The 57,671-nt window shown below is 75.2% G+C and carries 45 protein-coding genes and 1 pseudogene (2 of these 46 running past the window's edge); 14 read left to right on the top strand and 32 right to left on the bottom strand.

What is annotated here, in order from left to right; all coding sequences use genetic code 11:
* Positions 1–113, top strand: partial view of an ATP-binding cassette domain-containing protein gene (locus ABD954_RS31525; protein ID WP_345491206.1) — the 3' portion only. Its footprint begins 1,768 nt before the window's first position; 113 of the gene's 1,881 nt are visible here — the last part of the coding sequence; the start codon falls outside the window, past its left edge; its stop codon occupies positions 111–113.
* 27 nt (positions 114–140) lie between these two features.
* On the opposite strand, the gene ABD954_RS31520 is transcribed toward ABD954_RS31525, so the two are convergent.
* The 4 genes from ABD954_RS31520 to ABD954_RS31505 form a co-directional block, all read right to left on the bottom strand.
* A complete protein-coding gene (locus ABD954_RS31520) occupies positions 141–752 on the bottom strand; it encodes a helix-turn-helix transcriptional regulator (RefSeq protein WP_345491205.1) in 612 nt (203 codons plus the stop codon).
* 355 nt (positions 753–1,107) lie between these two features.
* The gene (locus ABD954_RS31515; protein WP_345491203.1) at positions 1,108–1,779 is read right to left on the bottom strand and encodes a DUF3618 domain-containing protein; all 672 of its coding nucleotides are present in this window, start codon (positions 1,777–1,779) and stop codon (positions 1,108–1,110) included.
* Positions 1,755–2,192, bottom strand: a complete 438-nt coding sequence (locus ABD954_RS31510) for a phage holin family protein (protein ID WP_345491202.1) — start codon at positions 2,190–2,192, stop codon at positions 1,755–1,757. The genes ABD954_RS31515 and ABD954_RS31510 overlap by 25 nt, the downstream gene beginning before the upstream one ends.
* A 3-nt stretch (positions 2,193–2,195) precedes the next feature.
* Positions 2,196–2,939, bottom strand: a complete 744-nt coding sequence (locus tag ABD954_RS31505; protein ID WP_345491201.1) for a hypothetical protein — start codon at positions 2,937–2,939, stop codon at positions 2,196–2,198.
* A gap of 239 nt (positions 2,940–3,178) precedes the next feature.
* Between ABD954_RS31505 and paaI the strand changes: the two genes are divergently transcribed.
* Entirely contained in the window at positions 3,179–3,622 is a 444-nt protein-coding gene (gene paaI, locus ABD954_RS31500) for a hydroxyphenylacetyl-CoA thioesterase PaaI (protein WP_382745946.1), read from the top strand.
* A gap of 193 nt (positions 3,623–3,815) precedes the next feature.
* Here the strand turns inward: paaI and ABD954_RS31495 are convergent, their stop codons facing one another.
* The 11 genes from ABD954_RS31495 to ABD954_RS31445 all read right to left on the bottom strand — a co-directional run bounded on the left by ABD954_RS31495 (position 3,816) and on the right by ABD954_RS31445 (position 17,917).
* Positions 3,816–5,072 (bottom strand): phenylacetate--CoA ligase family protein, encoded by a 1,257-nt coding sequence (locus ABD954_RS31495; RefSeq protein WP_345491200.1) that lies wholly within the window; start codon positions 5,070–5,072, stop codon positions 3,816–3,818.
* Positions 5,072–5,935 carry an SDR family NAD(P)-dependent oxidoreductase gene (locus ABD954_RS31490; RefSeq protein ID WP_345491199.1) on the bottom strand — a complete coding sequence of 288 codons (864 nt, stop codon included), beginning with the start codon at positions 5,933–5,935 and terminating at the stop codon, positions 5,072–5,074. Before ABD954_RS31490 ends, ABD954_RS31495 begins: the two co-directional genes overlap by 1 nt.
* Before the next feature lie 62 nt (positions 5,936–5,997).
* Entirely contained in the window at positions 5,998–7,299 is a 1,302-nt protein-coding gene (locus tag ABD954_RS31485) for an MFS transporter (RefSeq protein WP_345491197.1), read from the bottom strand.
* Positions 7,296–8,513 (bottom strand): phenylacetate--CoA ligase family protein, encoded by a 1,218-nt coding sequence (locus ABD954_RS31480; protein ID WP_345491195.1) that lies wholly within the window; start codon positions 8,511–8,513, stop codon positions 7,296–7,298. The genes ABD954_RS31485 and ABD954_RS31480 overlap by 4 nt, the downstream gene beginning before the upstream one ends.
* 5 nt (positions 8,514–8,518) lie before the next feature.
* Entirely contained in the window at positions 8,519–9,583 is a 1,065-nt protein-coding gene (locus ABD954_RS31475) for an ATP-grasp domain-containing protein (RefSeq protein WP_345491193.1), read from the bottom strand.
* Positions 9,580–11,013 (bottom strand): KamA family radical SAM protein, encoded by a 1,434-nt coding sequence (locus ABD954_RS31470; protein ID WP_345491191.1) that lies wholly within the window; start codon positions 11,011–11,013, stop codon positions 9,580–9,582. The genes ABD954_RS31475 and ABD954_RS31470 overlap by 4 nt, the downstream gene beginning before the upstream one ends.
* Before the next feature lie 12 nt (positions 11,014–11,025).
* Complete coding sequence (locus ABD954_RS31465) at positions 11,026–12,732, bottom strand: class I adenylate-forming enzyme family protein (protein WP_345491189.1); 1,707 nt, start codon at positions 12,730–12,732, stop codon at positions 11,026–11,028.
* 368 nt (positions 12,733–13,100) lie between these two features.
* Positions 13,101–14,477, bottom strand: coding sequence for a flavin monoamine oxidase family protein (locus tag ABD954_RS31460; RefSeq protein ID WP_345491187.1), 1,377 nt, complete (start codon positions 14,475–14,477; stop codon positions 13,101–13,103).
* Positions 14,474–14,770, bottom strand: a complete 297-nt coding sequence (locus ABD954_RS31455; protein WP_345491185.1) for an acyl carrier protein — start codon at positions 14,768–14,770, stop codon at positions 14,474–14,476. Before ABD954_RS31455 ends, ABD954_RS31460 begins: the two co-directional genes overlap by 4 nt.
* Positions 14,760–16,322 carry an amino acid adenylation domain-containing protein gene (locus tag ABD954_RS31450; protein ID WP_345491184.1) on the bottom strand — a complete coding sequence of 521 codons (1,563 nt, stop codon included), beginning with the start codon at positions 16,320–16,322 and terminating at the stop codon, positions 14,760–14,762. Before ABD954_RS31450 ends, ABD954_RS31455 begins: the two co-directional genes overlap by 11 nt.
* Before the next feature lie 806 nt (positions 16,323–17,128).
* Entirely contained in the window at positions 17,129–17,917 is a 789-nt protein-coding gene (locus tag ABD954_RS31445; protein WP_345491183.1) for a phosphodiesterase, read from the bottom strand.
* A gap of 183 nt (positions 17,918–18,100) precedes the next feature.
* Here ABD954_RS31445 and ABD954_RS31440 point away from each other — a divergent pair, with 183 nt between their 5' ends.
* The 4 genes from ABD954_RS31440 (at position 18,101) to ABD954_RS31425 (ending at position 20,775) form a co-directional block, all read left to right on the top strand.
* Positions 18,101–18,553: a DUF6098 family protein gene (locus ABD954_RS31440; protein WP_345491182.1), complete on the top strand. Its 453-nt coding sequence runs from the start codon at positions 18,101–18,103 to the stop codon at positions 18,551–18,553.
* A 266-nt stretch (positions 18,554–18,819) separates the two neighbouring features.
* Complete coding sequence (locus tag ABD954_RS31435) at positions 18,820–19,326, top strand: metallophosphoesterase family protein (protein WP_345491181.1); 507 nt, start codon at positions 18,820–18,822, stop codon at positions 19,324–19,326.
* Between the two features lie 86 nt (positions 19,327–19,412).
* A complete protein-coding gene (locus ABD954_RS31430; RefSeq protein ID WP_345491180.1) occupies positions 19,413–20,075 on the top strand; it encodes a class I SAM-dependent methyltransferase in 663 nt (220 codons plus the stop codon).
* 367 nt (positions 20,076–20,442) lie between these two features.
* Positions 20,443–20,775, top strand: a complete 333-nt coding sequence (locus ABD954_RS31425) for a plasmid stabilization protein (protein ID WP_345492591.1) — start codon at positions 20,443–20,445, stop codon at positions 20,773–20,775.
* Between the two features lie 115 nt (positions 20,776–20,890).
* Here the strand turns inward: ABD954_RS31425 and ABD954_RS31420 are convergent, their stop codons facing one another.
* The 7 genes and pseudogenes from ABD954_RS31420 to ABD954_RS31385 form a co-directional block, all read right to left on the bottom strand.
* A complete protein-coding gene (locus tag ABD954_RS31420; RefSeq protein ID WP_345491179.1) occupies positions 20,891–22,819 on the bottom strand; it encodes a hypothetical protein in 1,929 nt (642 codons plus the stop codon).
* A complete protein-coding gene (locus ABD954_RS31415; RefSeq protein ID WP_382745944.1) occupies positions 22,816–26,475 on the bottom strand; it encodes a vWA domain-containing protein in 3,660 nt (1,219 codons plus the stop codon). Before ABD954_RS31415 ends, ABD954_RS31420 begins: the two co-directional genes overlap by 4 nt.
* The gene (locus tag ABD954_RS31410; protein WP_345491178.1) at positions 26,472–27,626 is read right to left on the bottom strand and encodes an ATP-binding protein; all 1,155 of its coding nucleotides are present in this window, start codon (positions 27,624–27,626) and stop codon (positions 26,472–26,474) included. The genes ABD954_RS31415 and ABD954_RS31410 overlap by 4 nt, the downstream gene beginning before the upstream one ends.
* A 305-nt stretch (positions 27,627–27,931) precedes the next feature.
* Positions 27,932–32,837: pseudogene (locus ABD954_RS31405) on the bottom strand (DNA-binding protein).
* Complete coding sequence (locus tag ABD954_RS31395) at positions 32,834–33,694, bottom strand: DUF4132 domain-containing protein (RefSeq protein WP_345491175.1); 861 nt, start codon at positions 33,692–33,694, stop codon at positions 32,834–32,836. Before ABD954_RS31395 ends, ABD954_RS31405 begins: the two are co-directional and overlap by 4 nt.
* A 233-nt stretch (positions 33,695–33,927) precedes the next feature.
* The gene (locus ABD954_RS31390) at positions 33,928–34,149 is read right to left on the bottom strand and encodes a DUF6479 family protein (protein ID WP_345492586.1); all 222 of its coding nucleotides are present in this window, start codon (positions 34,147–34,149) and stop codon (positions 33,928–33,930) included.
* 161 nt (positions 34,150–34,310) lie between these two features.
* On the bottom strand, positions 34,311–35,051 hold the full coding sequence (locus ABD954_RS31385; RefSeq protein WP_345491174.1) for an SOS response-associated peptidase: 741 nt from the start codon (positions 35,049–35,051) through the stop codon (positions 34,311–34,313).
* A gap of 222 nt (positions 35,052–35,273) precedes the next feature.
* Between ABD954_RS31385 and ABD954_RS31380 the strand changes: the two genes are divergently transcribed.
* From ABD954_RS31380 to ABD954_RS31370, 3 genes are all read left to right on the top strand, one after another.
* Positions 35,274–36,026 (top strand): ABC transporter ATP-binding protein, encoded by a 753-nt coding sequence (locus ABD954_RS31380; RefSeq protein WP_345491172.1) that lies wholly within the window; start codon positions 35,274–35,276, stop codon positions 36,024–36,026.
* Positions 36,027–36,031: 5 nt separating this feature from the next.
* Positions 36,032–37,417, top strand: a complete 1,386-nt coding sequence (locus ABD954_RS31375) for an FtsX-like permease family protein (protein WP_345491170.1) — start codon at positions 36,032–36,034, stop codon at positions 37,415–37,417.
* A gap of 172 nt (positions 37,418–37,589) precedes the next feature.
* Positions 37,590–38,807, top strand: a complete 1,218-nt coding sequence (locus tag ABD954_RS31370) for a sensor histidine kinase (protein ID WP_425584114.1) — start codon at positions 37,590–37,592, stop codon at positions 38,805–38,807.
* Positions 38,808–38,814: 7 nt separating this feature from the next.
* On the opposite strand, the gene ABD954_RS31365 is transcribed toward ABD954_RS31370, so the two are convergent.
* From ABD954_RS31365 to ABD954_RS31350, 4 genes are all read right to left on the bottom strand, one after another.
* Complete coding sequence (locus ABD954_RS31365; protein ID WP_345491166.1) at positions 38,815–39,480, bottom strand: response regulator; 666 nt, start codon at positions 39,478–39,480, stop codon at positions 38,815–38,817.
* Between the two features lie 7 nt (positions 39,481–39,487).
* Positions 39,488–41,461 (bottom strand): ATP-binding protein, encoded by a 1,974-nt coding sequence (locus tag ABD954_RS31360; protein ID WP_345491164.1) that lies wholly within the window; start codon positions 41,459–41,461, stop codon positions 39,488–39,490.
* 455 nt (positions 41,462–41,916) lie between these two features.
* Positions 41,917–43,104 (bottom strand): cation:proton antiporter, encoded by a 1,188-nt coding sequence (locus ABD954_RS31355; protein WP_345491162.1) that lies wholly within the window; start codon positions 43,102–43,104, stop codon positions 41,917–41,919.
* A gap of 5 nt (positions 43,105–43,109) precedes the next feature.
* Positions 43,110–43,589, bottom strand: coding sequence for a cation:proton antiporter regulatory subunit (locus ABD954_RS31350; RefSeq protein ID WP_345491160.1), 480 nt, complete (start codon positions 43,587–43,589; stop codon positions 43,110–43,112).
* 124 nt (positions 43,590–43,713) lie between these two features.
* On the opposite strand from ABD954_RS31350, the gene ABD954_RS31345 reads away from it, so the two are divergent.
* The 4 genes from ABD954_RS31345 (at position 43,714) to xdhC (ending at position 49,181) form a co-directional block, all read left to right on the top strand.
* On the top strand, positions 43,714–44,094 hold the full coding sequence (locus ABD954_RS31345) for a VOC family protein (RefSeq protein WP_345491158.1): 381 nt from the start codon (positions 43,714–43,716) through the stop codon (positions 44,092–44,094).
* A gap of 356 nt (positions 44,095–44,450) precedes the next feature.
* Positions 44,451–45,926 (top strand): xanthine dehydrogenase small subunit, encoded by a 1,476-nt coding sequence (locus ABD954_RS31340; RefSeq protein ID WP_345491156.1) that lies wholly within the window; start codon positions 44,451–44,453, stop codon positions 45,924–45,926.
* Positions 45,923–48,367: a xanthine dehydrogenase molybdopterin binding subunit gene (gene xdhB / locus ABD954_RS31335; RefSeq protein ID WP_345491154.1), complete on the top strand. Its 2,445-nt coding sequence runs from the start codon at positions 45,923–45,925 to the stop codon at positions 48,365–48,367. The genes ABD954_RS31340 and xdhB overlap by 4 nt, the downstream gene beginning before the upstream one ends.
* A 1-nt stretch (position 48,368) precedes the next feature.
* Entirely contained in the window at positions 48,369–49,181 is an 813-nt protein-coding gene (xdhC, locus tag ABD954_RS31330; RefSeq protein WP_345491152.1) for a xanthine dehydrogenase accessory protein XdhC, read from the top strand.
* A 29-nt stretch (positions 49,182–49,210) separates the two neighbouring features.
* Here xdhC and ABD954_RS31325 read toward each other — a convergent pair whose 3' ends face one another.
* Positions 49,211–50,137: an LLM class F420-dependent oxidoreductase gene (locus tag ABD954_RS31325; RefSeq protein ID WP_345491150.1), complete on the bottom strand. Its 927-nt coding sequence runs from the start codon at positions 50,135–50,137 to the stop codon at positions 49,211–49,213.
* A 252-nt stretch (positions 50,138–50,389) separates the two neighbouring features.
* Here ABD954_RS31325 and ABD954_RS31320 point away from each other — a divergent pair, with 252 nt between their 5' ends.
* Positions 50,390–51,097 carry a DUF4232 domain-containing protein gene (locus tag ABD954_RS31320; protein WP_345491148.1) on the top strand — a complete coding sequence of 236 codons (708 nt, stop codon included), beginning with the start codon at positions 50,390–50,392 and terminating at the stop codon, positions 51,095–51,097.
* 95 nt (positions 51,098–51,192) lie between these two features.
* Here the strand turns inward: ABD954_RS31320 and ABD954_RS31315 are convergent, their stop codons facing one another.
* The 5 genes from ABD954_RS31315 to ABD954_RS31295 form a co-directional block, all read right to left on the bottom strand.
* Positions 51,193–52,155 carry an ABC transporter substrate-binding protein gene (locus tag ABD954_RS31315; RefSeq protein ID WP_345491146.1) on the bottom strand — a complete coding sequence of 321 codons (963 nt, stop codon included), beginning with the start codon at positions 52,153–52,155 and terminating at the stop codon, positions 51,193–51,195.
* 1 nt (position 52,156) lies between these two features.
* Positions 52,157–54,223 (bottom strand): ABC transporter permease subunit, encoded by a 2,067-nt coding sequence (locus tag ABD954_RS31310; protein WP_345491144.1) that lies wholly within the window; start codon positions 54,221–54,223, stop codon positions 52,157–52,159.
* Positions 54,224–54,290: 67 nt separating this feature from the next.
* A complete protein-coding gene (locus ABD954_RS31305) occupies positions 54,291–55,376 on the bottom strand; it encodes a quaternary amine ABC transporter ATP-binding protein (protein WP_345491142.1) in 1,086 nt (361 codons plus the stop codon).
* Positions 55,373–56,899, bottom strand: coding sequence for a GMC family oxidoreductase (locus ABD954_RS31300; RefSeq protein ID WP_345491141.1), 1,527 nt, complete (start codon positions 56,897–56,899; stop codon positions 55,373–55,375). Before ABD954_RS31300 ends, ABD954_RS31305 begins: the two co-directional genes overlap by 4 nt.
* Positions 56,896–57,671: the 3' portion of an aldehyde dehydrogenase family protein gene (locus tag ABD954_RS31295; RefSeq protein WP_345491139.1), read on the bottom strand. Its footprint extends 733 nt past the window's final position; only the last 776 of its 1,509 coding nucleotides appear in the window; its start codon lies beyond the right edge, outside the window; the stop codon is at positions 56,896–56,898. Before ABD954_RS31295 ends, ABD954_RS31300 begins: the two co-directional genes overlap by 4 nt.

Below are 57,671 nucleotides of genomic sequence, written 5' to 3'. Positions count from 1 at the left end.
GCGTCCTCGTCCTCGACGGCGCCCGTGCCGAGTGCGGCACGCACGCGGAGCTGCTGGAGCGTTCGGCTCTCTACCGCGACCTCATGGGGCACTGGGGCGGGACCGAGCGGTGAGCCGCGGTGAACTCACGCGGCGGCGGGTCAGGTCCACCCGGCGCCCTGGGCGATCCGGATGGCGTCCACGCGGTTGCGGGCGCCGACCTTGCGGATGACGCTCGCCATGTAGTTGCGGACCGTTCCCTTGGACAGGAACAGCGTCGCGGCGATCTCGGAGACCGGCGCCCCGTTGGCGGCCAGCGACAGGACGCTCAGCTCGCGCCGGGTCAGGGGCATCTCCGCGGCCTGGAGGAATCCGAGCGCCAGCGTCTCGTCGATGAAGCGTTCTCCTCTGGCCACCCGGTGCACGGCCTCCACCAGCCGGCCCTTGGGGCTGTCCTTGTCGACAAAGCCGGCCGCTCCTGCCGCGTGGGCCCGTCTCAGCACCCCCGGGCGCTGCCCCGGGACGAGGGCCAGGAGCGCCGAGCGGCCCGCCGTGCCGGCACCGGACGAGGGTAAGCAGGCGGTCGCGGGTACGAGGGAGGGCGGCAGACACTCGGCGTCGGCGACGTACACGTCCGCCTCCGGCTGTTCGGCGGCCGGTGCCTGCGACCACCGGGGCAGCGAGGCGACCACATGGATGCCGCTGGACCGCAGCAGTTCCTCGAGCGCGGTGCGCAGGAGCTGTGCCTCGTAGACCACCGTCACTCGTATCATTCCCAGCCCTTCGGTCCTGCGCCGTGCCCGGGGTGCGCGACGCGATCAGTCACCCCCACCCCTCTGCCCTTGACGCTCCGGGAGGAACGGGTTACCGGGCGCACGGGGGGCGCACTGCGAAGCGTCCCGGCCGGATCCGGTCCGTGCCCGCCACGGGAACGCAGGCCGCCGACGTGCGGTGCCGGGCGGGCCGCACGGGGATTGTCCAGATACCGCCCCAGCCCGGCTCACTTCGTGTCACCGGCGTACGCGGCGGGACACCGGCCCGTCGGACCGGAGGTCCCGCGGACGCGGAAACGGGCGGGCCCTCGAAGGGCCCGCCCGTGTGACGGCGAAGGTGCCTGGACCGAGGGGGTCAGGGTGCCGCAGGCCCGGGGGTGCCGGGGGTGCGGCGCACTTCGTCGGCGGCGTCCTGGCCGACCTGGCGCAGGCCCTGGGCGGTCTCCTGGCCGGCGCTCCGCGCGTGGTCCCTGGTCGTCTCCGCCGCTTCCTGGGCGGTGCCCTTGACCGATTCCACGGCCTGGGCGGCCGGCTCCCGCAGCTCTTCCCTGACCTCCTGGGCCGCTTCGGTGACTGTCTGCTTGACGGGTTCCAGCAGCTCACCGGAGTGCTCGCGCAGCTTCTGTCCCGCGCGTTCCTCCGCCTCCGTGGTCGGGAGGAGAGCGGCGGCCAGCATGCCGGCGCCGAAGGCGATCAGTCCGGCGCCCAGCGGGCTGCCCTGGGTCTGTCGCTTCACCTGCGACGGCGCCTGCTGGACGGTCTCGCTCACGGTGGTGCCGACCTCCTTGGCGGTCGCCGTCATGCTGTCCGTGGCCTGACTCAGGCTTTCGGACGCTCCGTGGGCCGTGCCCTGCGCCGTACCCATGACACGCTCCTTCACTCCACTGACCCGGTGGCGCACCGAATCGACCTTGCGCCGTGCCACCCTGCGCGGGGCCATCCTCTCGGCCAGAGCGTCGACGTTGTGCGCCAGGTGCGCGCGCCGGTACTCCGCGTCGGTCCTCAGCTCGTCGGGTGTCGGGCCCATCGTGCATCCTCCTTCAGCGATTCCACGGCCTTTTCGGGCTTGAGATGGACGTTGCGCCAGCCGGCACGTCCGCTGACGTAGAGCGCCGCGCCGACGGCGGCCCACAGGGCGGTGACGATCAGTGCGGCCCACGCGATGTCGAGGACGTGGGCCAGGGCGAACACGGCCGTGAGGCTGCCGAACAGCATCACCATGTGACCGGCGTAGCCCGCACCGCCCAGCATTCCGGCCGCCTTGCCGGCCTTCGCCGACTCCTGTTTCAGCTCGGCCTTCGCCAGTTCGATCTCGGTGCGGACCAGTCCGGACAGGTCCTGGCCGATCTCAGCGACCAGATCACCGATCGACGGCTCCGCAGCCGCCGCCGGCGGCGGCGGTGCGTGACGGGTCGGCCGCTCCTGGTATGCGGTGGCCACGGGTCACATCCCCTCTGCCGGGCGCGGCGAGCCGCCGTACGGCTGCCCACCGCCCGACGGCGGGTAGGACGGCGGATTCGGCACCACGTGCGGGGGCTGCGACTGGCCGTAGGTGTCGGCCGGGTCCTTGTAGCCGACGGGCATGCCGGAGCGGGCGGGTGGGGCGACGCCTACGGCGGTGCGCTCCCCCGCGGCGGAGCCGCTGCCCGCGCCGCTGCTGCCGCCGCTGCCGCTGTCGGCGGAGGAGGCGGCACTCACTCCCTTGCCGGCCCGGCCCACCAGGAACCCGGCCACGGCGGCGCCCGCCAGGAAGGCTCCCGGGCGGCGGCGGGCGAAGTCCTGCAGGTCGCCCACCAGCCCGTCCGGGCCGCGCTGCTCGATGCGCGCGGCGGCCTGTTCGCCTCCGTCGGCCAGCTGACGGGCCACGCCCGCCACGGTGGAGTCGGGCTTGCCGCCCTCGCTCATCTCCCGCAGCTCCTGCGCGAGCCGGCGCACGTTCTCCGCCAGACGCCCGGTCTGGGTCTGCGCCTGCCCCTGGAGCTGGCCCCGCAGGTCGTCGACGAGGCTCCGGGCTTGGGCGGTGGCCTCGCCGACGACGTTGGCCGCCTGTTCCTTGGCCGTGCCACCCACCTCGGCGGCCTTCCCGCCGACCAGGGCGGCACCCTCGCCCGCCTTGTCCTGGGCCGTCTGCGCTACCGCCGCCGTGCTGCTGTCCTGGCCACGGCTCGATTCTCGGAAGTCACTCAAGGCTCCTCCTGGTCGATCGAAGCATCCATTTCTCCCTCCCGCCCGCACTTGCCCACGTTTCGCCCATCCACCCCTCATGGGACGAGAAGACCGCGAATCGGATCTCCGCCCCAGATCACGGGGGGCTGGTCACGGGGGGCCAGTCACGCCCGTCGTTGACAGTCCTCGGCGTTCGTCGGTCTAATGCGGACGCGGAGCGCCCGGGCCCGGCCGGTCCGGTCATCAGGGAGGGGCGAGGCGTGGGTGTGGGGACGGGGGTGCCGGAGGGCGCCCCGGACGGGATCGCGGAGCTGTACGAGCGGGACCGCACCTGCCGGTCGCTGGGCATCGCCCTGGAGGAGGTCGCGCCGGGGCGGGCGGTGATGCGCATGCGGGTGGGCGAGGACATGGTGAACGGCCATGGCATGGCCCACGGAGGGTTCCTGTTCCTCTTCGCCGATGCCGCGTTCGCGTACGCCTGCAACGGCTACGGGCCGGTCACCGTGGCGCAGTCGGCGCAGGTCACCTTTCTGCTGCCGGCCGCGGTGGACGACGAGCTGCTCGCCGAGGCCGTGGAGCGGACGCGGTCGGGACGCAGCGGGATCTACGACGTGACGGTCCGCCGGACGGACGGAACGGTGGTCGCGGAGTTCCGCGGGCAGAGCGTGATGCTCGCCGGCGGAGCGCGGCCGCGCAGCGACTGACGGCGGGGCCGGGAGACGACCGGGGAACGGCTGACGGCGGGCCGCGGGGCGGAAGGACCCGCGAGCCGGGAGACCAGGGGCCGGGAGACCGGGGGGCCGGGAGACCGGGGGCCGCGGGGCGGGAGACCGCGGGGCCGGTCGCCCGGCGCCTGCCCGGTCCCCTCGGGCGGGCACGCGCCGGGCGGCGCCCCGGTCAGGTGGCCGGTCGCTCGTCCACGACCTGCTGGAGCTTGCCGGTGCGGGGGTTGACGACCAGTTCGGAGCGCGGCACCCACTCGATGCCGAGCTCGTGGATGGCGCCGTCCGCGACCTCCGCCGGGAAGAGGGGCCGGGCCGCGTAGACCGCCTCGACGAGCCGGGCGCTCAGGCCGGGCGGGGGCTCCTCGACGTATCCGAGGCGCAGGATCAGTCCGTCGCGTCCGTCCCAGCGGCGCTGGACCATCTGCATGCCGGCGATGTACCGGTCCGGGTCCGCCTCCACGAGGACGGCGCGGACGTCCTCGATCGGCATCGAGACCGTGCCGACGCGTCCGCCCTCCATGGAGCGGCCGAGCAGACGGAACCGCCGGCACTCCGGGTCGGCCCACTCGCCGCGGTCGCCCGTCGGGAACCGGATGACCGGCATGAGGGTGCGGAACAGATTGGTGACGAGGACCCGTCCCGGCACTCCCGGTGTGGTGATCTGCTCGCCGGTGGCCTCGTCGACGAGTTCCACGACGGTGCGGTGCGGGAACGCCTCGTGCACCCGTACGTCCTCGCCGGGTACGGGCTGCCCGACGAGCCCCGCGTCGATGGAGGCGTAACCGACCGAGGCGATGGCCGCCTTGGGGAAGGCCCGCAGCAGGATCGGCCGCAGATCGGTGAAGAGCAGGTCGCCGCCGAAGAGCAGCAGTTCCACCGAGTCGGCGGTCCGGCCGCGGCGGACGAGGCACTCGGCGACGGCGGCCAGCTTCATCGGGACACCGGCCAGGACGTTCACACCGAAGTCGCCGATCAGGTCGGCGACGAACTCGTTGGGGGCACCGGCCCCGACCGGCAGGCGGACGTTCTCCACCGGCGCCGCGTGCAGGGCGTGCTCGATGTACAGCATCCCGCCGTACAGTTCGCCGGCCCAGAAGAGGTTGGCGACCCGGTGTCCGGGCTTCAGTCCGGCCTGCACGATGCCGGCGCCGAACGCGGTGACCGAGTCGGCGTGCTCCGACCGCGACCAGACCGACAGCTTGGGGACGCCGGTGGTGCCCCCGGTCTTGTAGACGCCGGCGTCGGTCAGGGGGCCGGTCAGCACCCGGTTGTCGGGCCAGGTGTTCGCCGCCCAGAACTCCGCGTGGTCGATGACGGGGAGCTGGGAGAGGTGCGCGACCGTGCGCGGCACGTCGCGGTACGCCTCCGCGTAGAAGGGCGAGTGGGTGCGGACGAAGTCGACCAGTTCCTGAAGGGATTTGGCGGGCACTACCTCTCCTGCTCTGTGTCGTCGGGTTCCGGCCCGCGTCCGATCCAGGTGCGGGCGAGTTCCCGCACGACGGACCCGTCGCGGTCGGTCAGCTTGTTCTCCAGGTAGGCGGCGGCCCAGGCGTCGGTGGGGACGCGGAAGGCCGGCCGCTCGGCGAGCAGGGTCCGTATCACGACGTCCGCCACGTCGGCCGCGTCCTGCCCGGCGCCCTCCCACCCCTGGTGGGTGACCCAGTGGATGTAGTCGGCGAAGGTGCCGGCATAGGGGCCGGAGGCGGCCTCGATGGTCTTGCGGTTGATGTCGGGGAAGATCCCGAACCGGGTGCCCCGGACGAAGCCGGGGACCACCACGGACACCTTCACGCCGTGCGCCTCCGCGACCGGGGCCAGGCTCTCCATGAACCCCTCGACGGCGAACTTCGCGGCGCAGTATGCCTCGTTGAAGGGCTGGCCGACGATCCCGTGGACGCTGCCGATGGTGAGGAGGCGGCCGCGGGAGGCGCGGAGCAGGGGCATCGCGGCCCGGCTCACCTCGACCACGCCGAAGAAGTTCACCTCCAGGTTGGCCCGCAGGGCCTCGGTGGTGGACATCTCCAGGGTGGGGTCGAAGTTGGAGACGCCGGCGTTGTTGACCACGGCGTCGAGCCGCCCGTACGTCTGCTGTACGGCGTCGACGCAGTGGGCGACGGAGTCCGGGTCGGTGACGTCGAGCCCGCGGACGTCCAGCGCGACGTCGGCCCGGTCCGCCGCCTCCCGCAGGGCTCCGGCCCGGGCGGGATCGCGCAGGGTGGCGACCGTGGCGAAGCCGGCCCTGGCGGCGGCGACAGCCGTGGCGAGACCGATGCCGGAGGAGGTCCCGGTCACCAGGACCACCCTCGGTGTCTCGCGTCCTGCCCCTTCCGCGGCGGGCGTCCCGCCGGCCGCGGTCACGAGGTGCCCTCGGCGAGGGCCGGTGCGGCGGTTCCGCCGTCCGCCTCCGGTGGCTTCGGCCGCTCGGCCGCGTCCATCAGGCGCTGGATCCGCAGCGCCGGCAGGAAGGAGCAGGCGGCGAGGAGCGTGCCGCCGGCCATGGTGACGCGGGCCGCGTCCAGGATGCCGAGCGGACCGGTCAGGAGGCTGACCGCGAGGCCGCCGGCCAGGGCGGCCAGCGGGATCACGCCCCAGGTGGCGGTCCGGAAGGCCGCGTGCATCACGCCCTGGTGGTGCGCGGACATCCGGGACTGCCGGATGGGGGCGCTGCACACGTTGATGCAGGACATGAAGAAGCCGTAGCAGCCCATGGTCACGGCGATCACCGCGCCGGCCGGGAGGGCGGGTGCCGCCAGCACGCCGAGGCCCACCAGGCAGTGCAGCAGCAGCGACCAGGCCAGCATCCGGCCGGTCCCGAGCCGTTCGCCGGCCTTCGGCGCGACGGCCGCGCCGACCAGGGCGCCCACCGCCGCCACGGACATGGCGGCGCCGAAGACTCCGACCGAGACGCCGAGTCCCTGGTAGGCGAGGATGGGGAGCACGGTGACGAAGACGGGTCCGCCGCAGTTGAGCGTCACGGCCGCCACCACCACGCGGCGCAGCACCGGGTCGGCCCAGTTCAGCCGGAAGCCGGACGTCAGCCGCTGCCAGACCGATCCCTCGACGACGGTCCGCTCGCCCCAGGGCCGCATGGACCGCAGGCACAGGGCGGAGACGAGGTAGCTGGCGGCGTCGACGATCAGCGCGGCCACGCCGAGCGCGCCGTAGAGGCCGGCCGCCAGGGAGGGGCCGGAGACCTCGGAGACCGAGCGGCTGCCTTCCAGCCGGGAGTAGGCGCGTACCAGGTGCTCCTTGGGTACGACGGCGGGCACGGCGACCAGGTAGCCGACGGTGAAGAAGATGGTGGCGCCGCTGATCACGGCCACGCAGGCGAACAGCAGCGGGGTCGACAGCCAGCCCTGCCAGTACGCCAGGGGGATGACCGCGACCGCCGCCAGCCGGGCGCCGTCGCAGACGAGCAGGGTGCGGCGGTTGTCCCACCGGTCGACCAGCATGCCGGCGAGCGGGCCGAGCAGCGGGATGCCCAGGTACTGGGCCATGGCCACGATGCCGACCTGGAAGGCGGAGGCGTCCAGGACGAAGATCATCAGGGTCGGCACGACGAAGACGGTGATGCGGTCGCCGACGGTGCTGACCGACTGGCCGATCCAGAAGCGGTTGAACTCGGGGCCGAGGGACACCGGCCGCCAGGACCTCACCGTCCCTCCCGCACCACGAGGTGGGCGGTCTTCCCGGTCCGGTCGTTGCTGATCAGCTCCGTGACGGGGCGCACGCGGAAGTTCTCCGGATCGTGTTGGAAGGCCGTGCTGAGGGTGAAGGTCCCGGACAGGATCTCCTTGCGCAGCCGCTCGGCGTCGACGTCCGCGCCGGGGGCGGTGAGCAGCAGCACGTCCACGCCGGCGGCGCGTCCGCCGGCTTCGGTGATCACCACCTGGGCGCGCGAGACGCCCGGCTCCCGTTCGACGCGGGTGATGACCTCGTCGACGTGCAGGCCGAGGCCCCGGACCTGGACCACGCTGTCGCGGCGGCCGAGCACCCGCATGGCGCGTCCGGGCCGGCCGCAGGGGCAGGGCTCCAGCCGTCCCGCGTCGCCGGTGCGGTAGCGCAGCACCGGGTTGAGCATCTCGGGGTTGAGGGTGGTGAAGTCCAGGAGCTGGTCCTCGCCCACGTGGACCAGCTGGTCGGGCAGGGTGTGGAAGAGGTCCGCGGGGCAGTCGGGCGTGTTGGTGCCGACCACCCAGGTCTCGGTGCTGCCGAACATGCCCCAGCGCCGTGCCGCCGGCGCGACGGCGGCCATGTCCTCCTCCAGCTGCGGCTGCCATGCCTCGCCGAGCCAGAGCACCTTGCGCAGGTGCGGCAGTTCCAGGCCGGCGGCGCGGGCGTGGGCGAACCAGAGGCGCAGCACGCTCGGTGTGCCGCCGATCGCCGTCACCTCGCGCGTCTTGAAGAAGGCCAGCCACTCGGCGTACTCGTCCTGGGCGACGGAGCCGACCGCGATGACCTGGCAGCCGGACAGGTCGGCCAGGGCGGCCGCCAGGAAGTGGGCGCCCCACATGCGGCCGGCGCCCCAGGCGTTGACGAAGACGTCGTCGCGGTCGAGCGGCTGCCAGTGGGCGTGGACGCCGGACATGTAGAAGCCGGTGGGGGCGTGGCCGAGTTTGGGGGCGCCGGTGCTGCCGCCGCTCTGGAAGAGCCAGGTGGCGCCGTGCTCGGCGCGCGGCCGCAGGTGTGCGAGGGCCAGGTTGAGGTCGTCCTTGAGCAGCGGCGGGAGCGCGGCGATGCCGTCGAGGGTGCCGGGGTCCGGGCAGTCGCGGTAGCGGAGGGCCAGCTCCGGCACCTGCCGCAGGCGTTCCAGTGTTCCGCGGGCGACCGCGAGCCGCGGCTCGGCCGCCTCGGGGGTGAGCGAGAACATGGTGGTCAGCTCGTTTCCGTCGGTGAGGTGGACAGGGGCGCCAGGTCGTCGGCGTCGGCTCCGCCGGAGGTCCCGGCGGCGGCGAGGTGCCGCGCGTGGGCGTCCCGGTAGGCGGTGAACCGGGCCCGCACGACGTCCCGTTGGATCGTGCGGTCCGGGTCCGTGGGGACGCGGGGGATGACGCCGTCGGGCTCCAGCTCGGAGAACCAGAACCGCCGGCCGTCGTGGAGGAAGTCGACGCAGAAGAAGGGGAGGCGCAGCCGCTGGGCGAAGTAGGCGGTGGCCTTCTCGAGTTCCTCCGGGACGGGGGTGAACTCGAGCGTGCCGCCGTGGCTGGCGTTGGAGACCGCGGAGCCGGGTTCCGGGGTCCGCCTCAGGACCGTGTGGGCGGCGCCGTCGATGACGTACACCCGGTGGTCGACGGTGTCGTCGCCGAGGTAGGGCTGGATCACGAGGGTGGTGTCGCCGCCCTGGGCGAGGCTGGCCAGGCCCCGGATGTCGCCCGCGCTCCGGGCGAGGTTGATGCCGCCTCCGCCGCACCAGCCGGCCGGTTTGACGATCGCCGGATACGTCATGTTCGCGAGGGCCACCTCGTACAGGTGCCTGCTCACGTCGCGTCCCGTGCCGATGCGGACGGTCGGGATCGGGGGGATCGGGGAGCCGCCGAGGTGGAGCAGGGTGGCCAGCTTGTCGTTGCCGATGAGGGAGGTCTCGGGCGGGAACGGCAGGTAGAACCCGGCTTGTTGCAGCACCGTGCAGAGGGCGTACTGGTTGAAGACGTCCATCTGCTGGTAGGGCAGCGAGTAGAGCGCGGTGATGAAGAGGGTGTCGCGGGGCGTGACCGGTTCGTCGTCGACGTAGACGCGGGGGCGTTGGGGGTCCGTGCAGTCCACCGTCACGGCGTCGGGGGAATGCCGGGTCCAGCTCAGGCCCAGGTCCTCGGCGACCTCGGCGTACAGGTCCCAGAACATGGCGTGCCATGTCCCGGCCATCCGGGTCGACTCCCGGTCGGGGAAGATCCAGCACATCCGGCGCAGCGGGCCGGTGGCGGGCGCTTGGGAGGGGTTCACGCGGTGTCCTCGGGGGGTGCGGCGGGGCGGGGGTGCGGGACGCCGGCCGGTCCGTCCTGGGCGGGGGCTCGCTCCGCCCACCAGCGGCGGCCGGACTCCGGAAGGGTGTCCAGCGGGTCGTAGTACGGGTGGCGGCGGGCCAGCGCAGCGGTGAGGTCCGCGTCGGGCGACTGCCGGACCTCGAGCTCGGTGCGGTAGTTCTTCGTCCAGTACGAGATGCCGCGTTCGCGGTCGTACGCGACGGCCTGGTGCACCCAGCGCTTGCCGACGTGCGGTACGTCGCACACGATCCGCGGGGTGGCGTAGCCGGGGAGGTAGCCCATGATCGCCTCCTGGAGCCGCTGGGCCTGGTGGAGGGGGGTCCGCCAGTGCTCGGCGTGCGGGACGACGTCGCAGAGGTAGAAGTAGTACGGGAGGATGCCCGCCTCGCCCTGGAGGGCGAAGCACAGGTCCAGCAGGTCCTCGGGGGTGGCGTTGACGCCGCGCATCAGCACCCCCTGGTTGCGGACGTCCCGGACGCCCGCGTCGAGGAGGGCGCGGGTGGCCTCGGCGACCAGCGGGGTGACGGACTGCGCGTGGTTGGCGTGGGTGTGCACCGCCAGGTTGACCGCGCGCCGCGCGGCGACGGCGGCGACCCGCCCCACCCCCTCGGTCACCTCGGGCCGCAGCCAGTGCTGGGGCAGGCCGACGACGGCCTTGCTGGCCAGGCGGATGTCCCGTACCGACCCCAGGTCGAGGAGCCGCATGAGGAAGGCCTCCAGCTGCGGCCAGGGCACGTTGGCGACGTCTCCGCCGGACACCACCACGTCGCGCACGGCCGGGGTGCGCTTGAGGTAGTCCAGCATCTGCTCCTGCCGGTCGCGGGGGCGGAGCGCGAGCCGGGCCTTGGTGATCTGGGGGGTGGAGGTGCCGACCAGGTCCATCCTGGTGCAGTGCCCGCAGTACTGCGGGCAGGTGGCGACCAGTTCGGCCAGGACCTTGTTCGGATAGCGGTGGGTGAGGCCCTCCACCACCCACATGTCGGCTTCGTGCAGCGAGTCCCGTCCCGCCTTGGGGTGGCTCGGCCACGTCGGGTGCCGGTCCGAGCGCACCGGCAGCATGTACCGACGGACCGGGTCGGCGAGGAACGCCTCGGTGAACGCCTCGGGTTCGAGGGCGGCCCGGGGCGCCATGGTGTTGAGCATCTGCGGGGTGAGCAGCATCGCCATGGTGGCGAACTGCGCCTGGTCGGCGGCGAGGTCGGTGAAGAAGCGGTCGGTGAGCAGGCCGCCGGTGACGGCCTTGAGCTGGCGGGGGTTCTTCACGCAGTGGGCGCGCTGCCACTGGGCGTCGCGCCATTCGCGCTCCGTGACACGGCGCCAGCCCGGCAGCCGGCGCCAGTCCGGCTCGGTCAGCGGGCTCCGCGCGTACTGGTACGGCTGCCGGATCATCCGAGGTCCCGCCTACCGGCCGGTCAGGGCCGTGGCGAAGCGGGTCCGGAGCTCTCGCTTGAGGACCTTGCCGGTGGGGCCGAGCGGGAAGTCCTCCGGCGTGCGCGCGATGCTCACCGCGGCCAGCGGGGTCAGACCGGCGGCGGCGAGGGCCTTGTTGGCGGCCTCGCGCACCTCCTCCGCCGTGCTCCCGGCGGCCTCGGCCTGCAGGCGGACGACGGCGAGCGGCAGCTGTCCGCGCCCCGGGCCGGCGGGGACGCCGACCACCGAGCAGTCCTGCACCAGCGCGGCGCAGTCGGCGAGGAGGACCTCTTCGATGGGGAGGCTGTACGCCGGCCCGTCCGCGGTGTCGATGACGTCCACCGTCCGGTCGAGGTGGTAGAACCTGCCCTCGGCGTCGCGGCGGGCCACGTCGCCGGTGAGCCAGTAGCCGTTCAGTTCGAACGTGCGGGTGAGCCGGTCGTCGTTCCAGTAACCGGGGGTCCGCGAGGGCGTGATCACCCCGAGCATCCCGACCGTGCCGTCGGGGACCTCCTCGCCGTTCTCGTCGAGCACGGCGGCCTTCTCGACCACGTCGAGGGGCTTGCCGACGCAGCGGTCGTCGCGCTCGGTCTCCGGTGTGGTCATCTGCCCGAACAGGGCCATGCCCATCTCGGAGGAGCCGAGGCCGTCGACGAACTGCGAGCCGGGCAGGGCCGGCTGCTCCTCCTTCTCCCGGGGCAGCAGCCAGGGCCTGATCAGCCCTGCCGGCCGCTCGCCGAGCTGCACGAGCCGGCGGATGTGTCCGTAGTGGGCGCTGTCGCCGGTGTTGAACCATGAGTGCACCTTCGCGGCGCCCTCGACCGGGAGTTCTCCGGTGGCCAGTTCCACGAAGGTGCGGGGGAAGGAGGCGACCATGGTGGGCTGGAACGCCTCCATCACCGGCTCGACGACGGTGCGCCGCCAGTCGGACATGACCACGGTCGGCAGGCCGAGCAGGGTGGCGGTGAGGAAGTAGCTGAGGCCGCCCGCGTGGGTGTGCGGCATCAGCGACATCAGCCGGTCGTAGTCCTCGGCGGGGAAGCGCACCATGCGCGGCTGCTTGCCCTCCCAGAACTGGCGGTGCGCCAGCTTGGTGGACTTCGGTGTGCCGGTGGTCCCGGAGGAGTGGATGAGCGCGACCACGTCGTCGGCGGCGTGCCGGTACGGATAGACCTCGGGGAGCTCGGCCGACCCGGCGTCGAAGACGTGGAGTTCGGCGGCCATGGCGATGAAGCCGGGCCGGCGGTGCGGGGTCTCGCGGTAGGCGGCGGCGAGGCGGGTGGGGTCGTCCGCGACCACGCCGACGGCGCCGACGTGGTTCAGGTAGCGCACCATCACCTCGTGCCGCATGGCGTCGTTGACGAGGGCGGGGACGGCTCCCAGCGCGGAGAGCGCGAGGAAGTGCAGCAGGGGCTCCATGCCCTCGCCGACCACCACGCCGACCGGGTCGCCGGGCCGGACGCCGTTGGCCCAGTACCACTTCGCGTAGCGGTCGCGAAGGGCGGCGAGGTCGAGCAGGCTGTGGCCGCGCAGTTCGACGGCGCCCCGGTGGTCGACGCGGTGGGTGTACGCGTACGGGACGGCGCGGTGCGGGTTGACGGCGATGGCGTGGTCGAGGAAGTTGCCGGCTCCGAGCGTGGGCTCGGCCATCAGACGCTGTCTGGCTTCGAGAGGGGCGATGGACGTGTGGTCGCTCATGAGGGTCTCCCGTTACGGGTCGCCGGGACGGGCCCTGTGGGGCCGGGGCCCGGCGACTGGTCGAAGGCTTGCTGTGCTCGGCGGAACGTGTGGTTCGGCTGCCTTGCCGGGGTGGTCGTGAGGCACGCGGTACGGGCCGGGGCGGGCACGCGGGTTGCCGGGCGGGCGTGGGGCGGAGCGTGCTGGGGCGTCGTGGAGCGTGGTGGCGCGTCGTGCTCGGTAGGGGGCGGCTCAGGGGGGTGGACGGGCGGTGTTCCGGACGACGGCGTCGACGGGGCGGGGCGGTGACCGGCGGGGTGCGCCCGGCGGCCGCACCGGCCGGCGAGGGGCGCCGGTGGCGCGGGCCGGCCGGCGGCCCGCGCCGCGCGTCAGGGGCGGGCGAGGATCTCGGCCGCCGCCCGGCGGCCGGAGCGGACGGCTCCCTCCAGGAGTCCGAAGAACTCGGTGCTGGTCTCCGTGCCGGCCCAGTGCACGCGCCCGTGCGGTGCGGTCAGGGTGGGGCCGTGCCGCATCCAGTCGCCGGGGCCGAAGAGGGATGCGTAACAGCCCTTGCTGTAGGGCTCGTTGACCCAGTCCGTCACGTGGAAGCCGACGGGTTCGGGGAGCATCGGGAAGAGCCGGGCGGCCTGCCGGAGCGCCGCCGAGCGCTGTGCGCGCGGATCGAGCTCCGCGAAGCGATGGGCCTCGGCGCCCGTGACGAAGCCGGTGAGGACGCCGACGTCCGCTCCGGCCGGCGAGTCGTCGACGGTGGACAGCAGCGGCCCTTCGGCGTTCACCGACCAGCCCGAGAGGCCGTGCTCCCGCCAGACGGGTGCCGGGTACACCAGGTGGACCTTGACCGCGCAGCCCCGCGCGGTGCGGTCGCTCGCCCGGCGGGCGGGCGGCTCGGGCCGGTGGTCGACGGCGTCGGCGAGGAGGGGCGGCAGGGCCATGACGGCGACGTCGGCCCGGTGTGCCCCGCCCGTGCTGTGGACCGTGACGCCGTCGTCGTCCTGGTGCACGGCGTGGACCGGCTCCCGAAGCCGCACCCGGGGCCCCAGGCGCGCGGCCAGCCGCTCGCACACCTGGTGGGCCCCTCGGTCGACGCGGTCCTGCTGGGCGCCGCCCTCGAAGGCGTTGAGGTAGCGCAGCCCGCCGCCCGACCGCAGGTAGAAGGCGACGTGGAGCATGGACACCCGGGCCGGGTCGGCTGCCATCATCTCGCCCAGGAACAGCGGGAAGAAGAGCCGGGCGTCGGGATGGGCGAGGTGGCGTTCGGCCCATGCCCCGGCGGTGAGGGCGTCCAGCTCCTCGGCACCGGGGGTGAGCCAGGGGGCGTCGGGCCGCACGGCCGCGGTGAGTTCGTCGAGCCGCTCGAAGAGGTCGCCGAGCGCCACGGCGTTGAGCGGGGGGAACCGGCCGTCGCGGGTGGTCTCCTCGGCCCCGAGGGCGAAGCGGCTGGCTCCGCGCATGGTGGTGGGCGTGGTCTTGAGGTCGAGGGCGGCCAGCAGCGCGTGGAGCTCCGTGTGGCGGTCCCCCAGGTAGGCGGCGCCCGCGTCCACCCAGCCGTCGGCACAGACCTGGATCCCGCGGGCCCTGCCGCCCACCTGGTCGCGGGCCTCCAGCACGGTCACGTCGACCCCGCCGACGGCCAGTTCGGTCGCGGCCGTCAGTCCGGCGAACCCGGCACCGACGACCACGGCGCTCCTGACGCCGCCGGTGCGCGGGGAGGCGCCGGTGGCCGGGGAGGCGTCGCGGGCCGTCACCGGGCGGCCGCGATCTTCTCGGCGAGCCGTCTGGGAGTCGGGGCGCCGACGAAGTCCTCGAAGGTCAGTTCCACGCCGTGGGTGCGGGCGACGGCGCTGAGCACCCGGGTGGCGACCAGCGAGTCGCCGCCGAGGAGGAAGAAGTCGGAGTCCGCCGCGACGTCCTCGGTCTCCAGGACGCGCCGGAACATCGCCACCACGCCCTCGGTGTCGGCACCGGCGCGGGAGCCGGTGGGGGCGCCTGGGCCGGTCGGCGGTTCGCCGGCGGCGGAGGCAGTGGTGTCAACGCTCATCAACGGTCTCCTTTGACCTGTTCACGGTTGCGTATCGCTGGTGCGAGGCTTTCCTGTCGACCTTGCCGCTCGTGGTCAGCAGGAGCTGGGGGACGAGAGTGATCCGGCTCGGCACGAGGTGGGCGGGCACCCGCTCGTGCAGATAGGAGCGCAGTTCGGTGCCGAGGTCCCGCGTCCGGGTGTCCGGCCGGGGCACCACATAGGCGACCAGGGCGGCGCGGCCGGCGGTGGTGGCGCCGGTGACGGCCACCGCGTTCACCGCGGGGTGGCCGGCGAGGTGCGCCTCCACCTCTCCCGGGTCGACGCGGATGCCCCGGATCTTGAGCTCGTCGTCGAGCCGGCCCTCGTGGGTGAGGAGGCCGTCGGGCGTCCGGCCGACCCGGTCCCCGGTGCGGAACCGGCGTTCGCCGCCCACGACCGCGTACGCCTCCTCGGTGGCACGGGGCATCCCGAGGTAGCCGAGGGCCGTCGCGGGGCCGCCGATCAGCAGCTCGTCCCGGTCGCCGATGTCCTCCACGACGTGGGGCAGGGCCCGTCCGATCGGCGCCCTGGCGCCGCCGTCCCAGTCCCAGCCGGGGGCCGGGGCGCCAGGTCCGTGCAGGTCGACGGCGTGGGTGATCAGGGTGGTCTCGGTGCAACCGTAGGTGTTGACCAGGCGGATCCGGCTCGTGTCGAGGCGGCTCCAGTCGGCCAGCCGGGCGGGGCTGACGGCCTCCCCGCCGATGACCACCAGCCGGATGCTGCCGGGAAGGGCCGTGCCCTCCTCGGCGAGGTGGAGCACCAGTTCGTGCCAGAAGGCGGTGGGCAGGTCGAGCACGGTGACGCGTTCGCGCTCCACCATCCGCAGGAAGCGCGGGAAGGATCCGGAGTGCGCCTCGCGGTCGAAGACCAGGGCGGCTCCCGTGGTCAGCGTCGGGAGGATCTCCTCCAGCGAGGTGTCCCAGTTGAGCGAGGCGAACTGGAGCACCCGGTCCTCTTCGGTCAGGGCGAAGAGGTCGCGGAGCGAGCGCACGGAGGCCGAGATCGCCCGGCGCGGTGTCACGACCGGCTTGGGGCGGCCCGTGGAGCCCGAGGTGAAGAGGACGTACGCGGGTGCTTCGGGATCCACGTGCTGCCCGGGGCCACCGGTCGCCGTCGTCGAAGCCGGCTGTGCGGCCGCTTCGCCGGGGAAGTCGACGACCGGCAGACCGAGTCCGGCGGCGAGGGCCGTGGCGGTACCGAGGACGGCCCGGCAGCCGGCGGCGGACGTCATGTCCTGCTGCCGTGACGGCGGAAAGGCCGGATCGACGGGGCAGTAGACCCCGCCGGCCGCCAGTACGCCGAGCAGCGCGACGACGGTCTCCGGGGTGTGCGTCGCGGGCACGGCGATGGTTCCGGGCCGCTGCCCGAGCCGGCCGATCCGCCCCGCGAGGCCGTCCACGAGCTCGTACAGCCGACGGTAGGTGAGGATCCGCCCTTCGTGGACGAGTGCCGCGCGCTCCGGGTTGCGAAGAGCGGCTTCCGTGAAGGCCGCGATGAGGTCCGGGGTGGTTCCCAGGGTCTCGCACTGCATCGACTTCGACCGCCCCAAAAATGCTTGAAAGCGCCTGTCCGTGCCCGACGAACGGGGACTCTACCTCCGAACTGGTGTTGCCACAACGGAAGTTGAGGGGAATTGAACGATCTCCGCGAACGCGTGGCGCACGCTCGCAACACAGCAGGTCAGAGCCCTTGCGGGGGCTCCGCTTCCACTTCGACACGGCGGGGCGCCACCGGAGGGACGCCCTCCTGATCCGGCCCGGCGAACGCGGTCCGCGAGCCGTCGCAGGAGGCGGTTTTGCGCTGCCGCCGCGGCGGCACCCCGGCGGGATCGCGAGGGGCGCCGGGGCCGCGCTCCCGGGCGGCCCGGACCCCTGGGGGTGCTCCCGGGGGCCCGGGCCCTGGGGGTGCTTCGGGCGTCACCTCGTCCGGCGGCCGTCCGCCGTCGCCAGTCGCGGAACAGCGCGAGCGCCTCGGCCAGATGGCCGGCCCGCACGCGAGGTCGATCTGACGGACCCGTCCGGGTCGTCGGGCGTCTGGGTCTTCACTCCCCCGCTTCTGCTCCGATCTTCTGCTCCGATGAGGCCATGGGGGCAGAGCCCGGGCGGCCGGGCGGCCGCGGGGCGGGCACGGGGGTCCCGTTGGAGCGCCGGGCAGGGACGCGCCGGGCCGGCGCCTGTTCCGGGAGGGGCAGTGCGCGGGGCCCCGGCAGGTCGGCGCGAGGGCCCCTCCAGGGTGCTCCTGCCTTCTCCTGGTCCCGGTCGGCCGCGGGGCGGGCAGGGACCACCGCAGGACGGGGACGGTCCGACCCGGACGCTCACCGGGCCGAGGCGGGGTCCCTCAGGGGTTCCCCCGCCCGCCGGCGGGCTCCTCGGGCACGGCCTCGCCCCGCCCGAACGCGACGGCGGCGCCCCTGCCCGCCCGCGAGGCGGCGTAGGCGGCCTCACGCAGGCGGCTCAGACGCGCGGTCGGCCGCAGATCCGGTAGGCGGTGCCGGTACGGGTCGTACGCCTCCGTCTCCTGGGGCACCGGGGCCTGCGGCGCCCCGGTGGTCAGCGTGCCCAGGGGCCGCAGCGCCGGGCGGCCGGGCACGGACGCGCACAGCGTGAGGACCACCGGGCCCTCGGCGAGAGATCGGCGCAGCCCTTCGAGACCGGCCGGAAGTCCCGTCCGCTCCTCACCGGGCCACAGCGTCAGCAGGAGGGTGCGGGCGCCGACCCGGTACGACAGGAGGGAGGAGTAGGGACCCGCGAGCGCGTCGCGTCGCGGCAGCGGCAGGTGCCGGGAGCGCGGCCCGCTGCCGCTGCTGGTGAACAGCAGGTCCAGCGGGAGCCCCGGGCCGCCCGCGTCCGGGACGCGCAGCGCGATGCCCAGGGCGTCGGGCAGGTTCCCGGGCAGGCCGAGAGCGCGTGACCACCGCATCCGGACCGGGTGGCTGCCGTCCCGGTCGAGCCACGGCACGCCCCAGACCGGGCCCTCACGGGGCCGTATCCGGAGCGTCGCCGGGGCGGTGACGCCGTGGGGGTGAAGGGCGGGAGCGGAGCGCCGGGCTGCCGTGCGCTCGACGAGACCGCTCACCGCGCCGAGGGCGGCGCGCCGCAGCCGCTCCGTGTCCGATCCGGTGACCATGCCGTGACTCCTCGCATCCGTCGCGCCGTACCGACTCCGCGCCGCTACCCCTCCGGCCGCCGTTCAGTCGCGCCGCCCCGGTCTCGCGTCCGCCCCGTCTCCGCCGCTCACGCCGCCCGCGCCCTCCTCGCCCCGTGCCGTCGCCGCGGGCTTGCCGCAGGCAGGACCGGGTAGGGGCCCGGCATGCACGAGACGCACGCCCCGGCCACGATGACGACCGTCCGGTCACTGGACGAGCTGACCGAGCTGATCGGTACGCGGCGCCCTCTGTACATCCGGTGGTCCCTCGGCCCGCAGACGGACCTGTCCACGCCGACGAGCCGGGACGGGCTGACCGGGGTGGAACTGCCCGGCCTCTCCGCGAACCCGCTGGACGTCGAGGACTGGTGGGGCGACCGCTCCCTGCGCACCTGGGCGGCGCGCCGCTTGTACGACTACTCGCACCTGCCCCGGGTCAGGGACGGCCGGGTCCGGCCCTGGCTGCTGCACGGCAGGGAGGTCGGCCGTGGCCCCGACAACGAGCCGCTGGTCCGGGACGTGCGGCCCGTCGGCTGGGTCGACGAGCGGGTCATCGCCCAGGCGGAAGAGGAGGTCGCCCGGCAGAAGGGCCCCTGGGGCCCGCTGGCCCGCCCCTGACCGTCGCCCCCGGCCCCGGATCGCTCGGCCGCTCGCGCTGACCGCTGACCCCGCCCCTTCACGCTTCGGCCGCCCGCGCCGGACCGCCGCCCCCGTCCCCGCACCTCTTCGGCCGCCCGCCCCTCGCCCCGCCCGGCCCCGGCCCCACCGCTTCGGCCGCCCGCTCCTCGCCCCGCCCGGCCCCAACCGGTGGCTCCCGCGAGCGGCGCCGGGGGAACACGCCCGGGACGCGCGCACACCGACCCGCCACGTCCTAGGGTGGCGTCATGCGGCTGCTGCTCACGTCGGACACCCATCTCCCGTCCCGCGCCAGACGCCTTCCGGAGGAGCTCCTCGCGGCCGTCGACCGGGCCGACGTCGTCCTCCACGCCGGGGACTGGACCGACGAGGCCGTCCTCGACCTGCTGGAAGGGCGCGCCCGCCGCCTCATCGGCGTGTACGGCAACAACGACGGACCCGCCCTGAGGCGGAGACTCCCCGAGGTCGCCCGGGCGGAACTGGCCGGGCTGCGCTTCGGGGTGGTGCACGAGACGGGGGCCGCGGCGGGCCGGGAGCAGCGCTGCGCCCGGCGCTTCGGAGACCTCGACGTCCTGGTGTTCGGCCACAGCCACATCCCCTGGGACTCCACGGCCCCCGGCGGACTGCGCCTGCTCAACCCCGGCTCCCCCACCGACCGCCGCCGCCAGCCCCACTGCACGTACATGACCGTGGACGTCGCGAACGGCGCCCTCGGTGAGGTCGCCCTGCACCGGCTGCCTCCGAGGAGCACCTGAGCGGGCCGGCTCCGCCGACGGCGCCGGGGCGCGCGCCCCTCCCGCATCATGGACCCCGGAGGGCTCTCGTCGAGGAGACGGTCGCCATGACACCACTGATCAAGCCGCATCCGCTCTTCGCCCGGCTGTACGCCGGCTGGGCGGGTCCCGCCCTGGAGAAGGCGGGCATGGGCGAGCACCGCCGGCGGCTCCTGGACGGCCTGGCGGGCGAGGTGATCGAGGTCGGCGCGGGCAACGGGCTGAACTTCCGGCACTACCCGCCCGGGGTCACCCGGCTCGTCGCCGTCGAGCCGGAGCCGAACCTCCGCCGGCTGGCGCGGGACGAGGCCCGCCGCGCTCCCGTCCCGGTCGAGGTCGAGGCCGCCAGGGCCGAGCGCCTGCCCTTTCCCGACGCGTCGTTCGACGCGGCCGTGGTGTGCCTGGTCCTCTGCTCCGTCGCCGCCCCCGGCCTGGCGCTCGCCGAACTCCACCGGGTGATCCGGCCCGGCGGACAGCTCCGGTTCCTCGAACACGTGCGGGCCGAATCCGCCATGATGCGACGCGTCCAGCGCGCCCTCGACGCCACCGTCTGGCCCCGGCTGGCGGGCGGCTGCCACACCGGGCGCGACACCCGGACGGCCCTCGTCAGCGCCGGTTTCACCCTCGGCACGATCGACCGCTTCGCCTTCCCCCGGGCCCGCGTCCCCCTGCCGACCGCCGCCCACATCCTCGGCACCGCCGTACGGCCCGGTCCGGCCGGCACCGGCTGACCGCCCGACACCCGCTGACCGCCCGGCAGCAGCTCACCGGCCGTCACCCACCGACCGGTCGCCGCATCGCCGCCGGCACCCGCCGACCGGTGGCGGGGTGGCGACCGGTCAGCCGGGTGTCCTCGGCGGCGTCCCGTCTTCCGTTCACTCACCCGGCCCGCCGGTTCCATCCGCTGGGCGTACGGGCGGGCGCGGGACCGGCCGGGGGCCGCCGCGGCGGCCGGGCCCTTGCGTACGCCGCTCCGGCCGCCGTGCGGCGGGAGCCGCATCGCCCCTCGGGGAAGCACGGGCGGTCTCAGGTGAGATGCGGCGCGGACGGGGCAGCCGCACCATGACCGTGACATCGCAGTCGAACCAGGAGGTCGTCATGCCCCGAGGATCCAGCCCCAAGCGGGAGCGGCAGTACGAGCACATCAAGGAGTCCGGCGAGAAGCGCGGGATGTCCGAGGGCCGCGCGAAGGAGATGGCCTCCCGCACGGTGAACAAGGAACGCGCCCGCTCCGGTGAGAGCAAGACGGCGAGCCGCAGTTCCACGCAGGGCAAGTCCGCTTCGCAGCGCGGGGGCGAGAAGTCCCGTGGCGGTGGTGGCGGGTCGTCCGAGCGCACCAGGGACGAGCTGTACGAGGAGGCGAAGAAGCGCGGCATCGAAGGCCGCTCCACGATGAACAAGCAGCAGCTGAAGAAGGCCCTCGGCCACTGATCCCGGCTCCGCCCGCGGCGCCGGAGCCGCGGCGGGCCGCGCCCCGGCGCACGAGCCCGCCCCCTCCGGCGCCGGGCCCCGGCCGGCACGCGGGCGGGCGGGCGGGGCGCACGGATCAGGACCAGGTGGCGGCCACCAGAGACCTCTCGGCGGCCGCCAGGTGGACGGCGGAGGCGAGCCAGGCGCGGGCGTAGCCGTCCGCGGAGGCGTCGACGAGCCGGCCGAACGCGTCCCGGGGGCGACGGTCGGCCTCCGCCGTCAGGGCCTCGGCGAGCTCCGCGGCCGCGACCAGTCCCGCCCTGCGCAGCGGGGTGGCGGACGCGGCGCGGTCGGTGCCGCGAGCGGCTTCGGCGATGGCGCGCCGCCCGCCCGCGACGCCGCTCTCCAGGAGCCGGCGGATCCGCCACAGCGGTGCCTCGGCCAGCGGGTCCGGCCCCGCGGCCGCCAGGTCGTCGGGCACGTCGTCCGGGGCCTCGCGCGGGAAGTGGTCCCCCTGGAGCCGTTCGTACCCCAGGTCGACTCGGCCCCGCCGGTCCTCCGGGAGCCGCAGGGTGCGGGGCTCGTCCGGCACCGGACCGACCGCCAGCGGCCGGAGCGTCGCCGCCCGGTCCGGGTCGGGCCGGCCCAGGACGCGCAGGGCGAGGCCGGGGTACGCGCCGATCCGGCGCAGGTTGGCGGCGTAGGGCAGTTCGGGGTGCGGATGGGCGGCGGCGAGGCGCACCAGCGGCCCGCCTCCCCGGACCCGGACCAGCAGGTGGTCCTCCCGCGCACCGAGCACCTCGACGTCGCAGCCGAGCAGCGCCGTGCCGGTCGTGCCGGTCGTGCCGGTCGTGCCGGTGTCGAGTGCCTCCGCCATCGCCTCGTGCACGGGGCGGGCGAAGACGGCCGCCGCGGGCTCCTCCGACCAGTCCACTCCGCGCAGCGGGGTGGCGCGGACGCCCCGGCCGGCGCCGAGTCGCCCGTCGGCGGACACCGTTGCACCGGCGATCAGCAGGCCACCGCGCGCCAGACCGGCGTGGTCGAGGACGGCGCCTCCGAGGGCCACGGAGGCCGATCCGGCCCCCTGGGCGCGGGCGAGGCCGCCCGGTCGCACGTCGGAGAGGGTGTAGAAGACGCCGTCGGAACCGACGAGGTGGGTGGCCACTCCCCCGTATCCGGTGGCGGACAACACCGGTTCGCGGCACAGGCCGTGCACGCGCAGGCTGCCGCCCTGCCCGTACGCGCGGCGGCCGCCTCCCGCGGCGCCGGACCCGGCGCTGCCGGCGGCGAGCAGGGCGGCGGCCGCGAGCAGTTCGCGGAAGGCGGCGGTGAGGTCCCCGAGCCGCTGGCCCGGGTCGCGCTCACGGGCGGACCGCAGCCCCCGTACGACCCTGAGGGCGGCGGCCTCGGCACCCGGCAGCCCGGCCAGGCGCGCGGTGTGGGCGGCGCGCAGGAGTTCGGCCTGGACGACCGAACCGCCCGCCGTGACCCCCGCCGACAGGGCGCCGGCGGCGGCCTGCCACAGGGCGGCACCGGCCCGTACCTGCGCCGGAGTGAGCGCGGGGGCGGGCTCGGGGTCGGCGGGGGCGGCGGGGGGCGGGCCGGAGGTGGCGGGCTCGGCGCCGGCCCGTCCGGTCGGGGCCGGAGCGGGGGGTACGGCGCTTCCCGTCGCCCCGCCGGGGTGGCCCGGGTGGTCGGGACCGTCGTGGCCCGGGTGGTCGGGACCGTCGGTGCCGGTGGCCGTCGGGCCCTCGGGGGCGTGCGTCTCCGGGTCCGCCAGGGGCGCGGCGCCGAGCACGGCGGCCCGGTGCAGACAGCGGGGGGCCAACAGGCAGGTGCAGACGGCCTGTTCGGGTGCGGTGACCGTACCGGAGGGGCCGGGCCGCAGGGTGACCAGGGTGTCCTCGCCGAAACGGACCTCGACGGTGCCGTCGGGGCCCGGCACGGCACGTTCGCCGCACTCGGCGACGGCCGCGTCGAGTTTCCTGCGGAGCCGCGCGGTGAGCTGCTCGACGGCCTCGGCGAGGACCTCGGGGGCGACGGGCGGCAGGAGTGCGGTGCTCAACGGGCTTCTCCACGGAGGCGGTCGCCGACCCAGCGGGCGAGGGCGAGGGGGCTGAGGGCGGCCACGGGCATGCCCGCGGCGGCGAGCCGGCGGGCCACCGGCACCGAGTAGCGGGGCTTCCCGCCGTCGTCGAGGGCCGCGCAGCCGAGCAGGTGCGCTCCCGAGGAGGCCAGTGCGCGGACCTCGCCGAGGAGACCGGCGAGCGGTGCGCCCTCCTCGAAGTCGCTGACCACGACGACGAGGGTGCGGCTGGGCACGGTGACGAGCGACCGGGCGTGCGCGAGGCCCGCCGCGATGTGCGTGCCGCCGCCGACGCGCACCTCCAGGAGCAGGGACAGCGGGTCGTCGACCCGGTCGGTCAGGTCCACCACCTGGGTGGAGAAGGCCAGGAAATGGGTGGACAGGGTCGGAACGCCGCCCAGGACCGCGGCGGTCAGCGCCGACCAGATGACGGACGCCTCCATGGAGCCGGAGACGTCGACCACGAGGATCAGCCGCCAGTCGGCCTCCTTGCGGGAGCGGGTGCTGAACACCGGGCGCTCGGGGACGATCCGTATCCGCCCGTCGGCGGTACGGCGGGTGTGGACCAGATTGGCGCGCAGGGTGCGGGCGAGGTCGAGGCGGCCGCCGGGGCGGCCGGTCGGGCGCGGGGTGGCCAGTCCCGAGAGCGCGGGGCGCACGCGGGTGGCCAGTTCCCGGGCGAGCTCGTCGACGAGCCGCTTGACCAGGGGCCGCAGCCGGGCGAGCCGGGCCTCGGGCATGCCGCCGGCGAGCGACAGGACCGAGCTGAGCAGTTCCACCGACGGCCGGACGGTCGCCGGGTCCAGCTGGGTGAGGACGTCGTGGCGCCCGGTGTCGGCGGCGTCGGCGAGGACCTCTTCGCGGACGTCGCTGCCGAAGAGCGCCTCCAGCTCCGCGGACCATTCGCGGGCGGTGGGGAACGACGTCTCCTGGCCGCCGCCCTGCCCGGCCGCTCCGCCCTCCAGGTCCTCGGCGCCCTCGCCGCGGCCGCGGCCGTAGAGCTCGTCCAGCGCGTGCGCGTACCGGCGGGCGCGGGGGCTCAACCGGTCCTGGTGGCGGCCGAGGAGCAGGCGCCACCGGTCGGCCGGGTCGAGCCTGCGGGCGGGGGCGGCGGCCTGGGGGGACGCGGGGGCTGTCGTACGACCGGCGGGCGCGGGGCCGGCTTCGGGTTCGGGTTCAGATTCGGCTGTGGTTCCGGCTTCGGGTTCGGGTCCGGCTCCGGCTCCGGGTTCGGCTCCGGGTTCGGCTCCGGCTCCGGCTCCGGCTCCGGGGACGGTGAGGGCGGGGGCCATGGCCTTCAGGGCGGCCAGGCCGGCCGCGTCGGCCGCCGCCCACAGCGCGACCAGCTCGGGCGGAGCGTCGAGGGAGAGGTCGGGCCGGTCGCCGAGCCGCTCGGTGACGGTGGTCAGCATCCGGTCGCGGGCGGCCGGGGCGAGTGCGTCGAAGCCGCCGCGCAGGGCCGGGAGTCGGTCGAGGAAGCCCTCGTCCGTCAGGGTGTCGACGCGGTCGAGCAGCGGGGCGAGGGCGTCCGGGGACGCCTGGAGCAGGGGCCCGGCGGCGGTGAGCAGGCCGGTGAGCCGCTTGCCGAGGGCGCGGCGGGTGTCGGGTCCGGTGGCGCCGTCGATCCATCCGGCCACGCGCTCGCCGAGCCCGGCGGCCGGGTCGAGGTCGAGCATCACGCGGACCGCGAGGGCGGCGCCCTGGACGAGCGGGGAGGCGTCGGCGGCGAGGTCGGCGAGCGCGTGGTCCATCCGCAGGCCGAGCTGCCGGGCCGCCGCGCGGTCCGCCAGTGCCACCAGGGACGCGGCGTCCGCCGGGGCGTCGCTCCCCGCGAGGCCCGGAAGCGCGCGGACGGCGGCTTCGAGGAGTTCGCCGATGAGCTCGCCGGCGGTGGTGCGGGCGTCCGGCGTCGTCCCGGGGTAGTGGCCGCGGCGCATGCCTTCGAGCAGGTCCATGGCGGTCAGGAGGTCGGGCAGGTTCGCGGTGCCGGGCAGCACGGCGGCCGCCTCCCGGAGCCGGGCGTCGACGAGGTCGGGCAGGTCGCAGCGTGCGGCGGCGGAGAGCCCGGCGAGGATCTGCGGCGGGGTCGGGCCTCCGTCGGCGGCCTCGCGGCGCGCGGTCTCGCGGAGCGTACCGGCGGCGGCCTGGGCGGCGGTGACGCCGCGGGCCCCGGCGAGGTCGAGGCGCGCGGGCACCGAAGGCGTCCAGGACAGGCGCCACTTGGTGCCGAGCGCCGTGCCGTCGCCGGTGGCGGCGACGGCCACGGGCTCGCCGTACGACGCTCCGATGACGGACAGGCGTTGGAGGAGCACTTCCCTGCGGGCGTCCAGGGGCGAGCGCAGCGGATCGAGGCGTACCTCGCGGGGGCCGGGATCCTCCGGGCCGGGCAGCCGCAGCCGGGCGAGTTCCTCCTCCACGCAGGGGCCGAGACCGGAGCGCGGAGCGTGCGGGGTGATCCGGCCGCGTGCGGTACCGACGAACACGGCTTCCAGGGCGCGCGCCAGGGCCCGGCCGCGGCCGAGGGGTTCGCCCTGGCCGAGGACGGTGGTGACGGCCTCCAGCAGTTCGCCGCGCCCGGGGGCGGGCAGTCCGCGCAGCGCGGCCAGGTCGCAGGCGAGCCGCAGCGCCTCGGTGGCCTCGCCCGTACCGGCGGTGTGGCCCGCGCGGCGCAGCTCCCGGCACAACCCGGTCAGGGCGACGGAGGCCGCGGCGCGGAGCCGGTCGGGGACGCCGCCCGCCTCGAACACGGCCTGCTGCCAGCGCGGGTCGCGGATGCCGGCCGGGTAGCCGGAGCGGGAGTCGAGCAGGTCGAAGGAGTACGGCACGAAGGAGGTCACGGCCGCCTCGGCCGCCGCCGTCCCGCCACGGCCCCGGCCGGTCCCGGGCCGCTCCGGGTCCCCTCCGGCCGTCAACGGCGCGTCGCCTGGCGTCGTGTCGTTCAGGACGAGCGCGGGGGCGTGGAAAGCGCCGATCACGGCGGCGACGCGGCGGCCGCCGTCGGCGGCGGATGCGAGGATCCGGCGCATGTGGGCCTCGCGGGCGAGGTCCGTGGCGGGGACGGCGGCGTCGGTGCGCAGGGCCCAGCCGACGCCGAGGGCCGCGCGGCGCACCGCCTCGGGGGTGCAGCCGGGTGCGAGCACCTCGACGGCACGGTCCCACAGGTCGTCGCCGTCCCGGCCGGTGCCCGCGGCGGCGAGGGCGGCGGCGAAGGAGCGCCGTGCGGGCTCGTCCTCGTCCGGGCGGGCGGCGGGCAGGGTCCAGCCGGGGTCGGCCAGCGGCAGGTCGCAGCAGACGACCTCGGCGCCCCGGGCCCGGGCCCACCGCACGGCGGCGAGCTCGGGCGAGAAGTCGGCGAAGGGGTAGAAGGACAGCCGGCCGCCCTCGCCGGTGCCGGCCAGGGCGACGGGGGCGACGGTCTCCGGGTCGGCGAGGTGCTCCAGCCAGGGCTGGAAGTCGGCGGGGAGTTCCACGCAGACGACCTCGGCGCCCGCCTCGTCGAGCAGCGCGGGCACCACCGCGGCGAGTGCCGGGCTGTGGTGGCGCACTCCCAGCAGGTACGGGGTCCTCGACGCGGCGAGCGCGTCCACGGCGGTACGGGGGTCGCCGGCGGGCACCTGGGTGTCGGCGTGGGTCAACGCAGGCTCCCGCGCAGGTCCCAGAGGCGGCGCCACATGGCGGAGCCGGTCTCCGCGCGGCGGCGGACGGGGCCGTCCCAGTAGCCGAGGAGCCGGGCGTGGTCGGCCGGGTCGTCCTTGCGGACCACGCCGAGGAGGTGGCCGGGGAGCAGGTCGAGCACGTCGCCGCCGGGCAGGTAGGCGGCGGCGAGCCCGAGGGAGGCGGCGACCTGGACGGCTTCGGCGGTGGACATGACGGTGCCGGGCCGTTCGACGTCCCAGCCCTCGGTGGAGCGGCCGGAGCGCAGGTCGCGGAAGACGGTGACGAGGGCGTCCAGGACGGCGTCGTCGACGGCGAAGTCCGCTCCGGCCCGCTGGACGGCCGCGACGGCCTGGCGGCGGATGAGCACCGCTTCGGCGTCGGCGTCGGCGATCGGGTCCACGGTCTCGAAGTTGAAGCGGCGCTTGAGGGCGGCGGACATCTCGGAGACGCCCCGGTCGCGGAGGTTGGCGGTGGCGATGACGGTGAATCCGGGTGCGGCGCTGACGACGGCGTCCTCGGTGGAGGTGAGTTCGGGGACGGTGAGGCGGCGGTCCGACAGGAGGGAGACCAGCGCGTCCTGGACCTCGGGCAGGCAGCGGGTGATCTCCTCGATCCGCACCACGCGTCCGGTGCGCATGGCGGACAGCACGGGAGAGTCGACGAGGGCCTGCGGGGTCGGTCCCTGGGCCAGGAGGAGGGCGTAGTTCCATCCGTAGCGGAAGGCGTCCTCGGTGGTGCCGGCGGTGCCCTGGACGGTGAGGGCGCTGGTGCCGCAGACGGCGGCGGCGAGCAGCTCGGACAGCATGGACTTGGCGGTTCCGGGCTCGCCGGTGAGCAGCAGGCCGCGCTCCCCCGCGAGGGTCACGACGCAGCGCTCCACCAGGGCCCGTTCGCCGACGAACTTGGGGGTGATCGCCAGCTTGGCGGGGAGGCCCGCGCGGCGCTTGGGCAGGGCGAGTTCCACGCCGTCGCTGCCGCAGACGAAGGTGACGACGGCGCGCGGGGTGAGTGCCCAGCCGGGCGGGCGGGGGCCGGGGTCCTGGGCGGCGAGGAAGGCGAGTTCGGCGGCGTGGCGTTCCTCGGCGGGGCGGACCTGGCGGGCGGGGGCGGGCTGTTCGGTGACGGTCATGCGTCGCTTCTCTCGGGACGGTGCTCGGCGGTCTGGCGGAGACGGAAGGGGGTGGGTACGTGAGGGGGTGGACGGGGCGGTTCGGGTGGGGCGCGCCGCGCCGACCGCCACCCGCCGGGCGGTGGGCGGTGGGCACGGTCGCGTGCCGCGGCGCCCGCGCCCGGCAAGGCGGCGGTGCGGCGCGGTCGCTTCGCCGGGCCCCCGCGGCGCCGCTCACCGCCGGCGGCGGTGCGGCGCCGCGGGGGTGCGGCGTCCCCCGGGGGCCGGGAGCCGGGAGTTCCGGGCCCCCGGCCCTGGGCCGGTGCTCAGCGGCGGCGGCGGGTGCGCTTCACCTTGAGTTCCTCGAAGCGCGGGAGGTCGCCGTCGAGGATCCGCTGCCAGGCCCGGGCGTACAGCTCGGCGACCGGTTCGACCGGCACGAGCGTGCCCAGGGCGGGCCGGTGGCCCGCGAGCGGTCCGTACATCGCCAGCTTCCACAGCTCGACGGGCAGGACCGGCGCCGACTGCTCCGCCCAGGCGCCCGGCAGGAACAGGGAGCGTCCCGCGCGGGCCCGTACGGCCGGCACCACCAGGTCGGTGGCGGCGAGTTCGGCCCGCGCCGCCTTCAGCCGGGCCGGCTTCCAGCCCGTCCATCGGGCGGTGTTGCGGTCCGTCGGGTCGGGCAGCGCCAGGAGCATCAGGTACAGCGTGGCGGCGTCGGCGCTCAGGCCGTGCGCCGCGGCGGCCTCGGTGACGAGCGAGGGTACGGAGCGGGAGGGGTCCTGCGGCCACCAGGTGCCGTCCGGGCCGGTCTCGCCGGCCGCGGGCGCGCCGGGGTCGGCGAGGAGCCGTGCGAACGCGGGGTCGTGGGCACGGCGCAGCGCCGTCTCGACCGTGGTCGGATGCTGGTCCGGGCCGCGCAGCGCGGCCAGGTACGGGTCGGAGCCGGTGGAGTCCAGCAGGGAGGTCCGCAGGGCCGGCAGCGGCTGGCCGTCGTGGGTCGCCATCAGCACCGCCCCGTAGCGTTCGTGGTCGGGTGCCGTCTCCGTGGGGTTGCCGGCGGCCTTCCGGAACTCCGCGAGGCTGGTGTAGTGGCCCGCGGCGAGGAGCAGTTCGGGAGCGGCCAGCCGCTGCCGTACGGCGGTGAGGGCGGCGGGCAGCGTCGCGCGCAGCGGGTCACCGGCCGGGAGCCGGTGCGCCATCCAGGCGGTCAGGCTCATGGCGCCCGTGAGGACCTCGCTGGTGAAGGGGGCATCGGCGGGAGTCGCGGGCTGGGGGCGGTCGTTCACGATCCGCCAGGCGACGTCGGTGCCGAGCTCCGGCGAGGCCGCCGGGTCGAGGAGTGCGGGCAGCGCCCGGTGGGCGGGCCAGCCGCCCCGTGCGGCGCGGGCCGCCTCGGCGGTGAGCCAGTCGGGCACCTGGACGCGACGGCCGACGCGGGCGTTCCACACCTCGGCCGCGGCGGTGACGTCGGGGCCCTCGGTCCACAGCCGTGCCGGGTCGGCGGGCAGCAGCGCCGCCACGATCTCCTGCCGTACCTCGACGGCCAGGGCCCTCAGTTCGTCCCGGGCGTGCGCCGCTTCGGTGACCTTCAGTTCGAGGGTCTTGCGCAGCTCGGCGGGCAGGAAGTTGTTCTCCCAGTGGTCGATGCCCGGCATGCCGGCGAGGACGAGCCGGGCCAGCGCCCGGGAGGCTCCGGTGAGCCGGCCGAACTCCTCGGCGGCCTCGGGCTGGAAGGGGACGCCGCCGCGTGCCCGCGCCTCGGTGAGGAAGGCGGTGAGCCAGTCGGCCTCGCGGGCCGGGTCGCCGACCGGGAAGGTGCCGCGCACCGTGTAGGGGCCGGGGACCTCGAAGCGTCCGCTCGGGTCGTACAGGAGGGCGCCGAAGTCCCGTCCGTCGGGGACGCTTTCGGTGTGCTCGGTGATGCCGAGGACCGCTCCGCCGCCGAGCGGCATCACGCTGCGGTGGGAGACGTCGCGGCTGTGGCCGTCGGGGGTGGACAGGTGCGGCGGGTCCAGGTGGAGCAGGACCCGGCGCCAGTGGCCGGCCGATCCGGTGGTGGAGGCCAGGCCGAGGGCGTCGATCCGGGCGAGCAGGGTGAGCAGGGCGTCGTGGTGCTCGTCCCGCGTACCGGGGGCGACGGCCCGGTAGGCGACGGCGGCCGGCTGGTGGAGGAGCGGGGTGAAGGACAGCCCCGAGTAGGGCAGCGGGGGCACGTCGAAGTGGAGGCGTCCGGGCACGGCCGGGGCGGCGGTGTCGGCGCCGGCCGCGGCCAGCTGCGTCAGATAGCGGTGGGTCACGTCGGCCTCGGCGCCCCACCGGTAGTGGCGGGAGCCCTCGAGGCCGCCGAGGGCCTGGGCGATCACCCGGTCGGACGGTCCCTCGACGCGCTGCTCGGCGGGCTCGGCCCCGGCGTGGAGGCGGGCGGCGACGGCGTCCAGGGACTGCTGCTGCCGGACGGCGAAGCGGAGCACCTTCACCACGCCGGCGACGAGTCCGGGTGCCGTGAGCTCCGGCAGGGCGGTCGTCACCAGTTCCGGGAGGTCCGTCGCCCGCTCGGCCGCGACGGCCGCCTTCAGCAGGGCTCCGGCGGTGGCGGCGTCGGCGGAGCGCAGCGCGGCCGAACCGTGGGGGTCGCGGGCCCGCAGCGCGTAGAGGAAGTGCAGCGGCGGCAGGGCCGAAGCGGCGGTGGGGAAGAGCTCGTCGCCTCCCGAGTCGGTGGTCGTCGTGACGACGCCGTCCGGGTCGCTGAGCGAGAGGGTGCGCCATTCCCGGGTCACGGCGCGGGGGCGCTCGTCACCGGGGAACGTCAGGGCGGCGAGCGGCATCTCGGCCCCTTCGGGCAGGGTGACCTCGCGTCCCGTGGTGTCGCCGGCGTGCCAGCCGTTGCCGGGGAGCCGTACGACGCGCCAGCCGAGCAGGCCGTCGGCGGGGGCGCCGAGGGCGGAGCCCGCCACCACGGGAGCCGGGCGGAGCCAGGAGGAGAAGGCGGCGAGCCGGGCGCCGGACGCGTGGGGGCGCAGGGCGTCGGCGAGGAAGCCGGGCTCGGAGCGCCGGCCGTAGGTGCCTTCGGCGGGGTCGTACTCGATCCAGCCGCCGTCGCCGTGGCGCTCGCCGTTGTCCCAGGTCCAGTAGGAGGTTCCGTCCGAGAGGAGGAGGGCCTCCTGGGGCAGGCGGGTGTCGCCGGCGTACAGGACGCCGCGTCCGGTGGTGCGGCCGCCGCCGGGCAGCGGGAGGCTGATCTGGCCGGAGCGCAGGTTCCAGTGGTCGGCGCTGCCCTCCAGGGAGAACACGCGGTCGGGCGCGGTGTGCCAGTAGCCCTGGACCGCGCCGCCGTAGGCCCGCCAGAAGACCAGCAGGGCGCCGTCGACGTAGTGGAAGCCGGTGCGGTGCACGGAGGCCGGCACGCGCAGGTCGTGGACGAGGACGGTGGAGTCGGCGTCGACGACGCGGACCTGCTGGGCGTTGGCCACCACGAGGTGGGGCCACGCCTCGACGACGGTCAGGTTCTGGACGGAGGCGGGGGCCGGTGCCAGCTCGGCGAGGGCCTGTTCCCAGGCGGGCCAGTGCAGTTCCTCCCACAGGCCGCCGCGCAGGGTCCGGGCGAGCGTCTCGCCGAGGTCGGCGCCGGCCGCCGCGGTGACCTCCTCGGGTGCGAGGGCGAGAGCTTCGCGGGGCAGCCACGACAGCGTCGCGAGGGCGTCGGGCAGGCCGGGCAGTCCGGCGGCGACGGACGCGCGGGCGACCTCGCGCACCCATCGGGTGAGCATCCGCCGGCCGCCGGCCGAGGCGGCGAGGCGGCGCATGACCTCCTCGCCGTGGCTGCCGCCCCGGTAGCTGTTCGCGCCCTTGTCGAAGGCGGGGTGAAAGCGCGGGTCGGCGGCGATCGCCGCCAGGTCGCGGGGCTGTTCCGAGCGGACCCAGTCGGACAGGTTGAGGCCGCCGCGGTGGTGGCGCCCGGTCTCGGGATCGGGGTCGGCGACGGGGATGTCCAGGGCGAGCAGCAGGTCGAGCAGATTGGCGTCCTCGACGCCGATCCTCAGGGCCCCCCGGTCGTCGGGGCGGGCCGCCAGGTCGGCGCGGAGCCGGCCGGCGGCGCGGGCGACGAGGTCGAGCAGGGCCGGCGGCGTCGGCCGCCCGCCCCAGCCGCCGTGCCGGGCGGCGTGGAAGCGCTCCAGCCAGCCCGCGGCGCCGTCGGCGCACTGCTGTTCGGCGGGCAGGCCGGCGTCGACCAGTCCGGCGTCCGCGCCGGACTCCGTGAGGATCCCGAGCCACAGGTCGCTCATCTCGCCGTCGTCCGTGGGCGGGGTGAGGGTGAGCAGGGTGCCGCGGACCGCCGGGACGCGGCGGGCCAGGGCGATCAGGGCGGTGCGGTGTGCCTTCCACCAGCCGGCGGCCGCCCTCAACGTGGCCGGGAGGGGCAGCAGTTCGGCGAGGTAGTCCTGCTCGGACTCGGTGCCGGGCAGGCCGGCGGCGCGGGCCAGGCGCCGCAGTTCGACGGCCGCCTGGGCGGAGGGGGGCGAGCCCGCCCGCGGTGCGGCGCACGCAGAGCCGGCGGAAGCGCTCGTACGCCTCCACGGGCGTGAGGCGCGCCGCGAGCTCCTTGCCGTATCCGGTGAGGACCTTCACGGGCAGTGCGCCGGCGAGGGCGAATTCGAGGAAGACGGCGTCGAGGCGGTCCTCGTCGACGGTCAGGCCGTGCTGGGCCTCGCTGGTGCGGGCCCGGCCGAAGAGCTGTCCCGCGTAGGTGGTGTTCTCCACGGCGAGGAAGACCCGGGCGGCCTGCTCGTAGAAGACGGGGAGGAAGTGGGGGACGGAGGAGGCGAGCCGGCCGCCCAGTTCGAGGCAGGCGTCGAGGGCGGCCTTGGGCTTGGTCCTGGCCTGCCGGGCGAGCCGGTCCAGCTCGGGCACGACCGCGAGCGCGTGGTGCCCGTCCTCCGGGTGGTGGACGAGGACCCACTCGGGGAAGCCGAGTTCCTGGCGCCGGCCGAGCCCGACCACGGTGGGTTCCGCGGCGGGTTCGAGGCCGAGGAAGCCCGCGGCGAGGTCCTCGGCGGCACCGAGTTCGGCCGCGGCGAGGCGGACCACGACCCGGTCCTCGCCGAGCGCCGGATGGCGGTAGGTGCGTGCGGTCAGCTCGACCGCCGTCGGGCCCGCCCCGTCGGCGTCGGCCGGGAGCACCGCCCCGGCGTCGAGGAGTTCCCTGTTGTCCGTAGCGGTCGTGCCGGTCACGCGTCCCCACCCTTTTCGATCGTGCGGCCGGCGTAGAGCGCGGCGGCCATGCGCATTCCTTCGGACCAGGCGACCGGTCCCACCTCGTCGAGCCGCACCGCGCGGCCGTCCTCGTCGTGCCAGCTGAGCGCGCCGGTCTCCGACTCCCCGTCCCAGTACGGTTCGCCGATCCAGACGGACGCCTCGGTGCCGCGGCCGCCGTCGCGGACCTTGCAGGTGGCGTAGCCGCCGGACACCCGGTAGCCGAGGGAGGTGGCGCGGGCGGCGAGGCCGAAGCGGGAGGCGAACTTCCCGCCGGCGTAGTCCCGTACCTCGGTCGCCGTCCTGGGGTGAGGGGTCGCCGGGCGGGTCCAGGTGGCACGGTGGATCTGCTCGACCCGCTGGGTGATGCCGAGTTCGGCCGCGAACTCCCGGACGTCCTCCAGGTCCGGCAGGAGCACCGGGTGCGGCAGGGTGACGGTGCGCGGCGCGAGCCGTACGGTCTCGCCGTCGAGATCGACGACCTTGAGGCCGCCGTCCGCGTGGACGTCGCGCAGGAAGCCGACCTCGTCCGGGTCGTCGCCCACCACGGCCATGTCCCGCAGTGCGGAACGCCACGCCTCGTCCGGCCACACCCGGGCGATCAGCGCGGTGGGCACCGGCAGCGAGGACACCATCCAGGCGTCCACCTGGGCCACGCACGCGTGCGCGTGCCGGTCCAGCCACTCGGAGAGCCGGCGCAGCCTGTCGACCTCGGGCCGGTCCCGCAGCGCCTTCGGCACGGTTTTCAACTGCCGTCCCCCGGTGCGGCGCGCGACCACACGCCCGCCCTCGTCGAGGGTGATCTCGTACCCCTCGCCCGCATCCAGCCACGCCATCAGCCGCGCCCCTCCGCCCGTTCCACCACTCGTCAGCGCAGCACGGAACAGGGGCCCGATGCCCCTCGGCTGCGTATGCGAGCGAGATTACGCAGGGCCACTGACAACGGGCGCGGGGCCCCCGTCGCCGGACCGTCGGCAGGGCGTCGCGGCGTGGGGCGCTACGGGCGGCCGGGGCAGGAGCGCTCCGCCGTGGCCGAGTGCGGCCGCGGCCGAGTTCGACCGCGGTCGTGTCACCGGGCGTCGCGGTCGTCCGGGGTCGTCCACGAGTCGCCGCCCGCGCGCTGCGCCCGCGTCGGGTCGCCGACCGGCCGGCGCCTGCGGGCGACGCGACGGCTGCCCCACCAGAACGCTCCGATGAGCAGCGCCACGACCACGACTCCGATGACGACGGCGAAGAGAACGGCGTTGGAGCCGGCCGATGCGAGAACGGGCGCGGTGGCGAGGGCGTTCATGGTCACCTCTCAGGTCTTCCCGGGCGGTGCCCGGGATTCGGACGGTCGGTCGGCGCCGTGGCGGTCCGGCTGCCGGGCGCTCGGGCGTGCATCCGCGCCTGTCCCGTCCCGGCCTTTCGTAAACGCCCCGGCCGGACGGCCCTCGCGGGGCCGGCCGGCGGTCACGGCCGGTCGACCGCGTCCAGGAGGTGGGGCCCGTTGTTGCGGACGCTGTTGACCGCCGGGGAGACGGGACGGGCGTCGAGCCGGCCGTCCCCCGGCGGGACGAGCAGGGCGCGCAGGTCGTCGGTGTCCTGGTGGCGGGGGTCGAGCCAGGCGTCGTAGTGGTCCGGCCGGAGCGCGAGGGGCATGCGGGGGTGGACGCGGCCGGCCGCGTCGGTGGCCTCGGTGGTGAGGATCGTGCAGGTCACGAGCCAGGCGTCGGGATCGTCGTCCTGCGTGACGTGCGGGGCGCGCCAGAACTCGTACAGTCCGGCCATGGCCATCGGCTGACCGTCGCTGGGGTGGATGAAGTACGGCTGTTTGCGCGTCCTGCCCGTCGCCTGGTCCTCGACGGGATCCCATTCGTAGAAACCGTCGGCCGGCAGCAGGCAGCGCCGCCTGGCGAAGGCGCTGCGGAAGGCGGGCTTCTCGTGCACGGTCTCCACGCGCGCGTTGATCAGCCGGGAGCCGATCTTCGGGTCCTTCGCCCACGAGGGCACCAGTCCCCACCGCAGCGCCCGCAGCTCGCGGCGCACCTCGTCGCCGTCGTCCCGGGCGGCGCGTTCGAGGACCGCGTAGACCTGGTCGGTGGGGGCGACGTTCCAGCTGGGCTCCAGTGTCTCCTCGGGGCGCCAGTCGGTGACCCCGAACAGGCGGGTCAGGTCCTCGGGCCCACGGGTGGAGGCGTAGCGACCGCACATGGGCCCACTGTGCCACGGCGCCCCGGCCCGCTCGACCGGACACTCCCCGGGGGCCCCGGAGAGTTCCGGCCCGCGCCCTGGGCGCCCGTCCCGCCCCCCTCGCCTCCTCCCTGCTCCTCCCCCACCGCCTCGCCGCGAGACGCCGGGGGTGCGGTTTTCCGAACCCCCGGTTCGGGTGGCGGCACCATCGATCGGCGGCCGCGGCGCTCCGAGGATGGGGGCATGGCTGAGACGATGATCGAGAACGGTACGGGGACCGCGGCGCGGGCGGAGGGGCTGCACCGCGAGTACGGGCGGGGTGCGGCCGCCGTACGGGCGCTGAGGGGGGTGTCGGTGGCGCTCGCGCCGGGGACGTTCACGGCGGTGATGGGGCCCTCCGGATCGGGCAAGACGACCTTGCTGCACTGCCTGGCCGGGATGGACCGCCCCACGCGGGGGTCGGTCTGGTGGGGTGACACGGAGGTGTCGCGGCTTCCGGAGCGGCGGCTGGCCGAACTGCGGCGCACCCGGATCGGGTTCGTCTTCCAGGCGTTCAACCTCATGCCGGCGATGACGGTCGCGCAGAACGTCGAGCTGCCCGGCCGGCTCGCCGGGCGGCGCCCCGACCGGGCGCGGGTGCTCGACGCCCTCGCCCGGGTGGGGCTGGCGGGCCGCGAGCGGCACCGGCCGGGGCAGCTGTCCGGGGGGCAGCAGCAGCGGGTGGCGATCGCCCGGGCGCTGGTCGCCCGCCCCCAGGTGGTGTTCGCCGACGAGCCGACCGGCGCGCTCGACCGGAACACCGGCCGCGAGATCCTCGCCCTGCTGCGGGACGGGGTGGACCGGGACGGCCGGACCTGTGTGATGGTGACCCACGATCCCGTCGCCGCCGGGTACGCGGACCGGGTGCTGCTGCTGGCCGACGGCATGGTGGTCGACGAGCTCGACCGGCCCACCGCCGCGATGGTCGGCGAGCGCCTGAGCCGGCTGGGCGGGTGAGCGCGATGGTGTCGATCGTCCGCGGTCCGTCGTTGGCCCTGGGGCAGATGCGCCGGCGTCCGGCCGCCTTCGCCGGTCTGGCGGCGGCGCTGTTCCTGGCCATGGCCGCCGTGACGCTGTTCGGTTCGCTGCTCGCCGCCGCCCTCGCCGCCCCGGCGTCCGTGCGGGAGGCGGCCGACGGGCCCGGCTTGGTGGTGATCGCCGGTGCCTTCGGCGAGATCGCCGTGCTGGTCGCGTTCTTCGTCGTCGTGAACGCCCTGGGTTTCACCCTGCGGCAGCAGCACCGCGAGCTCGCCCTGCTGCGCACCGTCGCGGCGACGCCCCGGCAGACCCGGCGGCTGGTGCGCGGACAGGTCGTGGCGACCACGCTGCTGGTCGCCGTACCGGCGTGGCTCGCCGGCGCGGCGGCGGCCCGGTGGTTCCTCGCCGCGCTCCAGGAGCGGGGGATGGCGGCGCCCGGCCTGCGGGTGCCGTGGTCGCCGGTCCCGATGTTGGTCGCTCTCGTGGCGGCCCTCGTCGTCGGTCTGGCCGCGACAGCCCTCGCGGCCCGGCGGATCTCCCGTATCTCCCCGGCCGCCGCCCTCACCGCGAGCGCGACCGAGCACGCGCGCACGGGTGTGCCGCGGCTGCTCGCCGGGATCGGCGTCCTTGCGGGCGGCGTCCTCCTGCTGCGCCTCGCCGCCACCAGACCGCCCCACGAACTGGACAAGGCGGGGCAGGCGGCGCTGTTCGGCTCGCTGGTGCTGCTCGTCGCCGTCGCCCTGACCGGGCCGTTCGCGGCCCGTGTGCTGTCGGCCGTGCTGGGCGCGCCCGTACGGGCCCTGGCGCCCGGCGTCGGGTGGCTGGCCGACGCCCACCTGCGGGGCTACGCGCGGCGGTTGTCGTCCGCCGTGGTCCCGGTCGCTCTCCTCGTCGGGCTTTCGGGCACCATGTCGATCATGACAAGCACCGCCCGGCACTCCCCTGCCGCGACGACGAGCGCCGCCTCCGCGACGGACGTCTGGCTCCGGCAGGCCGAACTGGCGCTGCTGCTCTGCTTCGCCGCCGTGTCCACCCTGAACACCCTCGTCGCCGTGACCGCCGAGCGCCGCCGGGAGTTCGCCCTCCTCCGCCTCGTCGGCGCGACCCGCTCCCAGCTGCTGCGCATGCTCACCGCGGAAGCGGTCCTCACGACGGCGGTCGGTGTCCTCCTCGGCGCGACGGTCGCCGCCGCCGCGGGCGCCGCCTTCAGCACGGCGGCGACCGGCTCCGCGCTCCCCTCGGTCCCGATGGCGGCCTGCTGGTGGACCCTGGCGGGGGCGGCGGCCCTGACCGTCCCGGCCATCCTGGTTACCGGTCTGTTCGCCGTACGCGGCCCGGCGGCGGAGTCGGCGGGCGGCGGCCGTGACTGACGCGAAGGGGAGTCGGGGGGCGAGGCCGGGCGACGCGCGGGCGGGCAGGGGCGGGGCGCCCCTTCGCACCGGCGCCCGCACCCGCGCACGCACCAGCGTTCGCACCCGCAGCCGCGTCCGGTCGCACGTTCGCTCCCTCCGTGCCGGGGAGTGGGCCTTTGCCGTTGCCGGGCTGCCGTTCGCCCTGCTCGGGGGCGTCTACGCGCTGGCGGTGCTGTACGCGGGGACGTTGCTCTCGCTCACCGTGCTGGGGCTGCCGTTCCTCGTCGTCGGCCTTCTGGGCGCCCGTGGGCTGGGGGCGGTGCACCGGCGCCTGGTCGGGCGGCTGCTCGGCGAGTGCGTCGAGGAGCCGGCACCGTTGCCGCGCCCGGCCGGCGCGATCGCGCGCGGGCGTACCGTGCTGGCCGATCCGGTGGCCTGGCGGGCGTTGCTCTACCTGGTGCTGCGGCTGCCGCTCGGTCTCCTCGGCGCCGCGTCCGCCGTGGTCCTCCCGCTCGGCTGTGGCTGGCTGGTCGGCTTCCCCCTGTGGGTACGGCTGTTGCAGCCGGGGCCGCGTCCGGCCGGCCTGCCGGACGTCGCCGCCGTCCTGCTCGGGCTGCTGCTCCTGGCCTGTGTCCCCCCAGCCGTACGGATGCTGAGCCGGGTGAACCGGTGGCTGGCGCGGCTGCTGCTCGGCCCGGCCCGCGTCCAGCGGCGGGTACGGGAGCTGGAGAGCGCCCGCGCGTCCCTGCTCGCGGAGAGCACCGACCGGCTGCGCCGCCTGGAGCGCGACCTGCACGACGGCACCCAGGCCCGCCTGGTCGCCCTGGCGATCACCCTCTCGCTGGCCGAGGACGCGCTGGCGCCCGCGACCGCCCCGGACCTGGGGCGGCTGCGCACCCTGCTCGACCGCGCCCGCGGGCAGACCGACGACACCATCACCGAGCTGCGGCGGCTCACCCGGGGCATTCACCCGGCCGCCCTGGACGGCGGCCTGCACGAAGCGCTGCCGGGGCTCACCGCCACGTCGTCCGTGCCGGTCGCGGTCCGGCTCGACCTGACCGGACGTCCGGATCCGGCGATCGAGCGGGCCGTCTACTTCTGCGCCGCCGAGCTGCTCACCAATGTCGCCAAGCACAGCGGTGCCTCCGCGGCCGCGCTCACGGTGACCGCCGCCGACGGCAGGGTCCGCCTGGTCGTACGCGACGACGGGCGCGGCGGGGCGGCCGTGGGCACGGGCCCCGGCGGGGCCGCCGGCACCGGCCACCGCGGCGCCGGGACCGGCACCGGTACCGGCACCGGTCTGGCGGGCCTGGCCGAGCGGCTCGCGGCCGTGGACGGCGTCCTCACGGTCGACAGTCCGCCCGGCGGCCCCACCGTGGTCACCGCGGAGCTCCCGGTGACACTGTGACGTCTCGTCAGGTACCGCTCTCGGCGAGGTAGGTGAGGACGGCCTTCACCCGCCGGTTGTCGGCTTCCGTCGCCACCAGCCCGAACTTGCCGAACACCGCGGCGACGTGTTTCTCCACCGCCCGCTCCGACACGACCAGGGCGGCGGCGATGGAGCGGTTGGAACGGCCCTGCGCCATCAGCTCCAGCACCTCGCGTTCGCGCGGGGTGAGGGCGTCCACCGGGCGGCGCCGTCCGCCGCGCATGAGCTGGGTGACCACCTCGGGGTCGAGCGCCGCTCCCCCGCCGGCGACCCGGTGCAGGGCGTCGACGAACTCCGAGGTGCGGGCGACCCGTTCCTTCAGGAGGTATCCGACGCCCGCGGCGCCGTCCGCGAGCAGCCGGGACGCCCACGCGGTCTCCACGTGCTGGGAGAAGACGAGGATGCCGGTCCCGGGCGTCGTCGCCCGGATCTCGACGGCGGCGCGGATGCCTTCGTCGGTGTGCGTGGGAGGCATCCGGATGTCGATCACGGCCACGTCGGGCCGGTGTTCGGCGACCGCGGCGAGCAGCGCGGGTGCCGTCCCGACGGCCGCCACCACCTCGCAGCCACGGGCGCCGAGCAGCTCGGTCATGCCGTCCCGGAGCACGACGGAGTCCTCGGCCAGCACCACGCGCAGGGTTTTGTCGATCACGACACCATTATCGGTGGACGGGGTCCTCGGCGGCCGTCGAGCGCTGGGTCGGCAGGGACGGCGGCCGGAGCCGTCGTGCGGCGTCGGGGCCGGTGCGGCCGGGGTGGTCGACGTCGTCGAGGAGGCGTCGCAGGGCGCGGTGGGCCTGGGGCGCGTCCAGGCGGGGGTCGAGGTGGGCGAGGGCGCGGCGGGCGCGGTGGCGGGCCCGGCCGGTGCGGCCGGCCCGGTGGTCGGCGAGGGCGCGGGCGTAGTGGGCGAGGGCCCTGGCCCAGGTGTCGTCGCGGGCGGTCGGCCGGGCGAGCGCGCGCCGTGCGGTCCGCAAGGCGGCGTCGGTGTCGGTGTGGGTCTGGACGATGGCCAGGGCCGCGAGGCTGACGGCGGCCGGGGGCCCGGCGGGGGCGTGTTCGGGGATGGTGGCGGCGGCGTGGCGGTAGTGCTCGGCGGCCGTGTGGAGGTCGTGCCGCTGCCAGGCGAGGGTGCCGTGGGCGTGCGAGATGCGGCCGACGAGGGCGTCGTCACCGGCGAGGACGGCGGTCGGCCAGGCGGCGTCGAGGAGCCGGCCGGCGGTGGCCGGGTCGGCGGCGGTGCTGAGCCATGCGGCGAGCCACTGGGCCCGGGCCTTCGCGGCCCCTTCGGTGGGCAGGAGGGGCAGCAGGCGCAGGAGGTGTGCGGCGCCTTCCCGGGCGTGGCCGTGGGCCGCCCACCAGAACCACAGGTGCAGCACGCTGTCCGCGGCGGCCTCGGCGAGGGCGGGGTGGCGGGTGGCGCGGCGCACGAGGGCCAGCAGGTCGGGGTGTTCGTCGAGGACGAGCCGGGCGGCCTGACGTTGCAGACCGCTGTTCCACAGGGTCTCGGCGACCACGGCCACGCTCCGGCAGTGCCGGGCGTGGCGGTCGCGGGCCACGGTGGTCTCCCCGGCGGCGGTGAGGCGTTCGCGGCCGAAGTCCCGGGCGGCCCGGGTCATCCGGTGGCGCACTTCGCGTGCGGTGCCGGTCTCGCCGTCGGGCTGGAGGACGCCCGTCGCCGCCAGTGCGGCCAGGGCGGGAGGCACGGCGTCCGGGTCGACGCCGAGTCCTTCGCAGACGAACGCGGCGGCGGTCTCCGTGAAGGCCCCGGCGAAGACGCTCAGACAGCGCCAGACCGTGCGGACGGGGGGCTCGCACAGGGCGTGTACGGCTCCGATCGACGAGCGGACCGACCGGTGCCGGTTGACCGGTGAGCCGGCGCCGGTCAGCCAGCACAGGCCGCTCTCCAGTCGTGCGGTCAGCTCGCTCAGGGTGGTGTCGCCGAGCTGGGCGGCGGCCAGTTCGATCGCCAGGGGCACGCCCTCCACGAGGCGGCACACCTGTTCGACCGCGCCGAGTTCGGTGGCCGCGTCCGGCCGGCCGGCGGCGCGGGCGAGGAACAGCTCGGCCGCCGGCGACGGTCCCGTGGTGTCGGCGGGGTCGGCGGCGGGCAGGGGTGCGAGGCGCAGCACGTGCTCGTCGCCGAGCCCCAGCGGACGGCGTGCGGTGACCAGGACCCGCAGGGCGGGCAGGCGCATCAACAGGGACTGCACCAGTCTCGTGCATTCGGCGTGCACCGGGTCGACGTCGTCGAGGACGAGCAGCGGTCCGCCGGCCGGGGGCGGCGGGGCGGGAAGCGCTACGGGGGCGGGCCGGCCGGGTCGCTCGTCGGCGGCGGAGCCCAGGGCCCGCAGGATCCGTGCGGCCAGGGCGCTCGGGTCCACCGGGACGCCGTCGTGCCAGCGGACCTTCACCGTCCCCGACCACGGCGCCAGGTCGCGGCGGCCGGCGGCCGCCATCGCCAGGCGGCTCTTGCCGACCCCGGCCGCGCCCACGACGGTGACCAGCCGGCTTCCGGCCAGCGCCCGTTCGAGTGCGGCCAGTTCCGCTTCGCGCCCCACGAGCCCGCCGTGACGCCCCTCGAACAGGGCGCCGTCCCCCTCGGATCCAGCCCACACGTCCGCTCCACCCGTCATCCGGCCGATGTCCTTCGCACGCGACGCCGCCGTGCGCCGTGCGGTGCATGACCGCAGGTCCAGCGTGCAGAACCGTCACTGCAAGCGGGTCGCACCAGCCCAACGTGCGGCGGCTGCTCCTGGTGGCGAGGATCCGGCCCGGACCACACGTGCGAGTGAACGACGCCCGGCCGTCCCGCGCGGCCCCGGCCGGGCCGGTGGCGCGGCCACGCCTTCGCGGTCGGTGGGCAGCGCGGCGTCCACCCCGGTTCCGTCTCCGCCCTGGCGTTCGACACGCGCAGGGAGGTGTCGATCACGAGGCCGGCGCCGTACGGCGCGGCGAGGAGGACTCGCACGCCGTCTCCTTCGTTCGCACGCGCGCACCAGAGGGCGACCAGGGCGCCCCGGGTGCGCGGTCACGCCTCCCGAGCCGGGCCGTCCGGCGATGTCTGTACGGGAACGGGGCGGGCAGCGGGTCACGTCTCCTGCCGCGCCGTGCCGGGCGGAGGACCGGGCGGCCGCGTGCCGCGCAGGGGAAGGGCCCCGGCGAACCGGGTCAGGAGGGGGCCCGCGAGGGCGAGCACGAAGACGTACGCGGTGACCAGCGGACCGAGTCCGTCGTGCAGGGTCCCGACGAGACCGACGATCACCAGGGAGAACTCGCCGCGGGCGATGAGCACGGTCCCCGCGCGCAGCCGCCCTCTGCGGCCGACCCCGTCGCGGGCGGCGGCGACGTGGCCGGTGGCGACCTTGGTGACGGCCGTGACGGCGGCGAGCGCCAGCGCGGCGGGCAGGACGGGCAGGAGGTCGCCCGGGTCGACGGACAGCCCGATGGCCAGGAAGAACACCGCCGCGAACAGGTCCCGCAGCGGCCCGAGAACCGCGCGGGTACGCGTCGCCGTCTCGCCCGTCAAGGTGAGGCCGACCAGGAAGGCGCCGACCGCGGCGGAGGCGTGCACGGCCTCGGCCAGGGCGGCGACGATGAGCGTGAGGCCCAGGACCCGCAGGAGCAGTTGCTCGGCGTCCGGGTGGGCGACGAGCCTGCCGACGTGGTGGCCCCACCGGTAGGAGACCGTGAACGCGAGGACGACCGCGCCGAGGGCGACGAGCACGCCGAGCACCGCCTGCCACCACCTGCCGCCCGAGGCGAGGACGGCGAGCACCGGCAGGTAGACGGCCATGGCGCAGTCCTCCATGACCAGCACCGACAGCACCGCCGGGGTCTCGCGGTTGCCCAGCCGCCGCAGATCGGACAGCAGCCGGGCCACGATCCCGGAGGAGGAGATGTACGTGGCGCCGGCCAGGGCGAGGATCCCGATGCCGTCCATGCCCAGGAGCCAGCCCGCGACGGCCCCGGGCACGGAGTTCAGCCCGAGGTCGACCAGGGCGGACGGCACATGGCGTCGGACGCCCACGGCGAACTCGGGCAGCGAGAACTCGAGCCCCAGGGCGAGCAGCAGCAGGACGACGCCGATCGCGGCGCCGGTCTCGACGAAGTCACCGGCCGCCGGCACGGGCGCCACACCGCCCTCCCCGATGGCGAGGCCGGCGAGCAGGTAGAGCGGGACGGGCGACAGGGTGAGGCGGCGCGCCAGCGTGCCGAGCACGCTCAGGACCGCGAGGATCACACCCAGCTCCAGGAGCAGGGCGACCGGGGTGCGCACGCCGCTCAGCCCCGGATGATCTGTTCCACGCCCGCGATGCCCTCGTCGGTGCCGATCACGACCAGCACGTCCCCGCCGCGCAGGAGCTCCCGGGGGGCGGGCGAGGCGATCACGTCCCGGCCGCGCACGATCGCGACGACCGACGCCCCCGTGCGGGTGCGCGCCCGGGTGTCGCCGAGCGGGCGGCCGTCGTACGCGCTGCCCGGGGCCACCTCGACCGGCTCGGACAGCAGTCCGGGGACCTCCTTCGTCAGGTCCGCGAAGCGCTCCGTGATCCGCGGGGCGCCCAGGATCTCGGCGACCGCGTCGGCCTCCTCTCCGTTGAGCCGGAGCACCGGCCGCCCCTCGTCCGGGTCCTCCTCCCGGTAGACGACCACGTCGAAGTCGCCCGTGCGGTGGGCCACGACCCCGACCCGGTCCCCGCGGTGGCTCGTGAACTCGTACCGCAGCCCCACGCCCGGCAGAAGTACCTCGGTGACGTCCATGGGCCCATCCTCGGCGGACACGGGGGCCGCGGCATGCGGCCGGGGGCCAGGCGGGGAACGGCGGCGCGGGTCCCGTCGGCGTGGCCTCCGCTTCCGTCCGGGCCGGCTTCCTACACTGGCGGGCATGGCATGCCGCATCAGTGAGCTGGTCCTCCACTGCGCCGACCCCGACCGGCTCGCCGCGTTCTGGAGCGAGGTCCTCGGCTACGTCGAGCTCGGCCGTGAGGACGGCAGCATCGAGATCGGGCCGCCCGGCGCCGGGTTCGGCGGGCCGCAGCCCACGCTGGTCCTCAGCCCCAGCAGCAACCCGCGCACCGGCAGGCTGCCCCTGCACATCGACGTCAACGCCACCGACCGCGACCAGGACGCCGAGCTGGAGCGGCTCCTCGCCCTGGGCGCGAGGCCCGCCGACGTCGGCCAGACGGGCGAGGAGAACTGGCACGTCCTGGCCGACCCGGAGGGCAACGAGTTCTGCCTGCTGCACACCCGGCTCCAGCCGGTCTGATCCGGCCGGCGGCCCCTTGACCTCCCTCGCGCCAGCCACTAGCTTGCGGCCTACACCGACCCGAGACGGCCGAGAGGAGGCGACCTGCGGATGTACACCCACTCCGATCTGAGTCGCCTCGCCCACAGCACGGTCTGGATTCCGGGTCGCATCGCGCACGGCTGCTGAGACGCCGTCCTCCTGTGCCCCTCGCGGCGGCACGCTCCGGCTTCTTCCTCATCTCCTCACGGCACGTCGCTGACGCGTGCCGCTTTCGCGCCCCACTTCTGTGACGTGGCGCCTCTGAGCACAGAAAGCTGCCTGACATTGGCGAACATGATGCATCGATCGATCCTGCCCCGAAACGAGGGCCCGTCATGGTAGAGGCACGGATCACGGTCAACGGGAAGGAAGCGCCGATCGCTCCGGCGGCGCCCCACACCACCGTCCTCGACTTCCTGCGCGAGCGCGGTCTCACCGGCACCAAGGAGGGCTGCGCCGAGGGCGAGTGCGGCGCCTGCTCGGTCCTGGTGGCCCGTCCGGGGGTGGACAAGCCCACCGACTGGGTGGCGGTCAACGCCTGTCTGGTCCCGGTCGCGGCACTGGACGGCCAGGAGCTCGTCACCGCCGAGGGCCTCGCCACCCCCGGGGAGCCCGGCACCGCCCCCGCGCTGCACCCGGTGCAGGAGGAGATGGCGGTCCGCGGCGGTTCCCAATGCGGTTACTGCACACCGGGGTTCGTGTGCAGCATGGCCGCCGAGTACTACCGGCCCGACCGCTGCGCCCACCCGGAGACCGGCCCGGCCGACGGAGCCGACGCCGACGCCGAGCACGGGCCCAACGGCTTCGACCTCCACGCCCTCAGCGGCAACCTGTGCCGCTGCACCGGCTACCGCCCCATCCGCGACGCCGCGTTCGCCGTCGGCGCGCCCTCCGGTGACGACCCGCTCGCGCTGCGGCGCGAACAGGACCCGCCCGCGCCCGTGGCCACCGCATACGTGCGCGAGGGGAGGGAGTTCCTGCGGAAGAACACCCTCGCCGAGACGCTGCGGCTGCTGCGCGACCGGCCCGACGCCGTGGTGGTCGCCGGATCGACCGACTGGGGCGTGGAGGTGAACATCCGCGCCCGCCGGGCGGATTGCGTGGTCGCCGTCGACCGGCTGCCCGAACTGCGGGAACTGCGCGTCGAGTCCGACGCGATCGAGATCGGGGCGGCGCTGACCCTCACCGAGATCGAGCGCCGTCTCGACGGTTCCGTACCGCTCCTCGCCGAACTGTTCCCGCAGTTCGCCTCCCGGCTCATCCGCAACGGTGCCACCCTCGGCGGCAACCTCGGCACCGGCTCCCCCATCGGGGACAGCCCGCCGGTGCTGCTCGCTCTGGAGGCGTCGGTGGTGCTCGCCGACGCCGACGGTGAGCGCGAGGTCCCGCTCGCGGAGTACTTCACCGGTTACCGGCAGAGCGTGCGCCGGCCCGGCGAGCTGATCCGCGCCGTGCGCGTCCCGCTGCCCCTGTCGCCGGTCACGGCCTTCCACAAGATCGCCAAGCGGCGCTTCGACGACATCTCCAGCGTGGCGGTCGCCTTCGCGCTCGACGTCGAGGACGGCGTCGTCCGCAAGGCCCGCATCGGCCTGGGCGGCGTGGCCGCCACGCCGATCCGCGCCCTCGCCGCCGAGGCGGCCCTGGAGGGCGGGCCGTGGACGGCACCGGCCGTCGAGGCCGCGGCCGCGTTGCTGCGCACCGAGGGGACCCCGATGAGCGACCACCGCGCGAGCGCCGCGTACCGCTCCGCGATGCTCGGCCAGAGCCTGCTGAAGCTGTACGCACAGACCACCGAGGCGGTGTCGTCATGAGTCAACTGTCCGAGCGCCCCGAGAAGGCGGTCGTCGGCGTGCCGATGCCGCACGAGAGTGCCGCCCTGCACGTCACCGGCACCGCGCTGTACACCGACGACCTGGTCCACCGGACCAAGGACGTGCTGCACGCCTACCCGGTCCAGGTCATGCGGGCCCACGGCCGGATCACCGCGCTGCGCACCGGGGCCGCGCTCGCCGTGCCCGGCGTGGTCCGCGTGCTGACCGGCGCCGACGTGCCCGGGGTCAACGACGCCGGGATGAAGCACGACGAACCGCTGTTCCCCGACGAGGTCATGTTCCACGGCCACGCGGTCGCCTGGGTGCTCGGCGAGACGCTCGAGGCGGCCCGGCTCGGCGCGGCCGCCGTCGAGGTCGAACTCGACGAACTGCCCTCGCTGATCACCCTGACCGAGGCGATCGAGGCCGGCAGCTTCCACGGCGCCCGGCCCGTGATGGAGACCGGTGACGTCGAGGCCGGCTTCGCCGACTCCGCCCACGTCTTCACCGGTGAGCTCCAGTTCTCCGACCAGGAGCACTTCTACCTGGAGACGCACGCGGCGCTGGCCTACGTCGACGAGGGCGAGCAGGTCTTCGTCCACAGCAGCACCCAGCATCCCTCGGAGACCCAGGAGATCGTCGCGCACGTCCTCGGCCTGCACAGTCACGAGGTGACCGTGCAGTGCCTGCGGATGGGAGGCGGCTTCGGCGGCAAGGAGATGCAGCCGCACGGCTTCGCCGCCGTCGCCGCGCTCGGCGCGAAGCTGACCGGCCGGCCGGTCCGGGTGCGGCTGAACCGCACCCAGGACCTGACCATGTCCGGCAAGCGGCACGGCTTCCACGCCTCCTGGCGGATCGGCTTCGACGCCGACGGCCGCATCCAGGCCCTCGACGCCACCCTGACCGCGGACGGCGGCTGGAGCCTGGACCTGTCCGAGCCGGTGGTGGCCCGCGCGCTGTGCCACATCGACAACACCTACTGGATCCCGAACGCCCGCGTCGCCGGCCGCATCGCCAGGACCAACAAGGTCTCCAACACCGCCTTCCGCGGCTTCGGCGGTCCGCAGGGAATGCTGATCATCGAGGACATCATGGGCCGGTGCGCGCCGCTGCTCGGCCTCGACCCGACGGAGCTGCGGGAACGCAACTTCTACCGGAAGGGGCAGGGCCAGACGACGCCGTACGGGCAGCCGGTCGTGCGGCCGGAACGGATCACCGCCGTCTGGGAGCAGGTCAAGGAACGGGCCGGCTTCGCCGACCGGGCGCGCGAGATCGCCGCGTTCAACGCCGCGCACCCGCACACCAAGCGGGGACTCGCCCTGACGGCGCTGAAGTTCGGGATCTCCTTCAACCTCACCGCCTTCAACCAGGGCGGGGCGCTGGTGCTGATCTACAAGGACGGCTCCGTCCTGATCAACCACGGCGGTACGGAGATGGGCCAGGGCCTGCACACCAAGATGCTCCAGGTGGCGGCGACCACGCTCGGCATCCCGCTGCACAAGGTGCGGCTCGCCCCCACCCGTACGGACAAGGTGCCCAACACCTCCGCCACCGCCGCCAGCGCAGGGGCGGACCTCAACGGCGCGGCGGTGAAGAACGCCTGCGAGCAGTTGCGCGAGCGGCTGCTGCGGGTGGCCGCCACGCAGCTCGGGTCCCACGCCTCGGACGTACGCATCGTGGAGGGCGTCGCGCGGACGCTGGGCAGCGACAGGGAGCTGGCCTGGGACGACCTGGTGCGCACCGCCTACCTCCAGCGGGTGCAGCTGTCGGCGGCCGGTTTCTACCGGACGGAGGGGCTGCACTGGGACGCCAAGGCGTTCCGGGGCTCGCCGTTCAAGTACTTCGCGCACGGCGCCGCGGCGGCCGAGGTGGAGGTGGACGGCTTCACCGGCGCGTACCGCGTCCGGCGGGTCGATATCGTGCACGACGTCGGCGACAGCCTCTCTCCGTTGATCGACATCGGCCAGATCGAGGGCGGATTCGTGCAGGGCGCGGGCTGGCTGACGCTCGAGGACCTGCGCTGGGACGCCGGTGACGGGCCCGGCAGGGGGCGGCTCCTGACGCAGGCCGCGAGCACGTACAAGCTGCCGAGCTTCTCGGAGATGCCGGAGGAGTTCCACGTCACGCTGCTCGAGGACGCCACCGAGGAGGGTGCCGTGTACGGGTCGAAGGCGGTCGGCGAGCCTCCGTTCATGCTGGCGTTCTCGGTGCGCGAGGCCCTGCGGCAGGCCGCCGCGGCGTTCGGGCCGGACGGGACCGGTGTCGAGCTGGCCTCGCCCGCCACCCCGGAGGCCGTGTACTGGGCGGTCCAGGCGGCCCGCCGGAGCGGCGCCGCGGACGGGCCGGCCGCCGGGAGCGGGCGGGTCGACGCCGGGCGGGTCGACGGCGGCCCGGCCGCCGGCGGGTTCCGGGCCGGCGCAGAAGCGGCGATCGGTGCCTGACATGACGTGGGTCACCGCGGTCGCGCGGTTGCGGGCGCGCCGGGAGCCCGGCGTGCTCGTGACCGTCGCGACCGTGCGGGGCCACGCCCCGCGCGACGCGGGGGCGAAACTCGTGGTGGGACGGACCGGGACCTGGGGCTCGATCGGGGGCGGCAACGTCGAGGCCGTGGCCATCGACCGGGCCCGGGAGATGATCGACGCCGCCAAGGCCGAGCCGGAGCTGATCGACTTCGCCCTGAACGACAAGGTGACCAACCGGCACGGTGTGCAGTGCTGTGGCGGCACGGTCTCGGTGCTGCTCGAACCGCTGCCGGTGGTACGGGCGGTGGCGATCTTCGGAGTCGGGCACGTCGGGCTCGAACTGGCCCGCATCCTGGCCCGTCAGGACCTCGACCTCCATCTGATCGACAGCCGCTCCGACATCCTCACCGAGGAGCGGCTCGCCGTCCTCGCGGACGCGGTGTCGCAGGTGCACGTGCACCACACGCCGCTGCTGCCCGAGGAGGTGCTCGAGGAACTGCCGCCCGGCACCCACGTCCTGATCATGACTCACGATCATGCCGAGGACGCGGCGCTGTGCGACGCCGCCCTGCGCACGCCCGGGCTCGGCTCCGTCGGCCTGATCGGCTCGGCGGCCAAGTGGGTGCGGTTCCGCCGCCGCCTGCTCACCGAGGGCGGGCACGACGAGGCCGCCGTCGACCGGATCAAGACCCCGATCGGGCTGGCCGACGTCACCGGCAAGGAACCGGCGACCATCGCCGTGAGCGTCGCCGCCGACCTGCTGCGCACCTTCGAGGCCGAGGGGGGACACTGACGGGCCGCCGGTGGGGCGAGGGGCGCGGCTCAGCTCCGTGACAGTTCGCCGAGCAGCTTCCAGGTGCGGCTGCGGTCCGCCTCGCCGCTCAGGTCTGTCGCGGTGAGGACGACCTCCGTCGCCCCCGCCTCGAAATAGCGCCGTACCTCGGCGGCGACGGTCTCCTCGTCGCCGAGGACGGCCAGGTCGGCGGCGCGCTCGGCGCCGGAGAGCTCGATGACGCGCCGGTAGGAGGGGATCCGCTCGTAGAGCGCGAGTGCCTCGGCCGCGTGCCGCCGTACGCCCTCGGCATCGGAGGTGACGGCGCCGGGGACGAGGGCCACGATCCGGGGCGCGGGGCGGCCGGCCGCCTCCGCCGCGGCCGTCACGGCCGGGACGATGTGCTCGGCGAGCGCACGCGGGCCGGCGAGGAACGGCAGGATGCCGTCGGCGAGTTCGCCGCTGACCCGCAGCGCCTGCGGCCCCATGGCGGCGACGAGCACCGGCACCGGCGGCCGGGCCCCCGGGACCGCCGCCGAGTAGGGCGTCGTCGCCGTCAGGAGCTCGCCGTGGAAGTCGGCCTCGCCCGTTTCGAGGAGGGGCCGCAGGGCGGTGAGGAACTCCCTGAGCAGCCCGATGGGCCGCTGGTACGGAAGGCCGAGTCCGGTCTCGGTGAGGTGCCGGGTGCCGAGGCCGAGCCCGAGGTGATAGCGCCCGCCGGTGGCGGCCTGGGCCGTCTGGGCCTGGCTGGAGACGAGCAGCGGATGCCGGCCGAATATCGGGATCGCGGCGGTCCCCACGTGCAGGCCCGGCACCTCGCGGCCCACGATCGCGGCCAGCGTGGGCGAGTCGTACGCGAAGGACTGGCCGAACCACGCGGAGTGCAGCCCTGCGTCCCGCGCCTCGCGTGCGAGCCGCACGGTGTCGTCGACGGGGAGCTGCCGGGAGGTCGAGCTGAGCGTTACGCCGAGAGTCATGTACGCCGCAACCCGCCGCGGCGGTGGGGACATTCCGGGTCCGCGTGAACACTGTGTGAAGCCCGCGCCCGGCGGGCGTGGGGGGCGGTCGCGGCCCGGCACCGCGCCGAGCGAGTCGGAATCGACCCTTCCCTGTACCTCCTGGGTAACAGCTCTCCGGGCGGGGGTGTCGCGGAGGACGCTCGAACGCAGACCCTGAGGGAGAGCACGAGTCGAGAGGGGCCGCTCGCGGCCGACCACGGGGGAAACATCATGAACACGCACACTCCTGCCGGGAAGTCCTGGGCCGTCGGGGCCGCGGTGATCGCCGCGCTGCTCGGGGCCACCGCCTGCGGGCCGGACGCGGCCGGGGACGCGGCCACGGCCGCGCCGTCGGACCGGGCGAGCGCGTCGAGTTCGGCGAGGCCGGGCGGATCGGCGCCGGCCACGCCGGACGCGACGGCCTCGCCGAAGCCGAGCGCCACCTCGGACGGCTCCGGCGGGACCGGTGGCAACGGCACCGGCGCCGGCAACGGCGCCGCCTGCACGACGGAGCACCTCGCGGTCTCCGCCGTGAAGGAGCCCGCGGACAGCAAGGAGGCCAGGCACCTCCTGATCACCGTCCAGAACACGGGCGACACGACGTGCGAGCTGTACCGCCATCCCCTCGTGCGGCTCGGTGCGGAGGCGCGGACCACGGTCCCGGTGATCAAGGACAGCGACCCGGACCCGGGGAAGCCGGTCGCCCTCGCCCCGGGGGACGAGGCCCATGCGGCCCTGCTGGTCAGCGGGGGCGCCCGGGACGAGTACGAGGCGAAGAGCATCAGCCTCACCCTGCAGGGCGGCAAGCCGGGCAGTCGCCTGGGCGAGCCGGTCGAGGTGCCGATGCCGGTCAGCACCCTGTACGCGGACGACGGCCAGCTCGTCACCTACTGGACGACCGCGTCGGGCTTCGCCCTGGACTTCGTCGTGTCGAAGTGAGGCGGGCACCCGCCACGACGGGTGCGGCGGTCCGGGCGCGCGGTCCGGGCCGCCGCACCCGTGTCAGGCGGGGAGCCGCAGCGGTGGCACCCGTGTCAGGACGGGAGCCAGGTCCGCCAGGTGGCCTCGTTGGCCTTCACCCAGCGGTCGGCCGCCTCCTCCGGCGACAGCTTCTGCTCCGCGATCATCAGGGCGACGTCGTTCTGCATCTCGGTCGTCCAGCGGAACTTCTTCAGGAAGGCCGCCGCGTCGCCGCCGCCCTCCGCGAAACGGGCGTTGAGGAACTTCTGCAACGGGGTGTGCGGATAGGCGCACGCCACCTTCGCCGGGTCGGCGTCGCAGCCCTCCGTGTAGGCGGGCAGCTTCACCTCCGTCATGGGGACCTTCTCGAACAGCCACTGGGGCTTGTACCAGTAGGTCAGGAACGGCTTCTTCTCCTTGGCGAACTGCTTGATCTGGGTGATCTGCGCCGCCTCGGAGCCCGCGAACACCACCTGGTAGTCCAGGTCCAGGTTCTCCACGAGCGCCTTGTCGTTGGTGACGTAGGAGGGGGAGCCGTCCATGAGCTGGCCCTTGCCGCCGCTCTCCGCGGTGCGGAAGGCGTCGGCGTACTTGTTCAGGTTCTTCCAGTCGGTGACGTCCGGGTGCTGCTCGGCGAAGTACGTCGGCACGAACCAGCCGATGTGGCCGGTCACCCCGAGGTCACCGCCCCGCGCGATGGTCCCCTTGTCGTCGACGTACCGCTTCTCCTGTTCCGGGTGGCCCCAGTCCTCCAGGATGGCGTCCACCCGGCCCTGACTGAGGGCGTCCCAGGCGGGGACCTCGTCGATCTGGACGGTGTCGACCCGGTAGCCGAGCTCGTGCTCCAGCAGGTGGCGGGCGACGGCGACGTTGGCCTGCGCGCCCACCCACGACTGGACGGACAGGGTCACCGTGCGGGCGCCCTTCGCGTCGGCGTACGGGGAGGACTGGCGGGTCATGTCGGCGGCGCCGCAGCCGGTGAGCCCGGCCGTCAGGGCGGCCGCGGCAAGGAGTGCCGCGAGGCGTGTGCGGGCCATCTCAGGCCCCCTTTCCGGCGAGTGCGCGTTCCGTCGGCTGGGTGACGCGGTCGAGCATCAGGCCGAGGCAGACGATCGCGGCACCGGCGACCAGGCCGGTCGCCAGGTCGCCCTGGGCGAGGCCGAAGACCGCGTCGTAGCCGAGCGCGCCACCGCCCACCAGACCGCCGATGACGACGACGGCGAGGACCAGGACCACGCCCTGGTTGGCGGCGAGCAGCAGGGCGGGCCGGGCGAGCGGAAGCTGGACCTGGAAGAGCTGCTGGCGGCCGGTCGCGCCGAGCGAGCGCGAGGACTCCATCGCGGCCGGGTCCACCGCGCGCACGCCCTGGGCCGTGATCCGCACGACCGCGGGCAGCGCGTAGACCACGGCGGCGGCGACCGCCGGGGCGCGGCCCACGCCGAACAGGGCGACCACGGGGATGAGGTAGACGAACTGCGGCAGCGTCTGGAAGACGTCGAGCACCGGTCGCAGGGCCCGCCCGAGCCGGGTGCTGCGGGCGGCGGCGACACCGAGGGCGAAGCCGAGCAGCAGCGTGACGGCGACGGCGGCCAGGACCTGGGACAGCGTGTCGAGCGCCGGGTCCCAGACACCGAGGACACCGATCGCGGCCATCGCGAGGACGGCGGTGGCGGCGGTGCGCCAGGTGCCGATGAGCAGGGCGAGGGCGCCGACGGCCAGCAGGACCGTCCACCAGGGCAGCCACTGCAGCGCGTCCCGCAGCGGGTTGAGGACCCAGGTGGTGAAGCGGCCGGCCCAGTCGGCGGTGCCGCCGACGAGGGGCACACCGGTGTAGAGGTGGCCGGTCATCCAGTCGACGGCCCGGTTGACGGGCTCGGCGACGTCCGCCGTCCACGCGTCGGGCCAGGCGAGCCGGTCGGCGAGGCGCCCGGCGACGGCGACGGCGGCGACGCCGAGGAGGCCGGCGGCCCGGACGAGTCCGGCGCGGCGGCGCGGGGCGGCGCCGATCCGCCCGCCCGCCGCGGCGGTGACCCGGTCGAGGACGACGGCGAGCAGCACGATCGGCACGCCGGCCGCGAGCGCGGCGCCGACGTCGACGGACGCGAGCGCCTGGTAGACGCGGTCGCCGAGGCCGCCCGCGCCGATGACGGAGGCGATCACGGCCATGCCGAGGGCCATCATGATGGACTGGTTGACGCCGAGGAGGAGTTCCTTGCGGGCCAGCGGCAGCCGGGCGGTGAGCAGCCGCTGCCGGCCGGTGGCGCCGAGGGACGCGGCGGCCTCCATGACGCCGGCGTCCGCGCCGCGCAGGCCGAGCGCGGTGAGCCGGGCCATGGGCGGGGCGGCGTAGACGACGGTCGCGAGGACGGCCGCGGGCACGCCGATGCCGAAGACCAGGACGACGGGCAGCAGATACGCGAACGCCGGCAGCACCTGCATGGTGTCGAGGACCGGGCGCAGGACGCGGTGCATGCGGTCGGACAGGCCGGCGGCGAGCCCGAGCAGGCCGCCGAGCAGGACGGAGGCGGCGACGGCGACCACCATCAGGGCGAGCGTCTGCATGGTGGGCACCCACATGCCGAGCAGTCCGCACACGGCGAAGGCGGCGACGGAGGTCAGCGCGAGCCGGACGCCCGCGACCCGCCAGGCCACGAGGCCGGCGGCGGCGGTGACGCCGGCCCAGCCGAGGGCGAGCAGCACCAGGTACACGGCGCGGACGGACACGACCACGAGGTTGCTGACGTGGCCGAGGAAGTAGAGGAACAGCGGGTGGCTGTCACGGTTGTCGATGATCCAGTCGCTGGCGCGCCCGAGCGGTCCGGACAGGTCGACGGCGAGGGACGCCGGCCAGGAGCCGGTGCCGAGCAGGGCGGCTCCGAGGAGGAGCGCCGCGGCGGTGCCGGCGCCGATCAGCAGGCCGCGGTGGCGCGTGAGCGCGTGCGCCGCGGCGAGGCGGATGCCGGTGGGGCGGGTGGTGCCGTTCGTGCCCTCGGTGCTCTCGGTGGCCTTCCGGGCGTCGGCGGTGGCCGTTCGGGCGTCGGCGGACCCGGCGGCACCGGGGGGTGTCCGGCGGCCGGAGGAGGCGGGGGTGGCGGTGACGGTCATCGGCGCCACCGCCCGGCGTCGCCGGTCGTGCGGCCGCACGGCGGGGGCCAGGTGGTGTGGGAGTACATCAGGCCACCGCCTTCGCCGTCGCCGCCGGTACCCCGGCGACCACACCCAGGAGTCCCGCGTGGTCGACCACGCCGAGGCACCGGCCGCCCTCGACGACCCGGGCGTTCTGGCCGGTCCGGGCCACGGCCTCGATGGCCTCGTGGACGGTGGCGCCGGGGGCGAGCGCGGGTCCCGTCTCGCGTTCGTCCGCGAGGGCGGGGCGCATCGCCGAGCGGACGGTCAGCACCTGCTCGCGCGGCACGTCCCGGACGAAGTCCCGTACGTAGTCGTCGGCGGGAGCGCCCACGATCTCCTCCGGCGTGCCGAGCTGCACGATCCGCCCGTCGCGCATCAGGGCGATGCGGTCGCCGAGCTTCAGCGCCTCGCTCAGGTCGTGCGTGATGAAGACCATGGTGCGGCCCTCCTCCCGGTGCAGGCGGACGACCTCCTCCTGCATGTCCCGGCGGATGAGCGGGTCGAGGGCGCTGAACGGCTCGTCGAACAGCAGGACCTCGGGGTCGACGGCGAGGGCGCGGGCCAGGCCGACGCGCTGCTGCTGGCCGCCGGACAGCTGGCCCGGGGTGCGGTGCTCCATGCCGTCCAGGCCGACCTTGCTGACGAACTCGGCGGCGCGTTCGCGCCGTTCGGCGCGTCCGACGCCCTGGATCTCCAGGCCGTAGGCGACGTTGTCGAGGACCGTGCGGTGCGGCAGCAGTCCGAAGTGCTGGAACACCATCGCCGCCCGGTGGCGGCGCAGTTCGCGCAGCCGGCCGGTGTCCATGGACAGCACGTCCTCGCCGTCGATGGCGACGGTGCCCGAGGTCGGCTCGATGAGCCGGGTCAGACAGCGGACGAGGGTCGACTTGCCGGAGCCCGACAGGCCCATGACCACGAAGACCTCGCCCTTGCGGACGTCGAAGGAGACGTCGCGCACGGCGGCGGTGCAGCCGGTGCGTTCGCGCAGCCCGGCGGCGTCGAGGGCGCCGAGCTCCGGGTCGGCGGGCACGCGCTCGGCCTTGGGGCCGAAGACCTTCCACAGGTTCCGTACGGAGAAGACGGGGCCGGCGGCGGTGGGCGGCGGGGTCATGGAGTGCGGTGTGTTCATCGGGTCGTGCCTCCCAGCAGGTCGGCGCATTTCTCGCCGACCATGAGCACGCCGATCATGGGGTTGACGGCGGTCATGGTCGGAAAGACGGACGCGTCGGCGATCCGGATGCCGTCGAGGCCCCGGATCCTCAGGTCGGGTGTGACGACGGCGAGCTCGTCGTCGGCGGCGCCCATCTTGCAGGTGCCGGCGGGGTGGTAGACGGTGTGCGCGACCTGGCGGGCGTAGGCGCTGAGTTCCTCGTCGGAGGTCACCTCGGGGCCGGGACACACCTCGCGCTTGAGCCAGCCGGCCAGCGGCTCGCTCGCGGCGATCTCGCGGGCGATGCGGATGCCGTCGACGAGGGTGCGGCCGTCGTAGTCGTCCTCGTCGGTGAAGTAGCGGAAGTCGAGGGCGGGCTTGTCCTCGGGGTCGGCGCTCGTCAGGTAGAGCCGGCCGCGGCTGCGCGGCTTGGGGATGTTGGGCGTCATCGACACTCCGTGCGCGGGGCGTTCGTAGCCGATCCGCTCGGGGTTGTCGGTGAAGGGGATCTGGTAGAAGTGGAACATCAGGTCCGGTCCCTCGGACTGCGGGTCGCGGCGGACGAAGAGTCCGGCGTCGGAGTCCATGGCGGAGTTCTCCGGGATCGGGCCGTGCGTCTCCCACACGATGACCGACTCGGGGTGGTCGAGCAGGTTCTCCCCCACGCCCGGCAGGTCGTGCACGACGGGGATGCCCAGCTTCTCCAGGTCGGCGCGGGGCCCGATGCCGGAGTGGAGCAGCAGGCGGGGGGTGTCCACGGCGCCGGCGCACACCAGGACCTCGCGCCGGGCGCGTACGACGTGTTCCTCGCCGTCCTTGGTGCGGACGTGCACGCCGGTGGCGCGGGTGCCCTCGAACTCCAGGCGGAACGCCCAGGTCTCCAGGGCGATGTGGAGGTTGGGCCGGTCCAGGAAGGGGTGGAGATAGGCGACGGAGGCTGAGGACCGCTTGTTGTTCTCGGGGTGGTAGGCGAGGTCGAAGAAGCCGACGCCCTCGTGGAAGGGCTGCTTGTTGAAGCCCTCGACGCGCGGGACGCCGAGCGCGGCCTGGGCGGCGTCGACGAAGTCGCGGGCGATGGCGTTGCGGTCGGCCTCGTCGACGGGGACGATGTTGTTGCGCAGCCGGGCGAAGTACGGGTCCATGGCCGCCGCGTCCCAGCCCTCGGCACCGGCCTCGGCCCACTCGTCCCAGTCGGAGGGCAGGGGCTTGAAGGCGATGAGGGTGTTGTGCGAGGAGCAGCCGCCGAGCACCCGCGCGCGGCTGTGCCGGATGTGGGAGTTGCCGCGGGGCTGTTCGGTGGTGGGGTAGTCGTAGTCCAGCTCCCCGCCGAGCAGGCCCATCCAGCGGCGCAGGGTGAGGACGTCGTCGCGGCCCACGTCGCTGGGGCCGCCCTCGATGACGGCGACGCTGACGTCGGGGTTCTCGGTCAGCCGGGAGGCGATCACCGAGCCGGCGGTGCCGCCGCCGACGACGACGTAGTCGTACAGGTGCTGGTCGTTCATGCCTGGTCCTTCTGCGTCTCGCCCGCGAACCAGCGCACGGGGCGCGGGGCGAGGTTCTGGTAGATGTGCTTGGCCTCGCGGTACTCGGCGAGACCGCCGGGGCCGAGCTCGCGGCCGATGCCCGACTTGCCGAAGCCGCCCCATTCCGCCTGCGGCAGGTAGGGGTGGAAGTCGTTGATCCAGACGGTGCCGTGGCGCAGCCGGGCGGCGACCCGGCGGGCCCGCTCGTCGTCGGAGGTCCACACCGCTCCGGCGAGGCCGAACTCGGTGTCGTTGGCGAGGGCGACGGCCTCGTCCTCGGTGCGGAAGGTCTCGACGGTGAGGACCGGGCCGAAGACCTCCTCGCGGACGACCCGCATGCGGCGGTGGCAGCGGTCGAGGACGGTGGGGCGGTAGAAGTAGCCGGGGCCGGCCGGCTTCTCGCCGCCGGCGCGCAGGACGGCGCCCTCGCCGAGGGCGGAGGCGACGTACTCCTCGGTCCTCGCGAGCTGGGCGGCGGAGACCAGCGGTCCGCACTCGACGCCCTCGTCGGTGCCGCGGCCGAGCCGGATCAGGGCGGCGCGGCGGGCGAGTTCGGCGACGAAGCGCTCGCGGAGGGACTCCTCGACGATGAGCCGGGAGCCGGCCGAGCAGACCTGGCCGCTGTGCAGGAAGGCGGCGTTGAGGGCCTGGTCGACGGCGGTGTCGAAGCCTTCGGGGGTGGAACAGGCGTCGGCGAAGACGACGTTGGGGTTCTTGCCGCCCAGTTCGAGGGCGACCTTCTTCACGCTGT

The organism is Streptomyces roseoviridis (assembly GCF_039535235.1).
Taxonomy (GTDB): domain Bacteria; phylum Actinomycetota; class Actinomycetes; order Streptomycetales; family Streptomycetaceae; genus Streptomyces; species Streptomyces roseoviridis.
Note: the sequence above shows the minus strand (reverse complement) of the source record. Positions and strands in the feature narration are given on the sequence as shown.

Excerpts from the sequence above, each read along its gene's own strand:
- ABD954_RS31455 (WP_345491185.1), bottom strand. The coding sequence starts at position 14,770 with ATGAGCGTTGACACCACTGCCTCCGCCGCCGGCGAACCGCCGACCGGC.
- ABD954_RS31440 (WP_345491182.1), top strand. The coding sequence starts at position 18,101 with ATGCACGAGACGCACGCCCCGGCCACGATGACGACCGTCCGGTCACTG.
- ABD954_RS31395 (WP_345491175.1), bottom strand. The coding sequence starts at position 33,694 with ATGGCGTGGCTGGATGCGGGCGAGGGGTACGAGATCACCCTCGACGAG.
- ABD954_RS31345 (WP_345491158.1), top strand. The coding sequence starts at position 43,714 with ATGGCATGCCGCATCAGTGAGCTGGTCCTCCACTGCGCCGACCCCGAC.
- ABD954_RS31435 (WP_345491181.1), top strand. The coding sequence starts at position 18,820 with ATGCGGCTGCTGCTCACGTCGGACACCCATCTCCCGTCCCGCGCCAGA.
- ABD954_RS31310 (WP_345491144.1), bottom strand. The coding sequence starts at position 54,223 with ATGACCGTCACCGCCACCCCCGCCTCCTCCGGCCGCCGGACACCCCCC.
- ABD954_RS31465 (WP_345491189.1), bottom strand. The coding sequence starts at position 12,732 with ATGAGCGACCACACGTCCATCGCCCCTCTCGAAGCCAGACAGCGTCTG.
- ABD954_RS31315 (WP_345491146.1), bottom strand. The coding sequence starts at position 52,155 with ATGGCCCGCACACGCCTCGCGGCACTCCTTGCCGCGGCCGCCCTGACG.
- ABD954_RS31480 (WP_345491195.1), bottom strand. The coding sequence starts at position 8,513 with ATGTTCTCGCTCACCCCCGAGGCGGCCGAGCCGCGGCTCGCGGTCGCC.
- ABD954_RS31390 (WP_345492586.1), bottom strand. The coding sequence starts at position 34,149 with ATGAACGCCCTCGCCACCGCGCCCGTTCTCGCATCGGCCGGCTCCAAC.
- ABD954_RS31340 (WP_345491156.1), top strand. The coding sequence starts at position 44,451 with ATGGTAGAGGCACGGATCACGGTCAACGGGAAGGAAGCGCCGATCGCT.
- ABD954_RS31425 (WP_345492591.1), top strand. The coding sequence starts at position 20,443 with ATGCCCCGAGGATCCAGCCCCAAGCGGGAGCGGCAGTACGAGCACATC.
- xdhB (WP_345491154.1), top strand. The coding sequence starts at position 45,923 with ATGAGTCAACTGTCCGAGCGCCCCGAGAAGGCGGTCGTCGGCGTGCCG.
- xdhC (WP_345491152.1), top strand. The coding sequence starts at position 48,369 with ATGACGTGGGTCACCGCGGTCGCGCGGTTGCGGGCGCGCCGGGAGCCC.
- ABD954_RS31450 (WP_345491184.1), bottom strand. The coding sequence starts at position 16,322 with ATGCAGTGCGAGACCCTGGGAACCACCCCGGACCTCATCGCGGCCTTC.
- ABD954_RS31410 (WP_345491178.1), bottom strand. The coding sequence starts at position 27,626 with ATGACCGTCACCGAACAGCCCGCCCCCGCCCGCCAGGTCCGCCCCGCC.
- ABD954_RS31325 (WP_345491150.1), bottom strand. The coding sequence starts at position 50,137 with ATGACTCTCGGCGTAACGCTCAGCTCGACCTCCCGGCAGCTCCCCGTC.
- ABD954_RS31305 (WP_345491142.1), bottom strand. The coding sequence starts at position 55,376 with ATGAACACACCGCACTCCATGACCCCGCCGCCCACCGCCGCCGGCCCC.
- ABD954_RS31375 (WP_345491170.1), top strand. The coding sequence starts at position 36,032 with ATGGTGTCGATCGTCCGCGGTCCGTCGTTGGCCCTGGGGCAGATGCGC.
- ABD954_RS31470 (WP_345491191.1), bottom strand. The coding sequence starts at position 11,013 with ATGATCCGGCAGCCGTACCAGTACGCGCGGAGCCCGCTGACCGAGCCG.
- ABD954_RS31300 (WP_345491141.1), bottom strand. The coding sequence starts at position 56,899 with ATGAACGACCAGCACCTGTACGACTACGTCGTCGTCGGCGGCGGCACC.
- ABD954_RS31385 (WP_345491174.1), bottom strand. The coding sequence starts at position 35,051 with ATGTGCGGTCGCTACGCCTCCACCCGTGGGCCCGAGGACCTGACCCGC.
- ABD954_RS31445 (WP_345491183.1), bottom strand. The coding sequence starts at position 17,917 with ATGGTCACCGGATCGGACACGGAGCGGCTGCGGCGCGCCGCCCTCGGC.
- ABD954_RS31430 (WP_345491180.1), top strand. The coding sequence starts at position 19,413 with ATGACACCACTGATCAAGCCGCATCCGCTCTTCGCCCGGCTGTACGCC.
- ABD954_RS31320 (WP_345491148.1), top strand. The coding sequence starts at position 50,390 with ATGAACACGCACACTCCTGCCGGGAAGTCCTGGGCCGTCGGGGCCGCG.
- ABD954_RS31520 (WP_345491205.1), bottom strand. The coding sequence starts at position 752 with ATGATACGAGTGACGGTGGTCTACGAGGCACAGCTCCTGCGCACCGCG.
- ABD954_RS31515 (WP_345491203.1), bottom strand. The coding sequence starts at position 1,779 with ATGGGCCCGACACCCGACGAGCTGAGGACCGACGCGGAGTACCGGCGC.
- ABD954_RS31350 (WP_345491160.1), bottom strand. The coding sequence starts at position 43,589 with ATGGACGTCACCGAGGTACTTCTGCCGGGCGTGGGGCTGCGGTACGAG.
- ABD954_RS31380 (WP_345491172.1), top strand. The coding sequence starts at position 35,274 with ATGGCTGAGACGATGATCGAGAACGGTACGGGGACCGCGGCGCGGGCG.
- ABD954_RS31360 (WP_345491164.1), bottom strand. The coding sequence starts at position 41,461 with ATGACGGGTGGAGCGGACGTGTGGGCTGGATCCGAGGGGGACGGCGCC.